This window comes from Nocardia niigatensis NBRC 100131 (assembly GCF_000308655.1).
GTDB classification, from domain to species: domain Bacteria; phylum Actinomycetota; class Actinomycetes; order Mycobacteriales; family Mycobacteriaceae; genus Nocardia; species Nocardia niigatensis.
Window position 1 is genome coordinate 172,228 of the sequence record NZ_BAGC01000044.1, and the last position, 57,671, is coordinate 229,898.

50 protein-coding genes, 1 tRNA gene, 1 other RNA gene and 3 pseudogenes (1 of these 55 running past the window's edge) are annotated in these 57,671 nt (G+C 68.4%); 23 read left to right on the forward strand and 32 right to left on the reverse strand.

Going from position 1 to position 57,671, the window contains the following annotated elements:
* Together arsA and ON33_RS21610 are read right to left on the reverse strand one after the other, a co-directional pair.
* A protein-coding gene (gene arsA / locus ON33_RS21605; protein ID WP_051152598.1) for an arsenical pump-driving ATPase crosses the window boundary here: on the reverse strand, positions 1-1,666 show its 5' portion. 113 nt of this gene lie to the left of the window's left edge; the window shows 1,666 of its 1,779 coding nt (coding positions 1-1,666); its start codon is at positions 1,664-1,666; its stop codon lies beyond the left edge, outside the window.
* Positions 1,667-1,825: 159 nt separating this feature from the next.
* On the reverse strand, positions 1,826-2,185 hold the full coding sequence (locus ON33_RS21610; RefSeq protein WP_040860961.1) for an Rv2640c family ArsR-like transcriptional regulator: 360 nt from the start codon (positions 2,183-2,185) through the stop codon (positions 1,826-1,828).
* Positions 2,186-2,285: 100 nt separating this feature from the next.
* Here ON33_RS21610 and ON33_RS21615 point away from each other — a divergent pair, with 100 nt between their 5' ends.
* The 4 genes and pseudogenes from ON33_RS21615 to ON33_RS21630 all read left to right on the forward strand — a co-directional run.
* The gene (locus ON33_RS21615) at positions 2,286-2,816 is read left to right on the forward strand and encodes an ArsI/CadI family heavy metal resistance metalloenzyme (RefSeq protein ID WP_040860812.1); all 531 of its coding nucleotides are present in this window, start codon (positions 2,286-2,288) and stop codon (positions 2,814-2,816) included.
* Positions 2,817-2,881: 65 nt separating this feature from the next.
* Positions 2,882-3,259 (forward strand): ArsR/SmtB family transcription factor, encoded by a 378-nt coding sequence (locus ON33_RS21620; RefSeq protein WP_051152599.1) that lies wholly within the window; start codon positions 2,882-2,884, stop codon positions 3,257-3,259.
* Positions 3,256-3,510: pseudogene (locus ON33_RS21625) on the forward strand (aquaporin); the annotation flags it as partial. The gene ON33_RS21620 and the pseudogene ON33_RS21625, both read left to right, overlap by 4 nt.
* Positions 3,488-3,784 (forward strand): annotated as a pseudogene (locus ON33_RS21630) (low molecular weight phosphatase family protein); the annotation flags it as partial. The pseudogenes ON33_RS21625 and ON33_RS21630, both read left to right, overlap by 23 nt.
* Before the next feature lie 117 nt (positions 3,785-3,901).
* Here the strand turns inward: ON33_RS21630 and ssrA are convergent.
* Positions 3,902-4,274: a transfer-messenger RNA gene (gene ssrA, locus ON33_RS39105) on the reverse strand.
* Positions 4,275-4,388: 114 nt separating this feature from the next.
* On the reverse strand, positions 4,389-4,865 hold the full coding sequence (smpB, locus tag ON33_RS21635) for an SsrA-binding protein SmpB (RefSeq protein WP_040860814.1): 477 nt from the start codon (positions 4,863-4,865) through the stop codon (positions 4,389-4,391).
* Between the two features lie 200 nt (positions 4,866-5,065).
* On the opposite strand from smpB, the pseudogene ON33_RS43485 reads away from it, so the two are divergent.
* A pseudogene (locus ON33_RS43485) lies at positions 5,066-5,152 on the forward strand (putative quinol monooxygenase); the annotation flags it as partial.
* Positions 5,153-5,309: 157 nt separating this feature from the next.
* Here the strand turns inward: ON33_RS43485 and ON33_RS21640 are convergent.
* The 10 genes from ON33_RS21640 to ON33_RS21680 form a co-directional block, all read right to left on the reverse strand.
* Positions 5,310-5,978, reverse strand: coding sequence for a slipin family protein (locus ON33_RS21640; RefSeq protein ID WP_063711049.1), 669 nt, complete (start codon positions 5,976-5,978; stop codon positions 5,310-5,312).
* Between the two features lie 368 nt (positions 5,979-6,346).
* Positions 6,347-6,419, reverse strand: a tRNA-Glu gene (locus tag ON33_RS21645).
* An 87-nt stretch (positions 6,420-6,506) separates the two neighbouring features.
* The gene (locus ON33_RS21650) at positions 6,507-7,025 is read right to left on the reverse strand and encodes a hypothetical protein (protein WP_051152600.1); all 519 of its coding nucleotides are present in this window, start codon (positions 7,023-7,025) and stop codon (positions 6,507-6,509) included.
* Positions 7,018-9,141, reverse strand: a complete 2,124-nt coding sequence (gene recQ, locus ON33_RS21655; RefSeq protein ID WP_174391553.1) for a DNA helicase RecQ — start codon at positions 9,139-9,141, stop codon at positions 7,018-7,020. Before recQ ends, ON33_RS21650 begins: the two co-directional genes overlap by 8 nt.
* A gap of 105 nt (positions 9,142-9,246) precedes the next feature.
* Complete coding sequence (gene ftsX, locus ON33_RS21660) at positions 9,247-10,152, reverse strand: permease-like cell division protein FtsX (protein WP_040860815.1); 906 nt, start codon at positions 10,150-10,152, stop codon at positions 9,247-9,249.
* Positions 10,152-10,841: a cell division ATP-binding protein FtsE gene (gene ftsE, locus ON33_RS21665; RefSeq protein WP_033090942.1), complete on the reverse strand. Its 690-nt coding sequence runs from the start codon at positions 10,839-10,841 to the stop codon at positions 10,152-10,154. Before ftsE ends, ftsX begins: the two co-directional genes overlap by 1 nt.
* A gap of 57 nt (positions 10,842-10,898) precedes the next feature.
* Positions 10,899-11,081, reverse strand: coding sequence for an Rv3103c transmembrane domain-containing protein (locus ON33_RS41455; protein WP_157184657.1), 183 nt, complete (start codon positions 11,079-11,081; stop codon positions 10,899-10,901).
* Complete coding sequence (locus tag ON33_RS21670) at positions 11,053-11,925, reverse strand: mechanosensitive ion channel family protein (protein WP_040860816.1); 873 nt, start codon at positions 11,923-11,925, stop codon at positions 11,053-11,055. Before ON33_RS21670 ends, ON33_RS41455 begins: the two co-directional genes overlap by 29 nt.
* Positions 11,926-11,928: 3 nt before the next feature.
* Positions 11,929-13,050: a peptide chain release factor 2 gene (gene prfB, locus ON33_RS21675; RefSeq protein WP_040860817.1), complete on the reverse strand. Its 1,122-nt coding sequence runs from the start codon at positions 13,048-13,050 to the stop codon at positions 11,929-11,931.
* 212 nt (positions 13,051-13,262) lie between these two features.
* On the reverse strand, positions 13,263-14,120 hold the full coding sequence (locus ON33_RS21680) for a helix-turn-helix transcriptional regulator (RefSeq protein WP_040860818.1): 858 nt from the start codon (positions 14,118-14,120) through the stop codon (positions 13,263-13,265).
* Between the two features lie 143 nt (positions 14,121-14,263).
* On the opposite strand from ON33_RS21680, the gene ON33_RS21685 reads away from it, so the two are divergent.
* A complete protein-coding gene (locus tag ON33_RS21685; RefSeq protein WP_040860819.1) occupies positions 14,264-14,860 on the forward strand; it encodes an NADPH-dependent FMN reductase in 597 nt (198 codons plus the stop codon).
* Positions 14,861-14,978: 118 nt separating this feature from the next.
* The gene (gene hisN, locus ON33_RS21690; RefSeq protein ID WP_040860820.1) at positions 14,979-15,764 is read left to right on the forward strand and encodes a histidinol-phosphatase; all 786 of its coding nucleotides are present in this window, start codon (positions 14,979-14,981) and stop codon (positions 15,762-15,764) included.
* Positions 15,765-15,771: 7 nt separating this feature from the next.
* Here hisN and ON33_RS21695 read toward each other — a convergent pair whose 3' ends face one another.
* Both ON33_RS21695 and ON33_RS21700 read right to left on the reverse strand, forming a co-directional pair.
* Entirely contained in the window at positions 15,772-16,191 is a 420-nt protein-coding gene (locus ON33_RS21695; protein ID WP_157184658.1) for a hypothetical protein, read from the reverse strand.
* A gap of 159 nt (positions 16,192-16,350) precedes the next feature.
* Positions 16,351-16,608: a hypothetical protein gene (locus ON33_RS21700; protein WP_040860822.1), complete on the reverse strand. Its 258-nt coding sequence runs from the start codon at positions 16,606-16,608 to the stop codon at positions 16,351-16,353.
* 234 nt (positions 16,609-16,842) lie between these two features.
* Here ON33_RS21700 and ON33_RS21705 point away from each other — a divergent pair, with 234 nt between their 5' ends.
* Together ON33_RS21705 and ON33_RS21710 are read left to right on the forward strand one after the other, a co-directional pair.
* Complete coding sequence (locus tag ON33_RS21705) at positions 16,843-18,231, forward strand: acyl-CoA dehydrogenase family protein (RefSeq protein ID WP_373281048.1); 1,389 nt, start codon at positions 16,843-16,845, stop codon at positions 18,229-18,231.
* Positions 18,232-18,259: 28 nt separating this feature from the next.
* Positions 18,260-19,495: an acyl-CoA dehydrogenase family protein gene (locus ON33_RS21710; protein ID WP_040860824.1), complete on the forward strand. Its 1,236-nt coding sequence runs from the start codon at positions 18,260-18,262 to the stop codon at positions 19,493-19,495.
* Between the two features lie 85 nt (positions 19,496-19,580).
* Here ON33_RS21710 and ON33_RS21715 read toward each other — a convergent pair whose 3' ends face one another.
* Complete coding sequence (locus tag ON33_RS21715) at positions 19,581-19,991, reverse strand: hypothetical protein (RefSeq protein WP_040860825.1); 411 nt, start codon at positions 19,989-19,991, stop codon at positions 19,581-19,583.
* Positions 19,992-20,507: 516 nt separating this feature from the next.
* Here ON33_RS21715 and ON33_RS21720 point away from each other — a divergent pair.
* Positions 20,508-21,383, forward strand: coding sequence for a serine hydrolase (locus ON33_RS21720; protein WP_218001484.1), 876 nt, complete (start codon positions 20,508-20,510; stop codon positions 21,381-21,383).
* 16 nt (positions 21,384-21,399) lie between these two features.
* Here ON33_RS21720 and ON33_RS21725 read toward each other — a convergent pair whose 3' ends face one another.
* Positions 21,400-22,206, reverse strand: a complete 807-nt coding sequence (locus ON33_RS21725; protein ID WP_040860826.1) for an SDR family oxidoreductase — start codon at positions 22,204-22,206, stop codon at positions 21,400-21,402.
* Positions 22,207-22,297: 91 nt separating this feature from the next.
* A complete protein-coding gene (locus tag ON33_RS21730) occupies positions 22,298-23,083 on the reverse strand; it encodes a helix-turn-helix transcriptional regulator (RefSeq protein WP_245550650.1) in 786 nt (261 codons plus the stop codon).
* Positions 23,084-23,190: 107 nt separating this feature from the next.
* Here ON33_RS21730 and ON33_RS21735 point away from each other — a divergent pair, with 107 nt between their 5' ends.
* The 6 genes from ON33_RS21735 to ON33_RS21760 all read left to right on the forward strand — a co-directional run bounded on the left by ON33_RS21735 (position 23,191) and on the right by ON33_RS21760 (position 31,188).
* Entirely contained in the window at positions 23,191-24,018 is an 828-nt protein-coding gene (locus ON33_RS21735) for an SDR family NAD(P)-dependent oxidoreductase (protein ID WP_040860827.1), read from the forward strand.
* Positions 24,019-24,405: 387 nt separating this feature from the next.
* Entirely contained in the window at positions 24,406-26,067 is a 1,662-nt protein-coding gene (locus ON33_RS21740) for an acyl-CoA synthetase (protein ID WP_040860828.1), read from the forward strand.
* A gap of 243 nt (positions 26,068-26,310) precedes the next feature.
* Positions 26,311-27,972 carry an acyl-CoA synthetase gene (locus tag ON33_RS21745; protein ID WP_040860829.1) on the forward strand — a complete coding sequence of 554 codons (1,662 nt, stop codon included), beginning with the start codon at positions 26,311-26,313 and terminating at the stop codon, positions 27,970-27,972.
* Between the two features lie 77 nt (positions 27,973-28,049).
* Positions 28,050-28,625, forward strand: a complete 576-nt coding sequence (locus ON33_RS21750; protein ID WP_245550651.1) for a hypothetical protein — start codon at positions 28,050-28,052, stop codon at positions 28,623-28,625.
* A gap of 357 nt (positions 28,626-28,982) precedes the next feature.
* Positions 28,983-30,329: a PepSY-associated TM helix domain-containing protein gene (locus tag ON33_RS21755; RefSeq protein ID WP_373281053.1), complete on the forward strand. Its 1,347-nt coding sequence runs from the start codon at positions 28,983-28,985 to the stop codon at positions 30,327-30,329.
* Between the two features lie 136 nt (positions 30,330-30,465).
* Positions 30,466-31,188, forward strand: a complete 723-nt coding sequence (locus ON33_RS21760) for a DUF8020 domain-containing protein (RefSeq protein ID WP_040860831.1) — start codon at positions 30,466-30,468, stop codon at positions 31,186-31,188.
* 102 nt (positions 31,189-31,290) lie between these two features.
* On the opposite strand, the gene galK is transcribed toward ON33_RS21760, so the two are convergent.
* Positions 31,291-32,400 carry a galactokinase gene (gene galK, locus ON33_RS21765; protein WP_245550652.1) on the reverse strand — a complete coding sequence of 370 codons (1,110 nt, stop codon included), beginning with the start codon at positions 32,398-32,400 and terminating at the stop codon, positions 31,291-31,293.
* Between the two features lie 270 nt (positions 32,401-32,670).
* Here galK and ON33_RS21770 point away from each other — a divergent pair, with 270 nt between their 5' ends.
* Positions 32,671-34,191 carry a GGDEF domain-containing protein gene (locus ON33_RS21770; RefSeq protein ID WP_040860833.1) on the forward strand — a complete coding sequence of 507 codons (1,521 nt, stop codon included), beginning with the start codon at positions 32,671-32,673 and terminating at the stop codon, positions 34,189-34,191.
* An 86-nt stretch (positions 34,192-34,277) separates the two neighbouring features.
* Here the strand turns inward: ON33_RS21770 and ON33_RS21775 are convergent, their stop codons facing one another.
* Positions 34,278-35,018 (reverse strand): DUF6319 family protein, encoded by a 741-nt coding sequence (locus tag ON33_RS21775; protein WP_040860834.1) that lies wholly within the window; start codon positions 35,016-35,018, stop codon positions 34,278-34,280.
* Positions 35,019-35,258: 240 nt separating this feature from the next.
* Complete coding sequence (locus ON33_RS21780) at positions 35,259-35,669, reverse strand: hypothetical protein (protein WP_040860835.1); 411 nt, start codon at positions 35,667-35,669, stop codon at positions 35,259-35,261.
* A gap of 182 nt (positions 35,670-35,851) precedes the next feature.
* On the opposite strand from ON33_RS21780, the gene ON33_RS21785 reads away from it, so the two are divergent.
* Positions 35,852-37,816, forward strand: coding sequence for a molybdopterin-containing oxidoreductase family protein (locus ON33_RS21785; protein WP_051152603.1), 1,965 nt, complete (start codon positions 35,852-35,854; stop codon positions 37,814-37,816).
* Between the two features lie 12 nt (positions 37,817-37,828).
* On the opposite strand, the gene ON33_RS21790 is transcribed toward ON33_RS21785, so the two are convergent.
* The 3 genes from ON33_RS21790 to ON33_RS21800 all read right to left on the reverse strand — a co-directional run bounded on the left by ON33_RS21790 (position 37,829) and on the right by ON33_RS21800 (position 42,181).
* Positions 37,829-38,719, reverse strand: coding sequence for an SGNH/GDSL hydrolase family protein (locus ON33_RS21790; protein WP_051152604.1), 891 nt, complete (start codon positions 38,717-38,719; stop codon positions 37,829-37,831).
* 128 nt (positions 38,720-38,847) lie between these two features.
* Positions 38,848-41,400, reverse strand: a complete 2,553-nt coding sequence (locus ON33_RS21795; protein ID WP_083869174.1) for an MFS transporter — start codon at positions 41,398-41,400, stop codon at positions 38,848-38,850.
* 121 nt (positions 41,401-41,521) lie between these two features.
* On the reverse strand, positions 41,522-42,181 hold the full coding sequence (locus ON33_RS21800) for a phosphate signaling complex PhoU family protein (protein ID WP_083869199.1): 660 nt from the start codon (positions 42,179-42,181) through the stop codon (positions 41,522-41,524).
* 346 nt (positions 42,182-42,527) lie between these two features.
* Here ON33_RS21800 and ON33_RS21805 point away from each other — a divergent pair, with 346 nt between their 5' ends.
* The 3 genes from ON33_RS21805 to ON33_RS21815 are packed head-to-tail and all read left to right on the forward strand — an operon-like array spanning position 42,528 to position 46,154.
* Positions 42,528-43,148 carry a TetR/AcrR family transcriptional regulator gene (locus ON33_RS21805; protein ID WP_040860837.1) on the forward strand — a complete coding sequence of 207 codons (621 nt, stop codon included), beginning with the start codon at positions 42,528-42,530 and terminating at the stop codon, positions 43,146-43,148.
* Between the two features lie 57 nt (positions 43,149-43,205).
* On the forward strand, positions 43,206-44,777 hold the full coding sequence (locus ON33_RS21810) for an FAD-dependent monooxygenase (RefSeq protein WP_040860838.1): 1,572 nt from the start codon (positions 43,206-43,208) through the stop codon (positions 44,775-44,777).
* Between the two features lie 9 nt (positions 44,778-44,786).
* The gene (locus ON33_RS21815) at positions 44,787-46,154 is read left to right on the forward strand and encodes a DUF2252 domain-containing protein (protein WP_051152606.1); all 1,368 of its coding nucleotides are present in this window, start codon (positions 44,787-44,789) and stop codon (positions 46,152-46,154) included.
* Positions 46,155-46,165: 11 nt separating this feature from the next.
* Here the strand turns inward: ON33_RS21815 and ON33_RS21820 are convergent, their stop codons facing one another.
* Together ON33_RS21820 and hrpB are read right to left on the reverse strand one after the other, a co-directional pair.
* Positions 46,166-47,143: a quinone oxidoreductase family protein gene (locus ON33_RS21820; protein ID WP_040860974.1), complete on the reverse strand. Its 978-nt coding sequence runs from the start codon at positions 47,141-47,143 to the stop codon at positions 46,166-46,168.
* Between the two features lie 159 nt (positions 47,144-47,302).
* Positions 47,303-49,750 carry an ATP-dependent helicase HrpB gene (gene hrpB, locus ON33_RS21825; protein WP_174391554.1) on the reverse strand — a complete coding sequence of 816 codons (2,448 nt, stop codon included), beginning with the start codon at positions 49,748-49,750 and terminating at the stop codon, positions 47,303-47,305.
* Between the two features lie 203 nt (positions 49,751-49,953).
* On the opposite strand from hrpB, the gene ON33_RS21830 reads away from it, so the two are divergent.
* Both ON33_RS21830 and ON33_RS21835 read left to right on the forward strand, forming a co-directional pair.
* Positions 49,954-51,408, forward strand: a complete 1,455-nt coding sequence (locus tag ON33_RS21830; RefSeq protein WP_051152639.1) for a glycoside hydrolase family 183 protein — start codon at positions 49,954-49,956, stop codon at positions 51,406-51,408.
* A 122-nt stretch (positions 51,409-51,530) separates the two neighbouring features.
* On the forward strand, positions 51,531-52,787 hold the full coding sequence (locus tag ON33_RS21835; RefSeq protein ID WP_083869175.1) for a L,D-transpeptidase: 1,257 nt from the start codon (positions 51,531-51,533) through the stop codon (positions 52,785-52,787).
* 39 nt (positions 52,788-52,826) lie between these two features.
* Here ON33_RS21835 and ON33_RS21840 read toward each other — a convergent pair whose 3' ends face one another.
* The 5 genes from ON33_RS21840 to ON33_RS21860 all read right to left on the reverse strand — a co-directional run bounded on the left by ON33_RS21840 (position 52,827) and on the right by ON33_RS21860 (position 57,658).
* Positions 52,827-53,462, reverse strand: coding sequence for a TetR/AcrR family transcriptional regulator (locus ON33_RS21840; RefSeq protein ID WP_083869176.1), 636 nt, complete (start codon positions 53,460-53,462; stop codon positions 52,827-52,829).
* Positions 53,463-53,578: 116 nt separating this feature from the next.
* The gene (locus ON33_RS21845) at positions 53,579-54,949 is read right to left on the reverse strand and encodes a cutinase family protein (protein WP_040860841.1); all 1,371 of its coding nucleotides are present in this window, start codon (positions 54,947-54,949) and stop codon (positions 53,579-53,581) included.
* Between the two features lie 218 nt (positions 54,950-55,167).
* Positions 55,168-55,662, reverse strand: coding sequence for a universal stress protein (locus ON33_RS21850; RefSeq protein WP_051152608.1), 495 nt, complete (start codon positions 55,660-55,662; stop codon positions 55,168-55,170).
* 155 nt (positions 55,663-55,817) lie between these two features.
* A complete protein-coding gene (locus tag ON33_RS21855) occupies positions 55,818-56,441 on the reverse strand; it encodes a response regulator (RefSeq protein WP_040860842.1) in 624 nt (207 codons plus the stop codon).
* On the reverse strand, positions 56,438-57,658 hold the full coding sequence (locus tag ON33_RS21860; protein ID WP_040860843.1) for a sensor histidine kinase: 1,221 nt from the start codon (positions 57,656-57,658) through the stop codon (positions 56,438-56,440). The genes ON33_RS21855 and ON33_RS21860 overlap by 4 nt, the downstream gene beginning before the upstream one ends.
* Positions 57,659-57,671: the final 13 nt, after the last annotated feature.

Consider the following 57,671-nt stretch of genomic DNA (forward strand, 5'->3'; position numbering starts at 1 on the left):
GGGTGTGGTGGGTGACCTGGTTGATGGGACCCAGTTCGGCCTGGGCGCGGCGGTGCAGGAGTGGGTCGGAGGGTGCGGCGGCGGCGAGGCTGTTGTTGATGATCCAGGCCCAGGGGTGAATTCGGGCTCGTTGCAGGTCGGTCTGCAGTTCGAGGGCCTCGAGAACGGGGGTGGTTTCGGGCAGAGTGATCAGCAGGACCTTGGTGGCGGCAGGGTCTTGCAGCCGCATGAGAGGTGTGGTGAACCGGGTACCGGGGGCCAGCTGCCGCACGATGTCGCGGTGGTAGGAGCCGGTGGTGTCGAGCAGAAGCAACGTGTGTCCGGTGGGGGCGGTGTCGATGACGACGAACCGGCGGCGGGACTCGGCGATGACGTGGGAAAAGGCTTGGAAGACAGCGACTTCGTCGGTGCAGGGGGAACGGAGGTCTTCGGCCAGGGCGGCACGGCCGGCGTCGTCGAGGGTGGAGCCCTTGGTGGCCATCACGCGGGTCCGGTAGTCACTGACGGCTTGGGCGGGGTCGATGCGGGACAGGTGCAGGTGTTCGAGGGTGCCGCCGAGGGTTTCGGCGAGGTTGGCGGCAGGGTCGGTGGTTGACAGATGCACGTCGTGGCCGCGTTGGGCCAAGGCCACCGCGACCGCGGCTGCGACGGTCGTTTTGCCGACGCCGCCCTTGCCCATGCACATGATCAGGCAGGGGCCGTCGCGTTCGATGTCGTCGATCAATCGCCGAAGCGGCGCGTCGGCGAGGACATCGTCCGGCACGATGGCGGCGGGGGTGGGCGAGAGCTCGGTGGGGTCGAACAGGGTGGCCAAGGCCGTGGCCCCGATGATGTTGGTCGGTTTGAGTTCGATGAGGTCGCGCGGAAGGTCGCGCACCGTGTCGGGCATGGCGGCCACGGCGGCGCGTTCACGGCGATGGACCGCGGCGGCCAGCGGGTCGGTGGCCTCGATGGTGTCGGGCAGGACACCGTTGACGACGACGTAGAAGTTGTTCATTCCGATAGCGGCCAATTCTGTTCGCGTGCGAGCGATTTCGGTCAACGTCGACCGGGAGGGCCGGGCGACCAGAACGACGCGAGTGCGGTGCGGATCGGCCAGCGCGGCCACCGCTGCGGCGTAGATGGTCTTGTGTTTGTCCAGCCCCGACAGCGGTCCCAGGCAGGTGGCTTCGCCTCCGCCGGTGAGGAATTGGCTCCAGTTGCCGGGTAGCTGCAGCAGGCGGATGGTGTGCCCGGTGGGTGCGGTGTCGAACAGGATGTGGTCGTAGCCGGCGGTGTCGTCGGTCAGCAGCGTGGTGAACTCGTTGAACGAGGCGATCTCGGTGGTGCACGACCCCGACAGCTGCTCGGTCATCGCCGCGATATCGGCCTCGGCCGCGATACCGCGCATCGGCGCGATGATCCGGTCCCGGTATGCCGCCACGGCCTGCTCGGGGTCGATCTCGAGTGCCCACAACCCGTCCACGCCCGGGATCGCGGTCACGGTGTTGCCGATCGTCAGCTCGAACACCTGGCCCACGTTCGAGGCCGGATCGGTGGACACCAGCAGGACCCGCTTGCCTTGGCGTGCGAGCGTCACCGCGGCCGCGCAGGCGATCGAGGTCTTGCCGACACCGCCCTTGCCGGTGAAGAACAGAAACCGCGGAACCTCGGTCAGGAACTTCATCACAGCCGTCACCTCCGGTATCTCTCGATCACGAACGACGCATTCGTAGCTGCGCCGACCCCGATTTCATCCGATCGCACCCGCCCACCCTCCGAGCAGGGCCGAACGTCACCGGTCGCCGGGCCCAATGTGGCGGTGTCGGCGTCGGGCTACGGCTTTTCAGCTGCAGCAGTTGGGGTCCAATACAAGGCACAGTGCCGACAATGCGTCCCGGCGTGCCTGGTGATAGGTGTTCATCCCACGACGTTCGGACTCGATCAGGCCCGCCTTCTTCAACTGCCCGAGGTGGTGGCTGACCGTGGACTCGGCCAGCCCGACCATCGCAGCAAGGTCCCCGGTGTTCTCCTGCCCGTCGGCGCTGGTCAGCAGCAGCGACATCAGCCGCACCCGAGCCGGGTCGGCCAGCGCCTTGAGCCGCAACGCCACCTCCAGCGCCGCGGCATCATCGACCGGTCCGGCCGCCACCGGCGCGCAGCAGACCGGGGCGGACATGTCGATCACGGGCAACGCCTTGGGCATGAAATCCACCTTACCCACTTTGTTGACATATGTCGAAAAGGTGGCAGACTCGGTCACGTCAGCACTTCGACATATGTCTCACAAGTGGAGGTATGCTCTCATGTCCCGCGTTCAGCTCGCCCTCAACGTCGACGACCTCGATCAGGCGATCGCGTTCTACTCGACCCTGTTCAAGACCGACCCCGCCAAGCGCAAGCCCGGCTACGCCAACTTCGCCATCGCCGAGCCGCCGCTCAAGCTGGTGCTCATCGAGAACCCCGGCCACGGCGGCAGCCTCAACCATCTCGGCGTCGAGGTCGAAACCTCCGGCCAGGTACACGCCGAGATCGCCCGCCTGTCGGGCGCAGGCATGTTCACCGAGGAGCAGATGGCGACCACGTGTTGCTTCGCCACCCAGGACAAGGTGTGGGTCACCGCGCCCGACGCCGAACGCTGGGAGGTGTACACCGTGCTGGCTGATAGCGAAACCTTCGGCACCGCACCGGTATCGGCCTCCGGCGAGACCGCCACCGATGAGCACGCCACGGCGGCGTGCTGTGGCACCGCCGAGGAAGCCGCTGCCGAGGGTGCGTGCTGCGGCAGTGCCGCCAAGGCCGAGGCCGTGGCCGCCGGCAAGTCCTGCTGCGCCTGACGGCGCCCGGCGAGTTCACTTGTTGTTCGCTTGCCCGCTAATTCGATGGACATCAATATCGATGCGTGTCGAAACGGCAGCTACCGCTGACCGAGGTGACCTCACCCGCGTGTGAGGTCACACCTCTGGCCCGGCAACCTTTGACCCCACAGGCCGCCGGTGAGCTGGCGGTGGTGTTCAAGGCGTTGTCGGATCCGGTGCGGTTGCGGCTGCTGTCGGTGATCGCCAGCCACACCGGGCAGGAAGCGTGCGTGTGCGACGTCTCCGACGGCTTCGACGTCTCCCAGCCCACCATCTCCCACCACCTCAGGGTGCTGCGTGAGGCTGGGCTGCTGTCGAGTCAGCGTCGCGGGTCCTGGGTGTACTACCGCGTCGAACCCGCCGCACTGGCGCAGTTGTCGGCGCTGCTGGACATCGCCCTGCCCGAGGCGGTCACCCGATGAGCCTCCTGGCACGGCGGCTGCTGGCCGAGTTCGTCGGCACCGGACTGCTGGTCTGCGTCGTCGTCGGCTCGGGCATCGCCGCCCAGCAACTGTCCGCCCACGATGTCGGGCTGCAGCTGCTGGAGAACTCGACCGCCACCGTGTTCGGGCTCGGGATCCTGATCCTGATGCTCGGCCCCGTCTCGGGCGCGCACTTCAATCCCGTTGTCTCGGTTGCGGATTGGTGGGCCGGACGCCGCCGAGGCCATGGCCGAACTCGGGATCGACATCACCGCCCAGACCCCTAAGATCCTCACCCCCGACACCGTCGAAAGCTCGACCGTCGTCATCACGATGGGTTGTGGCGACACCTGCCCCTACTTCCCCGGCGTCGACTATCGCGACTGGAAACTCGACGACCCCGCTGGCAAGGGCGTCGAGGCCGTGCGGCCCATTCGCGACGAAATCCGCACCCGGGTAGCACAACTCATCACCGAGCTGCTGCCCATGCCCACCGGCCAGACGAACGCCTCTGCCTCGTCCTGACCGGCCAGCCCGCTCGCCCCGACGGGCCGCTGCCGCGAAAGGTGAGCACAGACCCCGACCGGTCCGAGAAGGCGAAATGAAAAAGCCCCCTGACCTGTGTTCCAGATCAGAGGGCCTGGGTGGAGCTGCCGGGAATCGAACCCGGGTCCTCCGCCGCATCTTCAGGGCTTCTCCGTGTGCAGTTCGCTATGCCTCTGCTCGGATCTCTCGGTCACGCGAACAAGCCGAGATGACGATCCCAGTCGCTGTTTGATGTCCCGTCCGACGCCGCGACCGCGCCGGACGGTAGAGCCCTCTAGCTGATGCCAGGGACCGGGTCGAGGGCGAACCCGGGCTGACAGACACGCTTCGTTGCTTAGGCAGCGAGAGCGTAGTCGCGCTGATGAGAATCGGCGCTTATAGGGTTACAGCGACGCTTATACGGTGGTCTCCTGCCTGCACCGACACGCTTCCCCTGAATCAACGTACGCAGTCGAAACCGTTCAGCCCCGTCTGTGTTCACCGATTCAGATGAACTACCCGGCTCTCACCGGGCTACCTATCCTAACACCGGACAAACCCTGGTTCATTCCATTAACGCGCGGCCGACCGGCGGGTCCGATGCTCAGCCGCGCATGCCCTTGATGCGGCGGCCGAGTTCGCGGGTGACCTCGCGTTCGGCGTCGCGTCGGGCCAGGTCCTGGCGCTTGTCGTAGTCCTGCTTGCCCTTGGCGAGGGCCAGTTCGACCTTCACCTTGCCGTCGGAGAAGTACATGGACAGCGGGACAAGTGTGAGACTCGACTCCTTGGTCTTGCCGAGCAGCTTGTCGATCTCGCGGCGGTGCAGCAGCAACTTGCGGGTGCGACGCGGCGCGTGGTTGGTCCAGGTGCCGTGCCCGTACTCGGGTACGTGCAGGCCGCGCAGCCACACTTCACCGTCATCGATGGAGGCGTAGGCGTCGACCAGCGAGGCCTTCCCCTCGCGCAGGCTCTTCACCTCGGTACCGACCAGCGCGACCCCGGCCTCGAACGTCTCGAGGATCGCGTAGTTGTGCCGCGCCTTCTTGTTGCTGGCGATGACCTTGCGCCCCTTTTCCTTCATGTCTCCTCTATCGTCCCGTCGCTGCCCGGAGTGCCCAACCAGCTTACGGATGCTCCGGCCCGAACTCGCACGGTCACGTGTTCGAGCCTCGTAGTTCAACCGTCCCGGCCGGCGGGTTGTTCCGGTGGCCGGGACGACCCCGGCCGGATTTCATCCGAATCAAGGTCGATCCCGCGGCGGCCGGCCGGGTCGCGCAGGCGATGCTGACGCTGACCGCGCCCACCCTCCCCGAACCGGGCTGCCACACCTACGAGTTCTACCGCGACCATGACGAACCGTCGCTGTTCCTCTGCTTCGAGCTCTGGGATTCACGCCGGGCGCTCGGCGCGCACGGATCGACTCCCCACAGGCCTTCCTCACCAAGTTCGGTCCGCACCTCCAGGTGCGGGAGCAGAACCATACGAGCGCGCCGGCCCGGCCGGAACGGGATGTTCCGGCCGGGGCTCACTCGCCGATGCGCGAGTCGAGGACGACCTTGGTGCCCGGCGCGGAAGCGACCTGCAGGGTGCGCAGGCGCAGCAACAGCGGATTCTCGTCGAGCAGCTTGGCGGTATTGGCCAGCGAACGCAGAGCGGCCGCCTCGGCGCGGGCCCGCTCGAGCTCGGCGCGGCCGCGTTCGCGGGCCAGCACCGTTTCGAGAGCGGCCCTGCGCAGTTCGCCGGGGAGCATGAGGTCCTTGGCGCGCACGCTGTCGACGCGGATGCCGAGGCGTGCGACCGCGGCCGCGACGCGTTCGGTGCCGGCGCCCAGCAGAGCACGGTCGGCGACCAGCTCGTCGAGGGTGTGGGCGGCCACCAGATCGCGGGCGACCTCCTGAACCGCGTCGTACAGCACGGTTTCGGCCTGCTGGGCACCGGTGGTGAAGGCCACCGGATCGGTGACCACCCAGTCGCCGACGAAGCTGACGCGCAGCGAGAGCCCGTCGCGGGTCAGCAGCTCCTGGCCGCCGATCTGCAGCAGGCGCGGGCGCATATCGACCGTGACCAGGGTGCAGCGGTCCTTGTTGTAGCGGTGCCGCCCGGGGCCGAGCACCTCCTGCAGGGTGCCGTCCTTGAACAGCAGTGTCCGCTGGAACTCCATGACCGTCTTGTATTCCATGACAGTCGCGAACATGTCTTCTCTCCTTCCCCCACAGCGATTTCGGCGCGACCGGATACGCCTCGCCCGGTCACGGGACCGCGGCGGGGGCCTCCCCCGGCCGTCGCCGGAGAGCCCGCAGGGCCACGGCACCGCACCCGACCGGGCGAGGCGTACCGGTGTAGGGAATCGAACCCCGGCAGATATGTTCTGCGCCAACCTGAATGGACGTGGCCGCCCTCGAGCGGGGAATACGGTCCGGAGATTCCGGGGCACCCCTCGAGCGACCGGAAATCACGCTAGCCATCGCATCCTCAAGCGCGCCAATGATTTTCCGGGCCCGCAACGGGAAAATCTTGAAACGCGAAAAGGCCCTTCAGCTTTCGCTGAAGGGCCTTTCACAGTAGTCCCGACGGGATTTGAACCCGCGCTACCGCCTTGAGAGGGCGGCGTCCTAGGCCGCTAGACGACGGGACCAGGTCGCTCGCTGCGATCCGTGGACCGCGGCAGCTCCGAAAGCTTATCGCGCTCACGCCCAGCAACCAAATCCGCTGCCAGTGGCCCCTAACGGAGGGGTGGTAGCCACCCGCCGGAGCCGACCGGAGGCGGTGGTGGTGACAGGTCCGGACCGGGAGGCGGGAGGTCCGGACTGTCCGGCGGGACGAACGGACCCTGGTGCGGGACATACGGCGGCGGTTCCCAGCGCGGACGCGGGATCAGTTCGCCGGCGCGCACGGCGGCGGCACGGTCGATGAGCAGCGGAATACCGGTGTTGCGCCACCAGCGCAGCGACACTGTGCCGTCGGTTATGCCGTAGCCCACTTCGAACCGCGGAATCGCCACGTGATCAGTTTCACGAAACCGCACCACGCCGAGCTCGATGCCGAGGATCTCCGCCATGCCCGCCTCGACGGCATTGCGCACATCCCAGAACTCGCACGGCATCGGCTGTCCGCGGAACCGATCGCGCAACGCGTCCCAGAGATGCGGATCACCGCGCATACCCCATTGCACGGGCGTGCGATGGAACAGTGCATCGAAGGTGATCTCACCGAAACCCATGGGCTGCCGGGGTTCACACATAGTCGGGCGGTAGTTCGTCGAAGTCCGGCGGCACCTCGTCCGGCCACGGAATGTCATCGGCGGGCGCGAAACTGGATGCCGCCGGAGCGGCAGGCCGCGGTACCGAATCGAATCGTGAAGCACGACGCGGTTCCGCCGGGCCGCTCGAGCTCTCCCCGGCGCTGGTCCGCAGCTGCGATGCCGGGGCGGCAGGCGGGCTGGAAGAGGCTGCGGGGCTGCGATTTTCGGCGGCCGTGTCGGAGGACGGGCCACCCCCGGTAACGACCTCGAGAACGCCCTCACCGTACTTGGCGCGCTTGTTCTCACCGATGCCGGAGATGGTGCCGAGGTCGGCGAGGGACGCCGGCTTCCGGGTGGCGATCTCGCGGAGGGTGGCGTCGTGGAAGACGACGTAGGCGGGGACGCCCTGTTCCTTGGCGGTGGCCGCGCGCCAGGCGCGGAGCTTCTCGAACAGGTCGGTGTCGGACTGGCTGAGGACGCCGGCGGCGAGGCGAGATGTCTTGGCGGGCTTGGTGGTCCGGGCGGCCTTGGCGCGTTCGGGCTCGCGCCGGAACATGACCTGACGCTTCTCGAACAGCACCTGATTGCTGGCGTCGGTCAACGTGAGCACGCCGTAGTCGCCGTGCACGGCGAGCAGACCCTGAGCCAGCAGCTGGCGGACCACGCCACGCCATTCGACATCGCGCAGCTCGGTGCCGATGCCGAAGACCTTCAGTTCATGGTGGGCGTGCTGCTCCACCTTGGGATTGCGCTTGCCGATCAGGATGTCCACGATGTGGCCCGCGCCGAAGCTCTGGCCGCGTTCGCGTTTGAGTCGCAACACGGTGGAGAGCACCTTCTGGGCGGGCACGGTGCCGTCCCACGCCTCGGGCGCGTTGAGGCAGGTGTCGCAATTGCCGCAGCGCTCACCCTGCTGACCGAAGTAGGCCAGCAGCTGGACGCGGCGACACTGCACCGTCTCGCAGAGCGCGAGCATGGCATCGAGGTGCAGCTGCAGCTGACGGCGGTGCATCGCGTCGCCGTCGGACGAATCGATCATCTTCCGCTGCTGCACAACGTCACTGAGGCCGTACACCATCCACGCGGTGGACGGCTGGCCGTCGCGCCCGGCGCGGCCGGTCTCCTGGTAGTAGCCCTCGACCGACTTGGGCAGATCCAGATGCGCGACGAAGCGCACATCCGGCTTGTCGATGCCCATGCCGAAAGCGATGGTGGCGACCACCACCAGCCCGTCCTCACGCAGGAACCGCGCCTGATTGGTCGCGCGGGTGCGGTTGTCCAGGCCCGCGTGATAGGGCACGGCCTCCACGCCGTTCGCGGTCAGGAAGGCCGCGGTCTTCTCGACGGAATTGCGCGAGAGACAGTAGACGATGCCCGCGTCACCGGCGTGCTCGCTCTGAATGAACGAGAGCAGCTGATGCTCGGCCCGATTCTTGCCCTCGATCCGGTATTGGATATTGGGCCGGTCGAAGCTGGCGACGAAGTGCTTGGCGCGGGTGAGATCGAGCCGCTCGGCGATCTCCTTGCGGGTGGCCTCGGTCGCGGTCGCGGTGAGCGCGATGCGGGGCACATCCGGCCAGCGCTCGTGCAGCATGGACAGGCCCAGGTAGTCGGGCCGGAAGTCGTGGCCCCACTGCGAGACACAGTGCGCCTCGTCGATGGCGAAGACCGAGATCTTGCCCCGATCCAGCAACTGCGCGGTGGACTCCAGCCGCAGCCGCTCCGGGGCGAGGTAGAGCACATCCAGCTCGCCGGCCACGAATTGCGCCTCGACCGTGCGCCGTTCGTCGGGGAACTGGGTGGAGTTCAGGAATCCGGCGTGCACGCCGACGGCATTGAGAGCGTCGACCTGGTCCTGCATGAGCGCGATGAGCGGTGAGATCACCACACCCACGCCGGGACGAACCAGCGCCGGAATCTGATAGCACAGCGATTTGCCGCCACCGGTGGGCATGAGCACCAGGGCGTCGCCGCCGGAGATCACCTGCTCGACGATCTCCCGCTGCGGTCCGCGAAAACTGTCGTATCCGAACGTCTTTCGAAGAACCTGGTGCGCCGGATCACTTCCGGCGTCATCCAGGTTTCCGACTACGGTCTCGACCTCCGGCGCACTCACGCCCGCAATCCTACGGACACCGCCCGACAGTGGAATGCCGTTGGCCTGTACGCGCCCAACTTCGCACCCCGACCCGGCAGATGAGGTCTTGGTACCGAACGAAAGTCACTCGCGGACGTAATACCGCAGCGCGGCATAAGCCGTGAGCGCGGCGAATCCGACACCGATCGGTGTGACCACCATGGCGACCGCCGCGATGTCGTCGCCCGTGATCCGCGGCAGCACCTGGTCATTGAACAGGGACCCCAGCGCCCGGTTGATCACCAGCGGCTGCGCCACGAACAGACCGGCCACGGCCAGCACCGATCCCACCAGCGCGGCCAGTACCGCTTCCAGGAGGAACGGCAGCTGCGTGTACCACCGTGTCGCGCCGACCAGTCGCATGATCCCGACCTCGGTCTTCCGGGCCAGCGCCGCGACCTGAACCATATTGGCGATCAGCAGCAGCGCCGCCAGTGCCTGCAGCGCCGCCAAACCGAAGGCGGCATTGCGCAATCCGACGAAGAAGCTGACCAGCCGGTCCACGATGTCCATGTCATTGAGCACGGTCATGACGCCGGGGCGCTTGGAGAAATCGTCGTAGATGGACCGGTATTTGGTGACGTCGTCGAGCTTCACCCGGAACGACGCAGGCAATCCGTCCTTGCTGACCTCGTCGGCGAGCCCGGGCTGATCCTTGAAGGTGGTCTCCTTGACCTCCTTCACCGCGTCCTGGCTACTGATGAACTGCACGTTCGCCACGTAGTCGTGCTTCTTCAGATCCGACATGAGCGAGGCGCACGGCTGCCCGGTGCAGTCCGGATCGGTCTTGGAGACCTGATCGTCCAGGTACAGCCGGATCTCGACCCGCTGGACGTAGTAGTCCTGGATCTTGTCCGCCATGCGCACCGCGAGCAGGCCGCCGCCGAGCATGGTCAGCGAGACCGCTGTGGTGAGGATCATGGCGATGGTCATGGTGACGTTGCGGCGCAGGCCGGTGAAGACCTCGCTGAACAGGAATCCCGCGCGCATTACCGGCCCACCCCGTACACGCCCATCTCGTCGTCCCGGACGATGCGCCCGCGATCGAGTTCGACCACGCGCCGGCGCATAGCGTCGACGATGGTGTTGTCGTGGGTGGCCATGACCACCGTGGTTCCGGTGCGGTTGATGCGTTCGAGCAGCGTCATGATGTCCTGGCTGGTCTCCGGGTCGAGGTTGCCGGTCGGTTCGTCGGCCAGCAGTACCAGCGGCCGGTTCACGAAGGCGCGGGCGAGCGCGACGCGCTGCTGTTCACCGCCGGAGAGTTCGCCGGGCAGGCGGTCGGCCTTGCCGGCGAGGCCGACCATGTCGAGGGCTTCGGGCACCGAGCGATTGATGAATGCTCGTGATTTGCCAATGACTTCCAGCGCGAAGGCCACGTTCTGTTCCACGGTCTTCTGCTGCAGCAGCCGGAAATCCTGGAAGACGCAGCCGATGCGCTGACGCAGTTTGGGAACCTTGCGCCCGGGCAGCCGGTCGACCCGGAAGTCTGCGACCCACACCTCACCGGTGGTCGGCTTCTCGTCCTTGAGCAGCAGCCGCATGAACGTGGACTTTCCGGAGCCCGAGGGCCCGATAACGAAGACGAACTCGCCTTTTCCGATATCGACGGAGACATTGTCCAGCGCCGGCCGCGTCGAGGTCTGATACGACTTGGTGACGTTGCGCAGGGTTATCACGGGGAGCCAGTGTAACCAGCACGACGCCGCGGCCGACTACACCGCGCGGACTCGGGCTCAGCGGTCCGTGTGCTCGGAAGAGTTTGGCAGATAGTTGCTGAGCATGGTGTTCACAATCGGAGGTGTGCTGTTGGTCTGGTGTTGGGCGGGCTTGACGAAGATGTAGAGAACGAAAGTCGCAATCCACACGGCCACCAGGATCGCCGTGGACTTACGCGTTTTCTTGATGAGCACCGACACTGAGACCCTCCCGGCGCAACGCTGCGGCGACTCGCACCCGCAACTCGCGTCCGACTTCGAACTGTTTGCCCGGTAGCGTCCGGGCCACCATCTTGATGTTCATCTGGTTCACGGTGAGATCTTCGACACCCATGACACTCGGCTCATCCAGCAACAGTGCTTTGAGCTTGCGATCGGCGAAGGCCTTGGCCCCCACGTCGTGCAGGATCTCGTTGACCTTGTTGATGTCGGCGGTGGCGGGCACCGGCACGTCGATGGCGGCGCGCGCCCAATCCTTCGACAGGTTGGTCACTTTCACGATTTGACCGTTCGGAACGGTTATCACTTCGCCGTCCGCGCTACGCAGCGTCGTGATGCGCAACGTGACGTCCTCGACCGTACCCTCGGCCTCGGTCGAATTGCCAGTGACTGCGATGCGCACGACATCGCCGAAGCCGTACTGCCTTTCGGTGATCAGGAAGAATCCGGCGAGCAGATCCTGGACGATCCGCTGCGCCCCGAAACCCAGTGCGGCGCCGAGCACCGCGGCCGGGGCGACCAGTCCGCCGAGCTCGAAACCCAAGCGCCGCAGCACTTCCAGCGACACCAGGAAGTACACGATGGACAGCACCACCCAGGTGATGACCTGGGCCAGCGCGTGCCGGTGCTTGGCCGCCTCGGACCGCACCAGCGAATCGCTGCTGTGGAAGCCGGCGTCGATCTTGCGAGTGATCCTGTCGCGCACGTAGTTCGCGGCGCGACTGAACAACATGGTGCCGGTGATCAGCAGCACGATCTCGAGACCGCTGGACCGGAGCCAGTTCCCGAGATCGGCGCCGGTTCCCGCGGCGAGAATCGAATGCATGCGTTACCCCTGGGTCGTCTGCTCCCGCATGCGCCAGCGGATGCCGGATTCGATGAAAGCATCGATATCGCCGTCGAGCACGGCGGAGGGGTTGTTGACCTCGTAACCGGTGCGGAGATCCTTGACCATCTGGTACGGGTGCAGCACGTAGGAGCGCATCTGGTTGCCCCAGGACGCGCCCTCGTTGGTCTTGAGCGCGTCCATCTGGGCGCGTTCTTCCTGACGTTTGCGTTCCAGCAGCTTGGCCTGCAGCACGCGCATGGCCGAAATCTTGTTCTGCAGCTGCGATTTCTCGTTCTGGCAGGTGACGACGATGCCGGTCGGGATGTGCGTGAGGCGGACCGCGGAGTCGGTGGTGTTGACGGACTGGCCGCCGGGACCCGAGGAGCGGTACACGTCGACGCGGACCTCGCCGTCCGGGATTTCGATGTGGTCGGTGGTCTCGACGACGGGCAGCACCTCGACCTCGGCGAAGGAGGTCTGGCGGCGGCCCTGGTTGTCGAACGGGCTGATACGGACCAGTCGGTGTGTGCCCATTTCGACCGATAGCGTGCCATAGGCGTACGGAGTCTTGACCGCGAAGGTCGCCGACTTGATGCCCGCCTCTTCCGCGTACGAGGTGTCGTAGATCTCCACCGAGTACTTGTGGCTCTCGGCCCAGCGGACGTACATGCGCATGAGCATCTGCGCCCAGTCCGCCGCGTCCACGCCGCCCGCGCCGGAACGGATGTTCACCAGCGCCTCACGCTTGTCGTACTCGCCCGACAGCAGGGTCCGGACTTCCATCGCCTCGACATCGGCGTGCAGGGCCGACCGCTCGGCATCCGCGTCGGCGAGGGCTGCGGTGCGGTCCGCGCCCTCCTCCGCCTCGGCGAGCTCGTAGAGCACGGGCAGATCCTCCAAGCGCTGACGCAGATCCCGCACCCGCCGCAGCTCGCTCTGCGCGTGCGAGAGTTCGCTGGTCACGCTCTGGGCGTGCTCCTGGTTGTTCCACAGTTCGGGGTCGGCCGCCTGCTGCTCCAACTCGTCGATGCGGCGAGCCAGCTCGTCGATGTCGAGCACAGACTCGATGGTCTTCAGAGTCGTGTCGAGTTCGGCCAAGTCAGCGGAGACGTCAGGATGCACAAGGCTCAAATCTACTACCCCGCCTCCCCGAGCCTTCAGCGGACAGCCAAGTGCCGTAGCCACTTAGGCACCCGTGCCGGCGGTTGGGAGCCAACCCAATTCTGGACCTCCCCGGTGAGTTACCCCGACCGTTACCAAATCAGTCGTCACCTTCCGATCGCACCGAAGAACCGCCACCAGGCATTGACCAGGGCTGCGGGCCGACCGAAAACTCAACCGGCGACGGCGCGCAGCCCGCCGGGGCGGCGGCCCACGAGCCGGTCGAGGGCGGTGGCGGTGGCCTCGTCCGCGGGGAGGTAGACCATGAGGAACTGGTCGTCGTCCGCGGAGAGGTTGAGGGTCTCGTAGGCCAGGCGCAGGGCGCCGGCCTCGGGGTGGGAGAGGCGGCCGACGCCGTTGGTGTCGGGGAGGCCGGGGATGGTGTCCAGGCGGTGGGTGAATTCGGGGCCGACGGCGGCGGTGAGTTCCTCGATGAGGGCGTTGACGTGGGGGTCCGCGCGGCCGGGTCCCTGCTTGAGGGTCGCAACGACCTTGTCTGCCTTGTGTTCCCAATCGGGGTAGGCGGTGCGGGCGCGCGGGTCGGACAGGACGTAGCGGGCGTAGCTGCCGGGCAGGCCGCCGTCGAGCAGGCCGATCGGGCCGAACAGGGCGCGATAGCCGTCGGTCACGGCGAGGATTTCGCTGAGCCGGTTCATGACGGCGGCGGGCGCGGGTTCGAGCTGGTCCAGCATGGCCTGCACGGCCGGGCGGATGCGGCGGTTGGGGCCGGAACCGCCGCGGCAGTTGAAGTTCGGATCTCCCGCCTTGGCGAAGTTGAGCAGGTGCACCCGCTGGGCGGGGGTCAGTCGCAGCGCGTCGGCCAGCGCGATCAGCACGGGCGCGGACGGATGGCGGTCCCGGCCCTGCTCCAGGCGCGTCAGGTACTCGACGGAAACGCCTGCGAGCGTGGCCAATTCGGCGCGGCGCAGGCCGGGGGTGCGGCGACGCGCACCGGTGGGCAGGCCGGCCTCGGCGGGTGTGACCGCCTCCCGGCGCTGCCGCAGGAACAGTCCCAGCTCGTTCTCGCTCACGATTTCGACGCTAGCAACGGAGGCTGTTCTTATGGTGTCCCTGCCACTACCACTCTCAGCGTGGTCTCCCTAGCACTCGCGCCGGCTCGCAGAGTTGACCTCGAGCGGCCGACCGGTCGCAGCGCATTGTGAAGGAGACCCCCATGACCAGCACGCCTCTGCGCCTCGCGGTGATCATCGGCAGCGTCCGGGAGGGACGTTTCGGGCCGGTGGTGGCCGACTGGTTCGCCGCGCAGGCTCGCGCGCACGGCGCGTTCGAGGTGGACGTCGTCGATCTGGCCGACTACAACCTGCCGCACGAGCTGCCCGCGGTGCCGATGGTGATGGAGCCGAATCCGGCCCGGCCCGGGCAGGGCGACGAGCTGGCCGCGCGGCTGGCCGCCGCCGACGCCTTCGTGGTCGTCACCCCGGATATCAACCGCAGCTTTCCGTCGTCACTGAAGACGGCTATCGATTGGCATCTCACCGAGTGGGATCGCAAGACGGTGGGTTTCGTCGGCTACAGCGGCAAGTCCGGCGGCCTGCTCGCCATCGAGGGCCTGCGCGCGATCTTCAACGAACTCAATGCCCACACGGTGAAGGATTACGTCTCCTTCAGCCGCTACTACCTGCTGTTCGACGAGTCCGGCACGCTGCGGGATCCGGCGGAGTTCGAGGATTCCGCGACCCGGCTGCTCGACGGACTGCGGTGGTGGGCAACGGCGCTGGCCGCGGCCCGCACCGCCCCCGTTCCCGCGTGATCGGCGAGCGGCACACCGATCTGGGAGATAACGGGCAATTCACCATCACCGTTGTGCCACCCAGCGTTGGGGACGTGGGACACCACTTGTTAACGGGGGAGGACTAACGTGCTGGGGCGTGACCGGATACTCCGCTGACCTGGAACTCGCGCTGAAGCTGGCCGACGCGGCCGATGGGATCACCCGTGAGCGGTTCGGGGCGCTCGATTTGAAGATCGATTCCAAACCGGATCTGACGCCGGTGTCGGATGCCGATCTGGCGGTCGAGCGGACGCTGCGGGAGATCCTGGCCGTCGAACGGCCGGACGATCTGGTGCTCGGTGAGGAGTTCGGCGGGGATGTCGAATTCAGCGGGCGGCAGTGGGTCATCGACCCGATCGACGGCACCAAGAACTTCGTGCGCGGGGTGCCGGTCTGGGCCTCGCTCATCTCGCTGCTCGAGGACGGCGTGCCGGTGGTGGGCGCGGTGAGCGCGCCAGCGCTGGCCCGGCGCTGGTGGGCGGCGGCCGGGCACGGCGCGTGGAGCAGTTTCGAGCAGGGTGAGCCGCGGGCCATCTCGGTTTCGGCGGTGGCCGAACTGGGTGCGGCCAGCCTGGCGATCTCCAGCCTGTCGGGCTGGCGGGCCATCGGGCGACGGGCCAAGCTCATCGCGCTCACGGACGAGGTGTGGCGGGTGCGCGGCTACGGCGACTTCTACGGCTACGCGCTGCTGGCCGAGGGCGCGGTCGACATCGTCACCGAACCCGAGCTGTCGCTGTGGGATATGGCGGCGCTGGACATCCTGATCCGCGAGGCGGGCGGCACCTTCACCTCGCTGGACGGCAAGCCGGGACCGCATGGCGGCAGCGCGGTGGCTACCAACTCGCATCTGCAGGACCAGGTGCTGGCCGCCCTGCAGGCCTGAACCGGCCTCAGCCGAGTCGCCGCACGGCGGGCCACATCTCGGACCAGGGTCGGCGGGGCGCGCGGCACGGGATGATCGCGCGTCCCTGCTCGATATCGCGGATGTTCAGCCCCTTGTCGATGCGGCCAGGGGTTCCCGGTCCGCGCAGAAGCGGGTCACCCGGTCGGCGGCCGCCGCCGAGTTCGCGGGCGGTGAGTCCGGCGCAGATCACCACGGCGGTCGCCGTCATGGTCGCCGGAAAACGCAGCAGCAGTACGGAATTCGCATCGATGGCCGACATCGCGCGGGCCAGTAGCGGCGGCTGATCGGGTACCCCCAGTCCGATCGCCGTCGCGCGGCCAGGAAGTAGAGCTCGTCGCGAGCGATATCCGTGCCGGGCGGAGAGCGCGGTGAGCAGGACCGCGAATATCCCTGCTATCCAGTACATTTCGCCACCCAGGGCGTTCGCCGGCCGTTCGAGCGTCCCTCGCATCGCATCCGGGGCGGCCGGGCCCCCGGTGCTGCGGCAATACCCGGCGCGGGCTGCGGTCCCGCCACCGGGCGCGTTGCTACGCCTGTTATGTCAGCGTCGCTACGCCATCGTTTCTCAGGCGAGCGGGACGCACACCGAGCCGAAGTCGAGGAACGGGCCACCGGGGGCAGCCGAGCCGACGCCGACCGAGCCGAGTCCGAGCTCGGTGCCGACGCCGTTGATGCACCCGCCCGAGGCGGAGCCGGTGCCGATGCCGGAGCCGGTGACGCCCACGTCGATCGGCTGCAACTGCACAGCGTCGGCGTTGGCCATCGGGGCGGAGAGGAAGAGACCGGCGGCAATGAAGCCCACCGTTCCGAGCGCGATCTTCATATGTACGAACCTCCATCAGGAGCGAGTTATGCGCCGACACACTAGCCCAGTCGGCGAGCTTCTGAAGCATATTTGTTTCACTAGATCCGGGAGGTACCGGCCAGTAAGTTGAAACCACCCCTCTGACCTGGCGATTCGACAAGCCTGGACGCCACTTCTTACTCTGAAGTAAGATAGTCTTACTCAGGAGTAAGATTGCTGGGCAGGATCACCCACCTCCTCGATAGAAAACTGGTGATTATGAGCACTCGAGACACCGCAACGAAGCGGGATACCTCCGCCGTTGGCCTCAACCCGGTCAAACGTGACTGGATGGGCGCGGCGATGCGGGTCATGACGACCATCACGGGATCGGACCTGGCGGAGAAGTACAAGCTGCGGAAGCCGATCGAACGAATCACCTACGAAGGCACCAAGACCGGATTCCGGACCCTGGGCGCGGCCACCCGGGTGTTCGAGAAGGTCGCCGGCGGTGGCGCTCCGAAGCGTCTGCCCGCCAACGAGTCTCGTAAGAAAGACTACTTCGACCTCACCCCGTCCGACGAGCAGCAGATGATCGTCGAAACCGTGCGCGACTTCGCCGGCGAGATCCTGCGCCCGGCCGCGTACGAGGCCGACAATTCCACCAAGGCCCCGCGCGACCTGCTCGAGCGCGCCGCCGAACTCGGCATCACCCTGATCAACGTGCCCGAGGAGCTCCAGGGCGCGGCCTCCGAGCGTGGCGCAGTCACCAATTCGCTGGTGGCCGAGGCGCTCTCGTACGGCGACATGGGCCTGGCGCTGCCGATCCTGGCGCCGAGCGGTGTCGCGGTCGCGCTGTCGCAGTGGGGTACCGACGCCCAGCAGCAGACCTACCTGGGCGCCTTCACGGGTGAGAACGTGCCGCAGGCCTCGGTCGTCATCTCCGAGCCGCAGGCGCTGTTCGATCCGTTCGCGCTGCAGACCAAGGCCACCCGCTCCCCCAGCGGTTTCCGCCTCAACGGCGTGAAGACCCTGGTCCCGGCGGCCGGTGACGCCGAACTGTTCATCGTCGCCGCCGAGCTGGACGGCCGCCCCACCTTCTTCATCGTCGAGTCCGACACCGAGGGTGTCGTGATCGAGGCCGACCCGAGCATGGGCATGCGGGCCGCGGGCCTGGGTCGCCTGCACCTGAACAATGTCGCCGTTCCGGCCACGGCTCTGCTGGGTGACTCGGAGGGCGCGGTGCGCGCCGAGGAGTACGCCGACGCGGTGCGGCTGGCCCGCCTGGGCTGGGCCTCGATGGCCATCGGCACCGGTCAGGCCGTGCTGGACTACGTGATTCCGTACGTGAAGGAGCGTGAGGCGTTCGGTGAGCCGATCGCGCACCGGCAGGCGGTCGCGTTCATGGTCGCCAATATGGCGATCGAGCTGGACGGTCTCCGTCTCGTGACACTGCGGGGTGCGTCGCGCGCGGAGCAGGGGCTGTCCTTCGCCCGCGAGGCGGCGCTGGCCAAGAAGCTGGCCACCGACAAGGGCATGCAGATCGGCCTGGACGGCGTGCAGCTGCTGGGCGGTCACGGCTTCACCAAGGAGCACCCGGTCGAGCGCTGGTACCGCGATCTGCGCGGCGTCGGCGTGGCCGAAGGCATCGTCCTCATCTGACCCGACTTCTCAACGGAGAGACCACCTCATGATCAATCTCGAACTCCCCAAGAAGCTGCGGGCCAGCGCCAACCAGGCCCACCAGGTCGCGCAGGAGATCTTCCGTCCCGCGTCGCGCAAGTACGACCTGGCCGAGCACGAGTACCCGGTCGAGCTGGACACCATGGCCGCCATGGTCGAGGGCCTGTCCGATTCCGGGTCGGCCGACGTCTCCGGCGCCACCGGTGGCCGCAAGGCCGGTGAGAAGACCGCGGGCGACGCGCACGCCACCGAGTTGCTCGGAAACACCAACGGCGGCAATATGTCCGCGCTGATGAACGCGCTGGAGACCTCGTGGGGCGATGTCGGCCTCATGCTGTCGATCCCCTACCAGGGCCTCGGCAATGCCGCCATCGCGGCGGTCGCCACCGATGAGCAGCTGTCGCGGTTCGGCAAGGTGTGGGCCGCCATGGCCATCACCGAGCCGTCCTTCGGCTCCGACTCGGCGGCGGTGTCCACCACCGCGGTGCTCGACGGCGACGAGTGGGTGCTCAACGGCACCAAGATCTTCGTGACCGCTGGTTCGCGCGCCACCCACATCGTGGTGTGGGCGACCGTCGACAAGGCGGCCGGCCGCGCGGCCATCAAGTCGTTCGTGGTGCCGCGGGATGCCAAGGGCCTCACCGTGTCCCGCCTCGAGCACAAGCTGGGCATCAAGGCCTCCGACACCGCCGAGCTGCGCCTCGAGGACTGCCGGATCCCCAAGGACAACATCCTGGGTTCGCCGGAAGTCAATGTGGAGAAGGGTTTCGCGGGCGTCATGCAGACGTTCGACAACACCCGTCCGCTGGTGGCCGGCATGGCCATCGGTGTCGGCCGCGCCGCCCTCGAGGAGCTCCGCACCGTCCTCACCGACGCGGGTGTCGAGATCTCCTACGACAAGCCGGCCAACAACCAGCACGCCGCCGCCGCGGAATTCCTCCGCCTGGAGGCCGACTGGGAAGCCGCCTACCTGCTCGCGCTGCGCGCGGCATGGATGGCCGACAACAAGAAGCCCAACTCCCTCGAGGCTTCCATGTCCAAGGCCAAGGCCGGTCGCATGGGCACCGACGTCACCCTCAAGGCCGTCGAACTCGCCGGCACCACCGGCTACTCCCAGCGCCCCCTGCTGGAAAAGTGGGCCCGCGACTCGAAGATCCTCGACATCTTCGAAGGCACCCAGCAGATCCAGCAACTCATCGTCGCCCGCCGGGTTCTCGGGCTGGGCAGCGACAAGCTGAAGTAAGTTCTGGCACAAAGGAAGACCGGTGCGGGCGCATTCGTGGCTCGCACCGGTCTTCTTGTTTCCGGACGCTCTGGTCCGTGGTGGGTTAGAGACCGAGCGCCTTCAGCAGGTTGCCGATAACCGGGAGGGAGTCGGCGCTGCCGGTGCTGGTTTGCGCAGCGGACACGGTCACGGGCAATGTCGCGGTCGGGGGGCGGGAGCCAGGGTATCCAGCGCCGCTGGCGCAGCCATACGCTTCGATGGTGTGTGCGCCTGTAGTGGTCGGCGTCCACTGCACAGTGGCAAGCAGATTCGGGCCCGGCGCGATGGTTCCACCGCCGAGCAGCTGACTCGCGTCGGTTGCCGAATAGGGATCGAGGTCGATCGCCACAGCGAGGGTGGACTGCACCTGACAATGCACGGTGATCGTGTACGTCTGGTTGACAGTCAGGTTGGTGCCGCCGGACACGGTGATCGAGGTAGGCGCGGTATCGGCCGACGCGACACCGACACCCATCGCGCCGATGACCGCCAGCGCCGACGCGACTCCCCCGCCGATCCAACGGCCGCGTGTTGTTGTGCTCGTTCTTCTCCTGAATGCGTTTTCGAACCGCTTGCGGACTCGGCAAGTTCGCGAGTCGCGCGACACTAACGAGTCCCCTCGGCCGGAACAACGGGGTCGTATCGGTAGTCGGATCGGTCTCGGTTCACGCCGAATCCCGTACCGATCTCGAAGTCGCCGGTCGACGGACGAGCAGCGCTAGCTGCAAGCTGCCGGGTATGCGCGGGCACTGGCGGTCAACTGGGGCGCGGCTGCGGTGGTGGCCACTGTATGACCTGATCCGTGACGCCATCTACTGAGCCGCACGACTCAGCGACATAAGCTGGGAGTTTCGGGCTCTGGTTGCCCAAATGTGATCTACGCGGATAGGTTTCGCCGGTGCGTGGATTCAGTAGGCGGATGCTATTGGGGGCCGGTGCTATCGCCGCTGGGGGGATGGTGCGGGCGGGAACGGCCCGGGCGGGTGTGCCTGTGGTGGGGCCGGCGTTCGATGCCCAGTATCGGGCCATCACGAAGGTGGCCGGGGGGCGGTGGCACTGTCTGGTCAGCGATCTCGGGTCGGGGAAGCCGGTTCCGGTCGTCGAGGAGGACGCCGACTTCGTCATCGAGGGCGCCAGCGTACAGAAGCTGGCGGTGATGACCGCGGTGATGACCGAGGTGGATGCCGGGCGGATCAAGTTGTCGGACACCACGACTCTGGATGCCGATATGGTGGCCGAGGGCAGCGGGCTGTATCTGAACCAGGCGGTATTCGGGGATCAGCTGACGGTGGCGAATCTGCTGACGACCATGCTGCAGGTGTCGGACAACACCGCGGTGCGGTTGTTGTCGCGGTTCGTGTCGGGGGATCAGATCAACGAGATCTTGGATCGGCTGGGGTTCAAGGCGACCCGGGTGCTGCCGATAGCCGGGGAGAGCCGGTTCTATCTGGGGAACACGACGGCGCGGGAGAACAACGACCTGCTGTTCCGGCTGGCGTCGGGGACGCTGCTGTCGAAGGAGTCGACACAGGCGGTGCTGCGGATCATGACGTGGACCGCGGTGGGATACGCCGATGGGATCCGGCGGAACATGTCCTCGGACGAGCGGGCGCGGTTCGCCACCAAACACGGTGCGTCCGAAGACAAGCGGCACGACACCGGGATCATGTTCGACGCGGCGGGCGCGCCGCTGGTGGTGTTCTCCTTCTTCGCCGATCAGGCGCCGGACGCGGACAACTACGGAGCCACGAATCCGGTGGTGGAGGCGCATGCCACGCTGGGGCGGGCGCTGTTCGACACCTACACGCATCTGTCGCCGCTGCAGTCGTTCATCGATCCGAAGAAGATCGCCTCGGGCGGGCACTGAGCCGGCGCGGGAAGTATCAGCCCGCCAGTAGATTTCGCATGGCGGTGAAGACCTCGGAAGCGCCGCCCAGCGACCAGCCGCCGTCGACGGGGATGATGGCGCCGTTGACGTAGGTGGCGTACGGGGACGCCAGCCACAGGCAGCAGTCGGCGATCTCCTGGGCGGTGCCGTAGCGGCCCAGCGGCACGGATCTGGTCACCAGCTCGGACAATTCGGGAGTGGGAGCCAGGCGGGACATGCCCTCGGTGTCCTCGATGGGGCCCGGAACCACGGCATTGACGCGGACGCCCGCCCCCGCCCATTCCAGCGCCGCGACCTTGGTGAGCATGTCCACGCCCGCCTTGGCAGCACAGGCGTGGGCCTGCAGGGTCATCGGAACGGTCGACTGCGGCGCCGAGATGGTGATGACCGACGCCCCGGGCGTGCGTAGGTGCTCGCGGGCGGCGCGCAGGACATTGAAGGTGCCCTTCAGATCGATGTCCACCACGGCCCCGAAGGCCCGCGCCGACATGGATTCCGTTGCCGCGGGGAAGTTCCCGGCCGCGCCCGAGACCAGCACGTCCAGCTCGCCGAGCTCGGTGCAGGTGGCCGCGAGGCCCTCGGCGACCGCCTCGAAGTCGCGTACATCCGCGGCGAAACCCAGGGCGGTGACCCCGCATTCGCCGAGCGAGTCGACGGCCGCGCGTACCTTGTCCGGCGTGCGCGAGAGCACCGCCACCGAGGCCCCCGCCCGCGCGAAAGCTTGAGCCACAACGAGATTGATGCCGCTGGTACCGCCCGCCACGAAGACCGTCCGGCCGGAGAAATCGAAGAGGTCGCTCATCACCTGATTTTGCGGCGCTGTCTCGGCGCCGGTACCCGGATCGACCGGTTCGATACCGGATGGTGGCGCGGTCAGGCCACCGCGAGCGCGGTCAGGCGGCGGCGAAGCGGACGGCCAGCTGAGTGCGGCTGGCGCAGGCAGTCTCCGCCAACACCCGGCTGAGGTGCTTCTTCACGGTATCGACGCCGATGAACAGGCGCTCGGCGATCTGCCGGTTGGTGAGTCCGCGCGCGGCCAGATCCGCGACCTCCCATTCCCGGGGCGTCAGTTGCCAATTCGCGGTGGTGTCACGCCGTTCCCGGTCCCGGGCGAGCTGATCGGCGGCCAATGGGGCGAGGTGCCGTCGCAGGGCGTGCAGGACCGCGACGTCCCGTTCCGGCACCCGTAGCGAGTCAGCCACGGCCATACCGACATACAGCACACCGGCGGGTCCGCCGTCCACCAGCATGGCGGCCTTGTCATTGATTCCGTTGGGGCGCAGGAAGTCTGTCAGGAACGGGGTGGCGCCGGGCACCTCGCTGAGCCGGATGACGCCCCGGTTCCGCAGCAGATCGGCGACCATCTCGCCGCGCAGAGGATCCGCGTCGATCCACCGCGCGGCGTAGTCGGCGAGGAACTCGGAGGTGTACCCGCCCTGGATGCCGCAACCCTCACGGATCGCATCGTCCAGCGAATCACCGTGCAGCACAGCGACTCCGGTGAATCCGAACCAGCTCTGCAGGGCGAGCAGCAGCCGCTCCCGGAACTCGGTCAGATCCCCGGCCCGATCCACCGATTCGAGCACCCCGATCAGCCGCCGATGATCCTCGGCGCTCAGCGGGTCGCCCTCGGGGAGCGGGCGGGGACGGCGAGTGGGGTCGGTGAGGGCTCCGGTCACCGGTCCATATTCCACCTTTGGGCCATACCGGAGCACGCCGCGCGCGGGCATTGTTGGGGACAGCACTCCGGCGGACCCGCCGGAAGAACCGATCAAGGAAGCGACCCATGACTGCACAGACCTCCCGCCGCTGGCTGATCACCGGAGCGAACAGCGGTTTCGGCGCGGCCTTCACCGCGGCCGTGCTGGCCGCCGGTGACGAGGTGGTGGCCGCGGTCCGTCGTCCCGAGACGATGGCGGACGTGGTTGCCGCGCACCCGGGCCGGGTGCAGGTGGTGACCCTGGACGTCCGCGATCCGGCCGCCGCGGAACGAGCGGTCAAGGAGGCCGGGCGGATCGACGTCCTGGTCAACAACGCGGGCTACGGCATCGTCGGCGCGATCGAGGAGACCACCGAGGCTGATCTGCGGGACGCCATGGAGGTCATGTTCTTCGGCCCGCTGCGCCTGACCCAGCTGGTCCTGCCCCAGATGCGCGAGCGCCGCGCGGGCGCCGTCGTCCAGCTGACCAGCATGGGCGGATTCCTGTCCTTCGCGGGCGTGGGCGCCTACAGCGCCGCCAAGGGCGCGCTGGAGCTGGCCAGCGAAGCCCTTGCCGCCGAGGTGAATCCGCTCGGCATCCAGGTGCTGATCGTCGAACCCGGGGAATTCCGAACCGGTTTCGCCAAGCCCGCCGCCCTCACCATCGGCTCCGCCATCCCGGACTACGCCGGCACCGTGGGCGCCATCCGCGACGGCCTGCCCGCCTCCGATCAGCAGCAGCAGGGCGATCCCGGCAAGGCCGCGGCCGCCGTCCTCGCGGTGGTCGGCCAGGCGGACGCCCCGCTGCGCCTGGCCCTGGGCCCGGATGCGGTCGGCGCGATCCGCGGCAAGCTGGCCACCGTCGCCGCCGAACTGGACGCCACCGCCCACCTGGGCCTGACCACCGGCTTCTGAACCCGGATCTCAGAGCCCGGATACGCGAACAGCCCGCCGAGTGATCGGCGGGCTGTTCGCGTGAGCTCGCTACTACAGGGCCGCGAGCGACGAGCTGCCGCTGGTCATGGCGGAGACGATGTTGGCGAGCACGGCGAGCAGTTCCATGAGATTCCTCATCGATCGGGGGAAGGGGAACCCGCAGCCTTGGCGATCGGGGTTACGAGCAGGCTATCGGCAGGTGAATACGACAGGGCCATTCGCTCAGAATTGCCGTGCCTGTCGTGACCGACGTTGCTGTGTCTGTCGTGACCGGAATTGTGTAACGGCGGTCACATACCGCTGTTACGGTGACGCTACCGCCGTCGGGTCCGGGCGGCGGACGGTTCGTCAACGGAGGTGGTCCGCATGGCCTCGGTTCTGCATTCGGCTCGGCAGCGCTTGGTGCACACCGGTGAAGCGCTCAGAGGCTTGAAGCGGCTGCGGGAGCTGGGCCTGAGCGATCCCACCGATCCCGTGGAGACGGTGCGATTGCTCAGGGACGCCAGGGTTTTCGGGCCGCCGGCGACGGCCGTACGGCGCGGGGCGCGCCTGTTCGGGGACCTGCCGGCCCTCGCGGACGAGCGCGGCGAGCTCACCTACCGGGAGCTGGACGAGCAGTCGAACGCGCTGGCGCGCGGCCTGCAGCGCTCCGGCGTCAAACCCGGGACCGTGGTGGGCGTGCTGGCCCGCGATCACCGGGGCCTGGTGCTGACCATGGCGGCGCTGGGCAAACTCGGCGCCCGGCTGGCACTGATGAACACCGGATTCGCCAAACCTCAGTTCGCCCAGGTGTGTGAGCGCGAGAACGTGCGAGTCGTGTTGCACGACAGCGAGTTCCTCGGTCTGCTCGATGCCCTGCCCGCAGACCTTCCCCGCGTACTGACCTGGGTCGACGAGGGCACGGAAGTACCGTCCGGGGTAAAGACTCTGGACGAGCTGATCGAGTCCAACGCGCCGACGCCGCTGCCCGCGCCCAAGAAGCCGGGCGGATTCATCATTCTCACCTCGGGCACCACCGGCCTGCCCAAGGGCGCACCGCGCGAGCGCACCGGCCCCCTCTCGACCGTGCAGATGGTGGACCGCATCGACTTTCCGCAGCAGGGGACGATGATCATCGTCTCCCCCATCTTCCACTCCACCGGATTCGCGACCTGGCTGACCGCGTGCGCCTTCGGCAACAAGGTGGTGGTGGCGCGCCGCTTCGACGCCGAGCGCACGCTGCGCCTGATCGCCGAGCACCGCGCCGACATGCTGGTCGCGGTGCCGACCATGCTGCATCGAATGGTGGAGCTGGACAAGGAGATTCGACAGAAGTACGACACCTCCTCGCTGACCGGGATCGTGCTGGCCGGTTCGGCGCTGTCGCCGGAACTGTCGGTGCGCACGGCCGAGGTGTTCGGGCCGGTGCTCTACAACCTGTACGGCTCCACCGAATGCGCGATCGCCTCGGTCGCTCGGCCCGAGGATCTGACCCTCGCGCCGGGGACGGCGGGACGGGCGCCGCTGACCTGCGAGGTGGCGCTCTTCGACGACGACGGGACGCGCGTTCACGGCAAGAACGTGACCGGCCGCGTGTTCATCCGCTCGGGCTCGCCGTTCAAGGGCTACACCGACGGGCGGATGAAGGAGGTCATCGACGGCTATATGTCCAGCGGCGATGTCGGGCACTTCGACGATCGCGGACTGCTGTTCATCGACGGCCGCGACGACGACATGATCGTCTCGGGCGGGGAGAACGTCTTCCCGCAGGAGGTCGAGAACCTGCTGCTGGAGCGTCCCGACGTCTTCGACGCGGCCGTGGTCGGGGTGAACGATGTCGAATTCGGTAAGCGGCTGCGCGCGTTCATCGTTCCCGAGCCGGGAATGGAGCTCGCGCCCGAGGAGATCCGGACCTATGTGAAGGCCAATCTGGCCCGCTACAAGGTGCCGCGGGACGTCTTCTTCCTCGACGATCTGCCGCGCAATGCCACCGGAAAGCTGCTGCGCCGCGTCCTCGTGGAATACGAGCCTCCCGTAGCGAGCCAGTAGAGGGGCCCGCACCACCGGAATTCGGCCCGCTCCCCTACCGGGCGCGGGCCCGAATGGCGTCCGCGACACGGCGGCAATCATGGGATCCCGGCCACCAGCCGCGCGGTCTATTCGTTACCGCTAGTAACGGAGACCTCGGCCACAACTCCGCTGCCTGCGCTTGCTAGGGTTAGCACCGCACTGGATCTCGATGTTGCGGTCCCGGCCGACTCGTCCGGCAGGCGATCGCGGAAGGTTGTACCCATGCCACTTGCCCTTCCATCGGCTGCCACGGTTCTTCGCAGGGCCGGCGATACCGCGCTCAGCGTCAACGCCATGGTCCGCGGCGGACTCTTCAGCCCGCTGCGCCCCGATCACGCGGTGCGCTCGGCGCTCAATGTGCTGAAGTTCGGTCCGTTCGCGGGCGCGGTCGTGCACGCGGCCAACACCAATCCCAAGTCCGCGGCCATCGTCGACGAGCGCGGCGAGCTCACCTTCGAGCAACTCGACCAGCAGTCCAATGCCTTCGCGCGCGGCCTCGCCGCCCAGGGCCTGGGCCCCGGCGACGTGATCGGCGTGCTGGCCCGCGACCACCGCGGCATGGTGCTGAGCCTGGTCGCCGCCGGCAAGCTGGGCGTGCGTGCGGTCCTGATGAACACCGGCTTCGCCAAGCCGCAGTTCACCGATGTCGCCGCCCGCGAGAACGTCAAGGCCGTGCTGCACGACAGCGAGTTCTTCGACCTGATGTCGGCCATCCCCGCCGAGATCCCGCGCATCCTGACCTGGGTCGACGAGAAAGACAATGCCGACCCGTCGATTCCGACCATCGATTCGGTGACCGCCGGGCAGTCCACCGCGGCACTGGCCCCGCCGGAGAAGCCGGGCGGCATGGTCATCCTGACCTCGGGCACCACCGGCACCCCGAAGGGCGCGCCGCGCGACAAGGTCAGCCCGTTCATCACGGCCCAGTTCCTGGATCGAATCCCGTTGCCGCGCAACAGCACCGTGGTGATGGCCGCCCCGATCTTCCACGCCACCGGCCTGTCGCAGTTCACACTGTCGATCGCACTGGGCAACCGGGTGGTCTTCCAGCAGCGCCGCTTCGATCCCGAGGGCACACTGGCCAACATCCAGAAGTACCGCGCCCAGGGCCTGACCGTGGTGCCGACCATGCTGCAGCGCATCCTGGATCTGCCCGAGGAGACCCTGGCCAAGTACGACCCGAAGCAGACGCTGAAGGTCATCTTCGCCGCCGGCTCGGCCATCCCGCCGGACGTCGTCACCCGCACTCTCGACTACTTCGGCGAGACCCTCTACAACGTGTACGGCTCCACCGAGTGCGCGGTCATGACCGTGGCCACCCCGGCGGAGCTGCGCAAGGCGCCGACCACCGCGGGCAAGGCGCCGGTCGGCATCCGCGTCGCGCTCTACGACGAGAACCGCAAGCGCATCTCCGCGCCCAATGTGACCGGCACGATCTTCATCGAGAACGGGCACTCGTTCAAGCAGTACACCGACGGCCGCACCAAGGAATACGTGGACGGCCTGATGTCCTCCGGCGATGTCGGTCACTTCGACACCGACGGGCTGCTGTTCATCGACGGCCGCGACGACGACATGATTGTCTCCGGCGGCGAGAACGTCTTCCCGCAGGAGGTCGAGAACCTGCTGTCCAACCGGCACGACATCCTGGAGGCGGCGGTCGTCGGCGTCGACGACCGCGACTTCGGAAAGCGGCTGCGCGCCATCGTGGTTCCGGGGCCCAACTCCAAGCGGGACGTGCAGGAGATCAAGGACTACGTGAAGGAGAACCTGGCGCGCTACAAGGTGCCGCGCGAGGTGATCTTCCTCGATGAGCTGCCGCGCAATGCCACCGGCAAGTTGCTGCGCAAGCCGCTGATCGAGATGGACGCCACCGAGGGCTGACCAAACTCGTTCGTGCCCCGCCACTTCAGTGGTGGGGCACGAAAGTTTGCCTGGAATTCGATCGCTATTATCAGCGCGTGAGTTCCGTGTCCGGCCGCCGTGCGGCGCAAACCAGCAGCGATGCTGCGGTATTGCGTGGCGCGGCGGCCGGTTCGGTTTCCGGCGCGCTCGCGGTCGCGGCGCACGGCTGGATCTCGGGGGCCGCGCCCCTGGAATCGGGGCCGTTGACGCTGTTGGTAGCCGCCTCGGCTGCGGTCGGCGCGGTGGTAGCGAGTGTGCACACGCTGCGCACCACGGCGCTCGGGCTGGTGGTCGCCCTGATCGGCGGACAGCTGCTCGGGCACTTCGCCATGATGTGGGGCTCGCCCGGCAGCATGCACCATCAGCACCACACCGCCTCGATGTGGAGTCCGGCCATGCTGGCCGCGCACCTCGTGGCGGCCTGCGCAGCGGCCGTGGTCATTCTGGGCGCGGAGGCGGCCTATCGGATCGGCACCACGGTGCTGGCCTGGGCGCTGCCGCGGCCGATCGCACTGCCGGTCCTCACCGGTCCGCCGCTGCTGCCCATCCCGCACCGGGATCTGGTCGTGCTGCGCATCTTCGCGGCCGACGTCTTCCGCACCCGCGGTCCACCTCTGCTCGTTCGAGGCTGATTCCTTTATTTCACCCGGGCACATGGGCTTTCACGGCCGTGTGACTTCGCTGTACGCCCGCGGCCGTCGCGGTGGTGTCATGCGCGTCCCGGTATTCCATGACCGCTGTGCGTACGCGGTGGCAGTCTCGTGCGCGCCATGAGGGGGTCCTGGCATGCCCGGACACAGCGCCGCATCGACGTGCCCGCTCCGATACCGCGTGTTCCCGGGTGTTCCCTCGAACCCGAAAGATCGCTGGTGACAATCACTGAGAGCGGTGTCGAGACGACACCGCCGCCCTCCCCTACCCGGACGACGGAGCCGCCGCCCTCCGGGCAGGCTCCGAAACGCAGCGCGGGCAACGCCTTCCAGGCGCTCATGCTGCGACTGCACTTCTACGCCGGTGTCTTCGTGGCGCCGTTCATCCTGATCGCGGCCGTGACCGGTGCGCTCTACGCGATCTCGCCGACGCTGGAGACCATCACCTCCAGCGGACTGCTGCACACCGATTCGACCGGTCCGGCCAAACCGTTGCAGGAGCAGGTCGCCGCCGGGCAGGCGGCGGAACCGAACCTGGCGCTGGTGGCGGTGGCCCCCGGGCAGAAAGCCGGGGAGACCACACGGGTCATCTTCAGCGATCCGTCGCTGGGTGAATCCGAGCGGCGCGCGGTGTTCGTCGACCCGGCGACCGCGCAGCCGGTGGGCGACAGCGTCGTCTACGGCAGCTCGGGCGCGCTGCCCATGCGCACCTGGATCGACCGGCTGCACAAGGATCTGCACCTGGGCGCGTTCGGCCGCTACTACAGCGAGTTCGCGGCCTCCTGGCTGTGGCTGGTGGCGCTGGCCGGGCTGGTGCTCTGGTACCGGCGGGTGCGGGGGCGGCGCGAGAAGCGTTCGCCCGGCTGGCTGGTGCGGCCGGATCGGTCGAAGCCGCGGGCCCGGACGCTGAATTGGCATGCGGTGGTGGGTGTCTGGATTCTGCCGGTGCTTCTGCTGCTGTCGGCCACCGGCATGACCTGGTCGAAGTACGCGGGCGACAATGTGACCCAGTTGCGGCGGGCGCTGAGCTGGACCACGCCCGCGGTGAGCGCCACCCTGCCGGGTTCCGGACCCGCCATGCCGGCGGGCGGTGAACACGACCATCACGGTGGCGGTGCGCCCATGCCCGCCGCGGGCAAGGCGGCGCTGGTCGACACCGTGTACGGCGTGGCCCGGGCCAATGGCCTCAACGGGCCGCTGGAGATCAGCATTCCGGCCAAGGACGGCACCGCCTTCGTGGCGCAGGAGCTGCGCCGGCCCGGGCAGTACACCCGCGATGCCATCGCGGTGGACGGCGCGACCGGCAATGTCACCGACAAGCTGCCTTACGCCGATTGGCCGCTCATGGCCAAGCTGACCAACTGGGGCATCCAGTTCCACATGGGTCTGCTGTTCGGCCTGGCCAATCAGCTGTTGCTGCTGGTCATCATGGCCGGGCTGGTCACGGTGATCGTGCGCGGCTACCTCATGTGGTGGCGGCGCCGCCCGACCAAGGAGTCGAGCCTCGCCGTGGGCAAGGCCCCACGCCGGGCGCTGGCGCAGACCCCGCTGATCGTCCTGGCGCCGTTGGCAGCGGCCGCCGCGGTGGTCGGCTGGTTCGCGCCCATGATCGGCATTCCGCTGCTGGCCTTCCTGGTGATCGACGTGCTGGCGGGTGTGGGAGCCCGCCTTCGCGCCACCGCCTAGTTCAAACGAGAACCGCTGAGCGACAAGGCCTCCGGGCCATGCCGTCGGCCGGTCACATCCTCTCGTGGCTCACGCACAGAGAAGAGCCACGCCACCCGTGCGGACCCTGACCCGCACCGACGAAAGCCGTAACCTGATGAAGCTCAACAAGTTCGCCATGTCCGCCGCCCTCCTGACGACCGCGCTCGGGGTCACCGCCGGAACCGTGAACGCCGCACCCGCCCCGTCCGACGCGGGTGTCGTCAACTACACGGCCACCACCGGCGAGAAGGACCTGGTCATCCGCACGGATGCCGGGTCGCTGGTGGTCGACAACGGTGTCCTGAAGATCCGGGCCGCCGACGGCACCACCGTCGCCGGCACCGAATTGTCTTTCCGGGTAGACGATTTCGTCTTCCCCGTCGCGGCCGACATCCACGACCGCGTCGCCACCCTCACCCCCCAGTTCGACGCCGCACACGCGGTCTACCAGCCGGTCGCCCTCCCCTTCGAGAGCAGCGCCCCCTGGAAGTCCGACTACGAGCGCGAACAAGCCGCCTGGAGCCGTATGACGAGCACCCTCTCCATGGGCGCCACCATCGGCACCCTCGCGGGCGGACTGGGCGGCGCAGCCCTCGGCTGCCTCCTCGGCGCAGTAGGCGCCGCAGGCCTGGTCACCCTCGGCTCCGCAGGCGTCCTGGCCGCCATGTTCATCCCCCTCCTCGGCGCGGCAGGCACCGGCTGCCTCATCGGCGCCGCCTCCGTCGGCTTCCTGGGCACCATCGCCGGCCAACTCTTCGTCACCGCCCCGGTAGCCATCGCCGCCGCAGTCCAGTACTTCACAACCATCAACCAGCCCAGCATCCAGCCGGCCAAGTAGACCGAAAACCGTTCGCCGCCATCCGATCTCGAGCCACGCGATCGGATGGCGGGTTCAGGTCCGCGGTCGACACCACACGGTTGCCGGTCGGCGTGGGTCGACTCAGGGGAGGCGGTGGGCGCCGGCGGAGGGGGTGACGGTGTAGTCGCGGGGTGGGTTGAACCCGTTGGCTGAGAAGGCTTCTCGGACGGACGTTCGTACTTCCGGGACGCGGTCCTGGTCGACGAGGGCGAGGATGCTGCCGCCGAAGCCGGCGCCGGTCAGGCGGGCGCCGTGGGCGCCGGCGGAGAGGGCGGCGGTTACGGCGGTGTCCAGGGGTGGGGCTGAGACTTCGAAGTTGTCTCGGAGGGAGGTGTGGCCTTCGGTGAGGAGGGGGGCTATGCGGCGGGGGTCGGCGCCGGTGCGCAATTGTTCGGCAATTCGCAGGACACGGGCGTTTTCGGTGATGACGTGGCGGGCGCGTCGGCGGAGGACGGGGTCGGGGAGGTGGTCGGCTTCGGCGGCGAAGGGGACGTCGCGGAGGGTGCGGACGCCCAGTTGAGCTGCGGCGGCGGCACATTCGGCGCGGCGGGCGGCGTATTCGCCGTCCACCAGACGGTGCGGGGTGCCGGTGTCGATGATCAGCATGGAGAGGCCGAAGGCGTTCAGGTCGAAGGGGATCTGTTCGGTGGCGCCGGTACGGGTGTCCAGGAAGAGGAGATGGCCGGGGGTGCAGAGCAGGGAAGCGGACTGGTCGAGGATGCCGGTGGGGACGCCGGCGTAGACGTTCTCGGCGGTGCGGGCGATGTCGACGAGTTCGGACACGGTGACCGCGGGGGCGAAGAGATCGCGCAGGGCGAGGGCGACCGAACAGGACAGGGCCGCCGAGGAGGACAGGCCCGCGCCGATCGGGACCGTGCCGTCGAGGTCGAGGTCGATGCCGGGCACCTCGTGGCCGCGGCGCTCGAATTCGCGGACGACGCCGAGCGGATAGTGCGACCAGGCAGGGAGATCGGACCAGCCGGCGGCGCCGAGGGCGGCGGTGGTGGTGTCGACCGCACCGGGCCGCTGCCGGGATCTCAGCCGCACCACGCCATCCGGTCTGGCCAACGCGGTGCAGGTCACACCCAGTGGCAGGGCCATCGGCAGCACGTAGCCGTCGTTGTAATCGGTGTGCTCGCCGATGAGATTCACCCGGCCCGGAGCCCACCAGCGTGGCGCCGTCGATTCCACTTCCGGCTCCTGTTCACAGGGTCGCGCAGGCCGTATGGTTCGATTCGCAGGGAGCATAGCGAGTCTCTCGGAAAGCAGTCCTGCGGGTTCGCCGAACTCCGCTCCGGAGCGGGCGTTTTCATGTCATGATCGGATCGGTTGCCCAGATAGTGGCAGCGCCTTCGTCGACCGGGCACTCTGCCACCGCTGCGTGGGGACCTATGCTCGTACCGCAACACTCGGTTGATGATCGGCGGTGTTTTTCGAGTACTGCTCGGACAAGGGGGGCTGGTGGGAACGGACGTACAACCGGCCGAACGGTCCGGTCCGCGGTTCAGAATCTGCTGGCGCACCACGCTGTTCATCGGTGGCGTCCTCATTCTCGGCCTGCCTATGGTGATCAACACTCGCGCGGTCGCGCTGGGAACCCTCTTCGTCTCGGTGGCCATCAGCCTCACCATGATCGGGCTCGGCGTACGCAAGTACCGCCCCCGCCATCCGCTGCCCTGGTACCTATTGTCCGCGTCCGCGGTGCAATTCGCCATCGGCACCGGGCTGCGCCACGTCTCCGAATCACAGCGCCACCCCTTCGACGATCTGTTCACCCTCAGCGGATACTGCTGCGTCGGCGTGGCCGCGGTGCTGTGGCTGCGCCCGCGCCAGAACAGCACCGATCACGATCTGCTGCTGGACTCGGGACTGATCGGCCTGGGCGCGCTGCTGCTGTCGTGGACGTTCCTCATCTCACCGGTGCTGCACATGACGCACCACACCCACTTCACCACCATCACCTCCGTCGCGGATCCGATCGTGGACGCGCTGCTGCTCACCGTGATCGTGCACTCGGTGATCACCGCGGCGCGCTCGGAGACCTCGCTGCGGCTGGTACACCTCGGCATGCTGGTGATCCTGGCCGGCGACCTGGCCTACAACCTGGAGACCGCGGGCTCGGCGGTCTTCGGCCGTCAGATCCAGCTGCTGCCATTGCAACTGGGATTCACCCTGATCGGCGCGGCCGCGCTGCACCCGAGCATGGTGGTCCTCGGCGGCCCCCGCGACATTCATCCACACCGGTCCCGGCAGCGGGCCAGCATCATCGCCATCGTGATGATCGTGGCCTCACTGGTGCCGGTGGTGGGCTCCAGCCTCGACACTCTCGACCGCGTGGTGGTGTCCTCGCTATTCGCCCTACTACTAGCGGGCGTACTGCTACGCAGTGAACGCGCCATCGAACGCAGCGCCCGCAGCGAACGGCGCGCGCAGTATCAGGCAGACCATGACATGCTCACCGGACTTCTGAACCGCGCCGCCCTGCTGCGGGCGCTGCATCGTAATCGGGACCGTTGGGCCGGACAGCCTTTGGCCCTGCTGTTCATCGACCTGGACGGCTTCAAACGGGTCAACGACAACTACGGGCACGCGGTGGGCGACGAGCTCATCGCCAATGCCGCGGCCCGCATCCGACGCGTGATCCGCCGCGATGACGCGGCCGCCCGCTACGGCGGCGACGAATTCGTGGTGCTGGCCCCGCTGGCGCAGCCGCAGGCCCGTCAACTGGCCGAGCGGCTGCTGGCCACCATGGGGGAACCGTTCGAGCTGAGCGCGGCCGAGGTGCGCATCGCGGCCAGCATCGGAATCGCCTGCACCAAGCCGCGGGAGACCGAGACCACGGTCTACGAGTTACTGCGCGAGGCGGATTCGGCGATGTACCACGCCAAGGAGTACTCGCTCGGCTACATCTTCCACGATGACCTGCGACGCAGCCGTCCCGACACCGGTCCGCGCACCTGGCACCGCGAATCCGCGGTGTGAGCCGGAGCGGGCTCCGCACAAGGGATGTAGCCCAACCCCGCACGAAAAGGGTTGGGCCGACTGTCCTCTACGTGAGCGGCGTCGCGTCAGGCCAGGTCTTCGAGTAGCCGACGGGCCGATTCGAGTTCGGCCTGCAGCTGCTCCACCTTGGCCTGCTGCGCGGAGCGGACCGACTCGTGGATGGAGTCGACGACCTCGGCGAACTCGGGGTGGAGGATCTTGGCGGCCTGGGCCACAGCGGAACTCGTGACGACGAGGCCCTTGATGGCGCGCTTCTTGCCGTTCACGACATCGAGGGTCCACTCGCCCTCGGCGGTGCCGCTGAGGGTGACCGTCACCTCGGGGGCCTTCGCCTTCTTGGCGGCGGCGCCGGCGGCATTGCGCGCCGGGCGCGAGGCGGCGGGCTTGGCCTTGACCTCGGGCGCGGATTCCGCGACCGGCTGCGCGGTCTCGATTTTGGCTTCCGGAGCGCTCGGCGCGGTGGCCGGCGTCGTCGCGGGAGACGACATCGTCACGGTGGGTTCCTTCCTGGTTGCCGTTTTCGGTTGAGCTCCGGCCGGTTTGGCCGGGTTCTGCCGGGCCGGTTTGGTCAGGGTCACCTCGGTGGGACCGAAGGACAGCACGTCCTTCGAGCCCGTCGGCTTCACCTGCAGGAAATCCCCCTCGGAGGGATCCCCGAGGGACATCACCTTTCCGGAACGGCCTTCCGGAACGCCGACCGCCACCGCGGTGAACCACACCATCGGTGGCCGGCCCGCGTCGATTTCCGCGGCGATCTGCCGAATTTCGGTATCCGACAAGGGCTGTGGCTTGGTACGGGTCGACATGGGGCACTCCGGGCGGACGGGGCGGACATCTGCGTGCCAAGAGCATGCACCATGGCACCGACAAATCCACATCCGGAGAACGCACATGGTCACCGCCCGAGAGCCAGTGAACCGTCAGCAATTCCTATAGGTGCGGCCCACAGAGCATGGCCGGCGCTGGTGATCCTAAGCGTCCGCCCCTGTCCCCACGCAACTTTCGAGGTCGCGCGACCGCACCGGCGTCCGATATGCGCGTATCGATCAGAGTTGCTCGACCCCGCGCAGCACACACCGCACGGTCTGCGGCCGCGAGACCGGATCCAGCAGCGTCTCCGTGGTGAAGTCCTGGGTCGAGCCCGGCGCCACCAGCACCTCGGTGCGTGTCCGTTCCAGATCCGTGGACTCCGGCGACATGAAACTGATCACCACCAGATACCTGTGCTCCACCACATCCCGATTGCTCACCACGGCCGTCGCCTGCCAGCCCGCCGAGGTGCCCGCACAGGCGGTGACGAAGGCGCTGCGCTGCATCTCGCCGCCATCGGTCGACGCCATCTCGGTGTTGGACTGGTGTGCGTGCGCGGAATCGGTGTGGCCGGCGTGGGCGCATCCGGTGAGCAGCGCCGCACATCCCGAGACGACACCGACGAGACCTCGGCCGGGGGTGATCATGAATCTCCCATTCCACCGCGCACTTCCGCCCCCGCAATCCTGTTGCGGCTGATTAGCCGCGCGCCGAGAGTACCCCAGCACGACCGCGTGTCGTCACATGACGGCATAGGCGTGTCGCCGTCCGAAATGGGCCATACGCTCGCATTTCGCGCACTCACAGGCACCTGCCTACGATCAGTGAGGTGAAGGTTCTCGGCGCATGCCCGCTCGACTGCCCGGATGCCTGCTCCTGGGTGGTGGACGTCCAGGACGGCCGGGCCACCGGCCTGCGCGGCAACAAGGAGCATCCGGTCACCCGGGGCGCGCTGTGTGTCAAGGTGAACCGCTACCTCGAACAGGTCCACTCCCCTGAACGCCTCACCCGACCGCTGCGCCGTGTCGGCCGCAAGGGCGAGGGCCGCTTCGAGCCGATCACCTGGGACGAGGCGCTCGACGAGATCGCCGGCAAGCTCACCGGCATCATCGCCGAATACGGCGGCGAGGCGATCTGGCCGTTCCACGGCACCGGCAGCCTCGGCTACCTCCAAGGGCTGGAGGGCTTTTCCGGCAGGCGATTCTTCAACGCGCTCGGCGCCTCCCTGCACGACCCGGCCATCTGCTCGATCGCGGGCAGCACGGGATTGAAATACACCCTGGGCACCTCGGGCGGCATGGACCCGGAGGACCTCGCGAAGTCGAAGCTGATCCTGTTGTGGGGCACCAATCCGCTCAGCTCGGGCCATCATGTCTGGAAGTTCATCCAGGACAGCGGCGCGTACACGATCGCCATCGATCCGGTGCGCACCCGCACCGCCGAACGCTGCGACGAGCATCTGGCCCCGCTGCCCGGCACCGATGCCGCGCTGGCGCTGGGCCTCATGCACGTGATCGTCGGGTTGGGGGCCGAGGACACCGAGTTCCTGGCCGCCCATACCGCGGGCTGGCCCGAATTCCGTGACCGCATCGCGGAGTACCCGCCGGAGCGGGTCGCCGAGATCACCGGGCTGCCGGTGGAGCGCATCGTGGCCCTCGGCGAGCGCATCGCCCGCACCCGGCCCACCGCCATTCGCGCCTCGCAGGGCATGCAGCGGCACGCGGGCGGCGGTATGGCGCTGCGCACCCTGGCCTGCCTGCCCGGCGTCACCGGCGACTGGGCGATTCCCGGTGGCGGACTGCACTATTCGACCAGCGGGCACTTCCGGCTCGATACGCCCGCGCTGATGCGCCTGGATCTGCTGCCGCATCCGGTCCGGACGCTGTCCATGACCCGGATGGGCGAGGAGCTGCTGGAGACCGACGGGCCGCCGGTGCAGGCGCTGTTCGTGATCGCGGCGAATCCGGTGGGCTCCAATCCCGATCAGCGACGGGTGATCGAGGGGCTCTCGCGCGAGGACCTGTTCACCGTTGTCCTGGAACATTTTCCGACCGACACGGTCGACTACGCCGATATCGTCCTCCCGGCCACCATGCAGCCCGAGCACCTCGATGTGCTGGCCGCGTACGGCAATCTCTATCTGGTCTGGAACGAACCGGCCGTGACCCCGCCCGGTGAATGCCTGCCCACCACCGAGACCTTCCGCCGGCTGGCCCGGCGCATGGGGCTGACCGAACCAGCGCTCTACGACTCGGATGAGGACCTGGCGAACCAGCTGCTGAAACAGTACGACGTCGACCGCCTGCGCGCCGAGGGCTTCCTGAAGATCGATCCGGGCCCCGTGCCCGCGAACAGGCTACGGTTCGTCTCGGACCGCGCGGCCAAGGCGGGCCACGATCCCCTGGCCGGATACACCCCGCCCGCCGATCCGGGCGACGGCCTGGTGCTCATCTCCGCGGCGTCGCACTACTTCCTTAACACGACCTTCGGCATCGATCCCGAATTACGCAGGCGCGCAGGCGTACCGACGATCACCGTTCATCCGGAGGACGCGGCGGCACGCGGCATCGCGGACGGTGATCCGGTCACCGTCCACAACGACCGCGGTTCCTTCGAAGCCACCGCCGAGATCTCCGACCGAGTCCGCCGGGGCGTCGCCGCGACCACGAAGGGGCGCTGGGCCAAGCACTCCGGCGGCTCGACGGTGAACGCCACGGTCGCGGAACGCGACTCGGACTTCGGTGGCGGCGCCGTCTTCCACGACAACCGGGTATCGATCACCCTGCGCCGCTGAGCGCCGGGTCGCTCAGGAGTTCAGCGTCTCCAGCACTCGCCGGGCCTGGTAGTCCGCGCCGAGCTGGTTGGGGTGGAACGGGACGGCGAGGCCGAGGGGGCTGCCGGAGAAGGGCAGGAGACCTTCGACCCAGCGGGTGCCGACAGGCTTGCAGGCGTCGTGGCCGGAGCTGCCGTCGTAGGTGTCGACGAAGTCGACGCCGGTCTCGTCGGCGACCCGGGCGAGCATGTCGTGCATCTCGATCAGCTTCTGCCCCAGCCAGATCGCGTCGGGGTCGGAGATGGGGATCTCGGGCCAGCAGCCGCCGTCGAGGCCGATGCCCTCGAAGTAGTCGAGGAGCAGGATGCGGGCGTGCGGGGCGCGCTCGCGAATGCCGGCGATGGCGGCGGCCACGCGGGGTTCGGTGCGGGCGATGTTCTGCGACATCCGGTCGACGCCGTTCACCACCATCTCGTTCAGGCAGGGGCTGACGGCAGGGTCGGCGGTGATGCAGTCGGAGACGGTTCCGGCCAGATCCGCGTCGTTGCCGCCGATTTCGAGGGTGACCAGGTCGGTGGTCTCGGTCAGCCGGTCGAACTGCGGGGCGTTGTCGCCGAGCACGGTGTGCTGCGGCCGGGTCATGTCGGCGGTGACCGCGCCACCGCAGGTGGCGTCGCGGAACACCGGCACGGCCAGGGCCGCGGCGACCTGCTTGGCGTAGTCGTGGACGCTCTGCGCGCAGCCGGCCGCGGTGAAGGCGGTGGTGAGCTGGCTCAGGGTGGCGTCGGCGGCCCAGGAATCACCCAGGGCCACATACTCGTTGACGGCCGGGGTATCGGCGGTGGCCGGGTCTGCCTGGGCGGCGACGGCCGGAATGATGGCGGCTAGGGCGGCGACGGTCAGCAGTACACGCGAGGTCTTCATGTCTGTTCTCCCCTGGACCAGCCCAATACCGAATGTCGGACTGTATTCAGTGCGGAACCTAACAGCTGCACGACCGCGGCGCGCGGCGAATTGAAACAATCTTCGGTCGCAACGTTTCCGGCCTCGGCTCAGACCCGATCCACCGACTCCAACCGCTCGTGTTCCGGCGACTCCACCCGCTCGTATCCCAGCAGGACATCGTGCGCGACCTCACCATCGGCGACCGTGACCCGGCTGAACACCGCAGGATAACCCCGGGCCATCACGGTGTAGCGTCCCTCGGTCAGATCCGGCACCACATAGCGTCCGGCGTCGTCGGTGCGGGTGATGGCGATCAGGTCCCCCGCCTCGTCCAGCACCGTGATCTGGGCATCGGGCACGCCGAGACCGCGCTCATTGCACGCCGACCCCGCCAACACCGCGCGCGGCGCCAATTCGATGTCGTGACGCAGCATTCCGCTGTCCGGCACGGTCAGGGTGACCGCGGAGGGACGCATGTGGTCCGCCACCGCGACCAGCGTGTAGGTGCCGGCCAGCACGCCGCGGCAGGTGAAGTCGCCGTCCACGGTGGTAACCGCCGAGCCGACCACATCGCCGAACGCGTCGGTGAGGGTGATGGTCGCATCGCCCAGCGGCGCACCGCGTCCCGCCGACCGCACCACGCCCGACACCTCACCGGAGCCGAGCAACGCCACGTCCAGGCTGAGCGGGCGGCTGCCGACCGAAATGGTCACGGCGGCGGGCTGATACCCGAACGCCGACACGATCAGCACATAGCCGCCCGCCCGCGGCACGCCGATGACATAGCCGCCGTCGGCTGCGCCGACGGCGCGCGACACCTGCCGCCCACGCTGGTCGATGAGGGTGAGCACGGTATCGGGCACCGACTGCCCGTCCTCGCGGTGCACGCAGCCCGAGACCGACAGTCCCGACGGCTGGACGAAGTGGAACTCGGGCTCCGGCTCGGGCTCCGGCTCGATGTCGGGCTCCGGCTCGATGTCGGGCTCCGGCTCGATGTCGGGCTCAGGCTCGGCCACCTCAGCCACCACCCGCACCGGAACATCCTGCAGCGGAATCTCTTTCATGAACATGAGCACGAACGCCGCTACCACCGCCACCGCGGCCGCCACTAAGAACACTCCGCCCATGGCATGGGTGAACCCGGTCAGGATGGGTACGCGCAGTTGCTCCGGCAGGGCCGCGATGCCGCTGGTATTGCTCTGGATCCGGCCCAGCTGCCCGGCATCGAATCCCGGCGGTAGCTGTCCGCCGAAGGCAGCCATGATCTTGCGGGGCAGCAGGTTGAACAGAATGGTCAGGAAGACCGCGACACCGAGCGTGCCGCCCATCTGCCGGAAGAAGGTGGCCGACGCGGTGGAGACACCCATATCGGTGCGCGGCCCGGCGTTCTGCGCCGCGATGACGAGCGTCTGCATGCACCCGCCCAGGCCGAAACCGATGACGCCGCAGTACAGCAGCGGCTGCCACAGCGGACTGTCGTAGTGCACCAGCGCGAACAGCACCGACCCGGCGCCGATCACCAGCGAGCCGAGCACCGGCAGCATCTTGTACCGCCCGGTGAACTTGGTGACGAGCCCGGACAATTGCGCGCCCAGCATGATGCCCATCACCAGTGGCAGCATGAAAAGCCCGGAGCGCGTGGGCGAATACCCACGCACCACCTGGAAGTAGAGCGGCACCAGCACGATCGCGCCGAACATCGCCACGCCGACGATGAACCCGCCCACGATGGCGATGCTGAAGGTGCGATTCCCGAACAGCCGCAGCGGAATCAGCGCGCTGTCCTTCATGAGGAATTCGACAACCAGGAACAGCACCAGCCCGGCCGCCGCGATGGCATAGCCGAGCAGGGCGCGATGTGAACTCCAGCCCCAGTCCCGGCCCTGCTGGGCGACGATGAGCAGCGGAACCGTGCCCGCCGCAAGGGTTATCGCCCCCAGCCAGTCGGTGCGGTGGCGGTGCCGCTCGAAGGGTACGTCCAGCACCTTGCCGACGACCAGGATCGCCAGCACGCCGATCGGTACGTTCACCAGGAACACCCAGCGCCAGCCGGAGAGTCCGAGAATGTGGTCGGCATTGGAGAAGAAGCCGCCCAGCACCGGGCCGAGTACCGTGGCGATGCCGAAGACCATCATGAAATAGCCCTGGTACTTGACTCTTTCGCGGGGCGGCACGATATCGCCGATGATGGTGAAGGCCAACGACATGAGCCCGCCGGCGCCGACGCCCTGCAGCGCACGGAATCCCGCGAGCTGATACATGGAGGTGGCGAAGGTGCAGGCCACCGAGCCGATCACGAAGACGCCGATGGCGATGAGGTAGCAGGGTTTTCGGCCGTAGATGTCGGCGAGCTTGCCGTAGAGCGGCGTCGAGATGGTGGCGGTGATGAGATAGGCCGTGGTGGCCCAGGCCTGCTTGTCGAACCCGTGCAGGCTGTTGGCGATGCGGACGATCGCCACGCTCACGATGTTCTGGTCCAGCGCCGCCAGGAAGACGCCCAGCAGCAGGCCGGACAGGATGGTCATGATCTGGCGGTGCGACAGCGTGCTCTCGATCGGCGGTGTTCTCTCGATCGGCGCGTTGGCGGCCGGGGCGACCCGGACCGGCGCCGCCACCCGCGACGGGATGGACACCGATGTCTGGGTGGAGCTATTAGTCATGTTTGGGGCCCTTGTCAGATTTCGACTGTCCGTGCGTGCGGTACTACTCGAAAAGACCTCGCCATGAAGCAATTCGGGCAGCCTACTCCCGCCGATCGGGGCCCCTCACACGAGGTGGCGGTTACGCCTCCGTTTGCGCGTAGAGCGGAATACCGGTGTGGAAGAAGCGAATGAGCCGCCCGATGCGCACACAGTGGTCGGCGCCGCGCTCGTAGTGGTGGGCCAGCAGCGCGATGTCGATGGCCATGGCCGGCCCGTGCGGCCAGCCGTCATCGGCGGCCAGCTCCACCAGCCGGCCGCGCAGCCGCTCCAGATTCTCGTCGCGCGGCACCAGCGCGCGATCCCGCGGCGGGTTCTGTGCCGCAATGACTTTGCCCGCCAGGTCCGTGAGATCGGTGACCGCGGCGGACATTTCCGCGAGCAGGTCGAGCGCCTGCCGCGGGGCCACGGCATTCGGATAGCGGCGCACCACCACATCGGCCACCCGGCTCAGCGCGCGGCTGACCGCGAGCAGGTCGTCGGCGATCTGCATGGCCGTCACCACCTGGCGCAGGTCGCGGGCCACCGGCGCCTCCAGGGCGAGCAGGATGACCGACCGGTCCTCACATTTCGCGTGCTCGATCTCCACCTGTTCCTCGAACGCGAACACCTCGTAGGCAGCAGTCAGGTCGCTGCCGAGGAGTGCCGCCGAGGCCCGTTCCGAGGCCTCGTGCGTCAGTCGCGCCATATGCGCGAGCTCGTCGGTCAGCGCCATCAGTTCGCTGGAGAATTTCGTGCGCACTCGCATATCTTCGCCGCCCACCCGCATACCTGCACACTATCGTGGCAAAACCTTTATCCCCGAATGACTCTCGGTTGTCGAGCCGAGAGAAAAACAGACCGACCAGAATTCTCTGTTCCTGCCAACAACGGCGGGTTCGATCGCGGGCCGCACCCTGGCCGGGCCGTGCCGAGGATCGAGCCCAGGATCACCAGCCCACTATCTCCACGCACCACCTGCCCCTTCCCGATCCGCGGGAGCGTAAGCCACGCCGCCGGCACGCTGGGTGGGGCAGCTGGATCATGAGCGGGAAACTTTCCCAACGAGAAACATTGCCCATTGGGCACGTTTTACGCATACTGGAGTCATGCCGGACGAACAGCCCCTCGGTCTCCGCGAACGCAAGAAGCTCGACACCCGGAAAGCCCTGAGCGACGCGGCCCTTCACCTCATGTTCGAGCGCGGCCTCGAGAACGTGGTGCGCGAGGACATCGCCGCCCGCGCGGGAGTGTCGGTGCGCACCTTCAACAACTACTTCACCGGCAAGTACGACGCGCTCGTCTACCGGCACCTGGCCCGACTCGGCAGCGCCGTCGAGATCCTGCGCTCCCGACCGGCGAACGAGCCACTGTGGGAGTCGCTCACGGTGGCACTGCTCGAACCGTTCGAGACGGAACTGGCCGAGTCGGCGCGCTACATGCCCACGCCCGCGGAGCTCGCCGAGGTCCGGAAACTGATGGCCGCCCCCGAAACCAGGGCCCTGCTGGCCAAGGGCGCCGAGGACAACCTCGTGGCCGCCATCGCCGAACGCACCGGCACCGATCCCGACGTGGACATCTACCCGCGGCTGGTGGCAGGAGCGGCGGGCGCCGCGCTCCAGGCTGCCTTCGAGGTCTACGCGCGCACCGCCCCGCCCGAACCCGTCACCCATCTGGTCCGCCAGGCCCTCGCGGCCCTTGCGGCGGGCCTGCCCCAACCGCCGGCCTAGCAGCACCGCTCGCGCCGGTTCCGCCAAATACCCTCAACGACAAGAGGTTTATTTGCCATGCCCGAAAACAAAGTCGACATCGTCATTGCCGGAGCCGGGCCGAACGGCCTGATGCTCGCCTGCGAACTCGCGCTCGCCGGCCTCCGCCCCATCGTGCTGGACCGGCTCCCCGCGCCCAGCCCCGAACCGAAGGCCAACGGCCTGGCCGGACAGGTGGTCCGGGTCCTCGATATGCGCGGGCTCTACGGCGCGTTCAGCGGCAGTCCGGGCGCACCGGCCCCGGTGCCGCGCTACATCTTCGGCGGCATGCCCCTGGATCTCACTGCCGTACAACCGAATCCGGTGCACCTCGTCTTCAAACCGCAGCCGGAGATGGTGGAGATTCTCACCAAGCACGCCGTCGACCTCGGCGTCGACCTGCGCTGGGGCCACGCACTGACCGACCTCGAGCCCGGCGACGACCAGGTCACGGTCTCGGTGACCGCACCCGACGGGCCCTACCGGCTGACCGCCCGCTACCTGGTCGCGGCGGACGGCGGAAGGAGCCTGGTGCGCAAGCGGATCGGGATCGACTTCCCGGGTATCACCTCCGACGCGCACGTCAGCCGAGTCGGCCACGCCACCCTGCCCGACGAGTTCCGCGCCGGGGACGGCGCCATCGATATTCCCGGGGCGGGCCGTTTCGGGCTCGGCCATCACCGGCTCGAACGCGGCATGTTCATCTTCGCCGAACTCGATCCGGGGCGGCCGATCATCGGCACCATGGAATTCCAAGGCGGCGAACGGTTCTCCGACGACGAACCCCTGACCTTCGACGAACTGCGCGACAGTGCCGAACGCGTCCTCGGCGTCCCGCTGCCCATCACACCGCCGACCGGCCCGGGCCCGCACACCCTGCGCCGCACGGTCGGCCAGAACACCCGGGTGGCGGAGCATTACCGGCAGGGACCCGTCCTGCTGCTCGGCGATGCCGCGCACGTTCATTCGGCCATGGGCGGGCCCGGGCTGAATCTCGGTTTGCAGGACACCGTCAACCTGGGCTGGAAGCTCGCGGCCGAAATCCAGGGGTGGGCGCCCGAGGGGCTGCTCGACACCTACGAGGCCGAACGACACCCGGTGGCCGAACGCGTGGTGATGTACTCGCTCTCCCAGGCGGCACTGGTCTCTCCCGGGCCGGAAATCACCGCCCTCCGGCAGCTTTTCGGCGAGCTGCTGCAGCTGCCGGAGGCGGCCTCGCATATCGCCGGGTTGCTGGCGGGCGCGGACAATCGCTACGACGTCGGTGACGATCATCGGCTGTCCGGCTACTTCTTCCCCGATTGCGCCATCGAAACAGCCAGTGGCGCAAACCGGATCGCCGAACTCCAGCGGGGCGCCCGTCCGGTGCTGCTCAGCTTCGACGCCGCTCTCGATCCGATTGCGGCCGTGGACGGTTGGACCGACCGCGTCACGCCCATCGTCGCCACGGCCGCCGAACCTCCGGCCGCCGCGCTGCTGATCCGCCCGGACGGATACGTGGCCTGGGCGGCGGATGACATCACCCCGGCCGCGCGGGAGAGCCTCCGGACCGCGCTGCACCGGTGGTTCGGCGGGCCGCGGGTCCTGGGAATCGACGTGCGGCCGAACTAGAGTCCTCCCATGGCGACATCGGCGGCGGGGTCGGCGGCGGGCGGTATCGGAGCGGCGGAGGCCGGGCGGGCCGCGCGGAAGCGAGTGCCGCGCAGGTCGCTGGGCGAGTGGCAGCCACCGGCCGATCGACCAGATCCGGTGGCGGTGCTGGAAAGGCAAGCCGCTACCCGGCTGCCCGAGCTGGTGCCGATCCGATACGCGCGGATGGCGGCCGGGCAGTTCCCGTTCTATCGCGGTGCCCCGGCGATCATGGCGGCCGATCTCGCGAGCGGACCGCACACCGGGCTGCACGTGCAGCTGTGCGGGGACGCGCACCTGTCGAACTTCGGGGTGTTCGCCTCGCCGGAACGATCACTCGTGTTCGATGTCAACGACTTCGACGAGACCCTGCCCGGTCCGTTCGAGTGGGATGTGAAGCGGCTGACGGCCAGTGTGGCGGTGGCGGTCCGGGCCAATGGGCATGACGACGCCGACGCGAGCGGGGCGGCGGTCGCGGCGGCGCGGGCCTACCGCGAGACCATGGTCCGGCTGGCGGGGCTCGGCGAGACCGAGGTCTGGTACGAGAAGGTCGACGCCGAGCAGGTGGCCCAGCTGCTCGGCCCGGCCGACCGCAAACGGACCGACAAGGTGATCACCCGGGCGCGGGCGCGCACCAGCCTGCACGCACTGGACAAGCTCACCGAACCCGGGCCCGACGGCGCGCCGCGCATCAAGGCCGAGCCGCCCCTGCTGCGGCCCGTGCCGAAAGAGCAGCACGCCGAACTGCTCTCGGTGCTCTCCGACTACCGGGACACGCTGCCCGAGGAGCGCCGGGTGCTGTTGGACCGCTACGAATTACGCGACATCGCCGTGAAGGTCGTGGGCGTCGGCAGTGTCGGCACCCGGTGCTTCATCGCGCTGCTGACCGGGCGCAATACCGGCGATCCGCTCTTCCTCCAGGTGAAGCAGGCCGAGCATTCGGTGCTGGCCGCGCACCTGCGGAGCAGTCGGTTCGCGCATCAGGGGCACCGGGTCGTGCACGGGCAGCGGCTCACCCAGTCGGCGGGTGACATCTTCCTGGGCTGGGCGACGGGACCGGACGGGCTTTTCTACTACTGGCGGCAGCTCAGGGACATGAAGGGCTCCGTGGTGATCGCCGAGATGTCCGTGGACCGGCTGCGGCAGTACGCGGCGCTGTGCGGGCACACCCTGGCGCGCGGACACGCGCGGTCCGGCGACAGGGCGGCCATCGCGGCATACCTCGGCGGCAACGACGTCTTCGACCAGGCCATGGGCGAATTCGCGCTGGCCTACGCCGATCAGACGGCGGCCGATCACGAATCCCTGCTCGCCGCAATTGATTCCGGACGCGTCAAGGCGGCCGAGAACGGCGGGTAGGACCAGCCCGGTCAGGGGTTGACGGCGATCACGAGCTTGCCGGTCGAGGAGCGGCCCGCCATCAGCCGGTGCGCGTCCGCGGCCTCGGCGAGCGGGAACTCGGCGGTGATGGGGAGCCGCACCTTGCCGGAGGTGGCCAGATCGAAAGCGTGCGCGGCGATCTCGTGCAGCACGTCCGGGGCCGCGACGCTCAGGCCGAGAATGGAGAACCCGGCGACCGAGCGGCCCTGCGGGTAGAGGTCGGGCGCGCCGATCTGCCACGGGCCCGCGCCGCCCGCATTGCCGAAGGAGACCAGCCGGCCGAAGCGGGCCAGCGAGTCCAGGGTCCGGCGCAGGGTGTCGCCACCGATGGACTCCAGCGCGAGATCCACGCCGCGGCCGCCGGTGGCAGCCGCGACATCGGTGTCGAAGGATTCGTTCAGAAACGCCGCGTCATAACCGTATTCGCGGGCATACTCGGCCTTGGCCGGACTGGACACCACGCCGTACACCGCGCCCGCCCCGGCGAGCTTGGCGATCTGGGCGACCACCGTACCGACGCCGCCCGCCGCGGCCTGCACCAGCACGGTCTCGCCCGGCTGCAGGCGGCCGACGGTGTGCACCAGCGCGTACGCGGTCGGCAGGACCGTGGGAAGCGTTGCGGCGGTGCGCAGATCGACGCCCTCCGGCACCGGGAACACCGTCGCCGCCGAGACGACCGCGACATCGGCATACGCGCCGCCGTCGGTGATGGCGGCCACCGGCTGACCGACCGCCAAGCCCTCGACGCCCTCGCCCACGGCCCGCACCCGCCCGGACAGTTCCAGGCCGGGCACGAACGGCAGCCCCGGCACCCGATAGCCCACGGCCCGCGCCTGCAGATCGGCGAAATTCACTCCGACATAGGCCACGTCGACGGACACCTGCCCGGGACCCGGCTCCGGCACCTCGAGCTCCACCGACCGCAGTACCTCCGGCCCACCGAATTCGTCGAATCGAATCGCACGCATGCCGCCACACTCCCTCTCCGCCCGCTCACCGGGCGGGTCGAACCACATCATCCGAACGCCGGACGCACCGCCTTGCAGCACCAGGCCCTCGCCGGCTATTCCGCATGCTGCCGCCCGCCGCCCACTTCCGCCACCCGGGGCGGCACGGCACCGGCCTTGTCAGCCAAGGCGATTGGCGTTGCGGGCGGTGCCGCGGTGGGCGGTGACCGTGGTGGGGTCCTCGGGCCAGGAGTGTTTCGGGTAGCGGCCGCGCAGGTCGGCGCGGACCTGGGGCCAGCCGGTGCGCCAGAAGGACGGCAGGTCGGCGGTGACGGCCACCGGGCGCTGGGCGGGGGACAGCAGGTGCAGCAGGATGGTGACGCGGCCGCCGGCCAGTCGGGGCGGCTCGGTCCAGCCGAAGATCTCCTGCACCTTGACCGCGAGCACCGGCGGGTCGACCGAGTAATCGAGGCGGACGCGGCTGCCGGAAGGGACCTCCAGACGTTCCGGGGCGAGCTCGTCCAGGCGGGCGGCCTCGGGCCACGGGAGCAGCCGGCGCAACGCCTGACCGGCGTCGGCACGCTCCAGGTCGGTGCGGCGGCGGGCGCTGGAAAGCTCAGGGGCGAGCCAAGTTTCGGCCTCGGCCAGCAGGGTTTCGTCGTCGACGGCGGGCCAGGGCGCGCCGAGGGTGCGGTGCAGGAAGCCGAGGCGCTGCCGCAGACCGCGGGCGTCCTCGTCCCAGCGCAGCAGGTCCAGGCCGGTGGCGCGCAGACCCCGAAGCAGGGCGGCGGACACCAGGCTCGGATCCGGATCTCGGAGCGGCCGCTCCGACAGCACGATCGCACCGAGGCGCTGCACGCGGCGGGCCACCAGATCACCGTCGGCCCACTCGACCTCGTCGGCGGTCTCCAGGAGGTTCGCGGCCGCCTGCCGGGCGAGCTGCTCATCGGCCTTGGCGGCCAGCCTGATTCGCCCCTCGGACCGGCCCGGATCACGCCCGGCCACCGCGATGGCCAGCCACTCGGCATCGCCGAGCCCACTGCCCGGCGGCAGGCTGACCGCGGTGCCGCCGGCCATCAGATAGCTGGCCGAACCGGGCGCGCGGCGTCGGGCCAGGCGTTCCGGATAGGCCAGTGCCGCAACGAGAGCCGGGTCGTCGACGCCGTTGCCCGCGACGAGTTTCGCGAGCCGCTGGGCCTCCCGCTGCCAGCGCGCGGGCCGTTCGCCACGCAGGTTACGCAGGGCAGCGGCCAGATCGACGCCGGGAGCGAGCGAATCGTCATCGAGCAGTGCGACCACCTCGGCGGCCGCCCGCGCCCCCACCTCGCTCGCCCCGTCCAGCAGGGCGCGGGCCAGGCGCGGATGCAATCCGACGGCCGCCATCCGCCGGCCCCGATCCGTCACCGTCCCACCGTCGTCCACCGCGCCGAGTGCTCGCAGCACCGCCCGCCCCGCCGCCAGGCCGCCCGCCGGTGGGGCGTCCCACCAGGCCAGTCCCTGGCCGTCGACGGTGCCCCAGCACGCCAATTCCAAGGCGAGCCGGGTCAGGTCGGCCGTGCGGATCTCGGGCTCCGGATACGCGGGCAGGGTCGCGTGCTCGTATTCCGGCCAGCACCGCCACGCCCAGCCCGGACCCTCGCGGCCCGCCCGCCCGGCCCGCTGCTCGGCGACCGCGGCCGAAACCCGCACGGTCGCAAGCCCGGACAGCCCGCGCCGATGATCGATGCGCGGTACCCGCGCCAGGCCGGAATCGACCACCGCTCGCACCCCCGGCACGGTCAGACTGGATTCGGCCACCGCCGTGGACAACACGACCCGCCGCCGCGCGCCCGGACGCAGGGCCGCATCCTGAGCCGCGGCGGACAGCCTGCCGTGCAAGGGCAGCACGTCGACGTCGGGCAGGCCCGACAACAGGTCGGCGGTCCGCCGGATCTCCCCCGCCCCGGGCAGGAAGACCAGGACGTCACCCGTACTGCCGGTCAAAGCCAGGCGCGTCACCCGCGCCACCTGCTGCTCGATGCGTTCCCGGGCGGCGGCCGGGATGTACTCCATCTCGACCGGGTACGCCCGGCCCTTCACCTCGAGTACCGGTGCGGCAGGCTCCCCCTCCCCGCCCAGCAAAACCGAAAGCCGGTCCGCCGCAACGGTCGCCGAGGTCGCGAGCACGCGCAGGTCCGGCCGCAGTCCGGCGCGGGCGTCCAGCAGCAGGGCCAGCAGCAGATCCGCGTCCAGGTGGCGCTCGTGGCATTCGTCGAGCACCACCACGTCGACGCCGGTCAGCTCCGGATCGTTCTGCAGCCGCCGGACCAGCAGCCCGGAGGTCACCACCTCGATCCGGGTCCCGGTCCCCACCTTGCGGTCCCCGCGCACCGAGTACCCGACGGTCTCCCCGACCCGTTCCCCCAGCAGCGCCGCCATCCGCGCCGCCGCCGCTCGCGCCGCCAGCCGGCGCGGCTCCGCCACCACCACGCGCCCAGCGGTGTTCGCGGCCAAGGCCAGCGGCACCAGCGTCGTCTTGCCGGTTCCCGGCGGCGCCACCAGCACGGCGGTCCCGCGCTCGCCCAGGGTGCCCGCGATCTCGTCGAGAGCGGGGCGTACCGGCAGGTCGGGAAGATCAGGCAGTTTCATTACCGATCAGTCTGCCGTCTCGAATTACCGGTACCGCGACCGGTTCGTGTCGCCACGCGTCGCGGGCGGAACCGGACTAGGGTGGTCCAGTCGATCTTGGGTGAGGAGCCGCACACCACATGGGAATTCGATCCCGCCGCTGGCCTTTCCATTCCGGATTCCCTGCGGCGCCCGTCCTCTCGGGCGTCGTCGCGCTGGGCGCGATGCTGCTACCCGCGACTCCCGCCGGGGCCGCGCCGCATCCGTGGGCGCCCGCACCGGTGAACAGCTGCGGCGAAACCGGATTCGACCCGCTGAATCGCCAGGCGGACCCGAAGGGCACGCCGCCGCAGGCCAACCAGACCATCAAGGTCCCGGTTCCGGCACCGCAGATCGTGACCGTCCAGGTGCCCGGCCCCAAACCCGACAGCACCCGCGTGGATCCGGTCGCGCTGCCCGCCGATCCGTGCGCCAACCCGTGCCCGGACATCCGCGATACCGCTCCGGCCCCGGCGAATCAGCCCGGCGGCGGCAGCGCGTCGATACCGCAGATCGAGATCACCCCCGAGCCGGAACCCATCCCGATCGTGGTGCCGGGCGGCGAACCGCCCGAACCTCAGGCCGCGCCCACCGCCGCCGTGCAGCCTGCCGCACCGGCGCCCGCGGTCGCGGCGGTGGCCGCGCCGCAGGTGGATTCGGTCCAGCTGGTCAACCAGGTCACCGGGCAGGGCTCGGTCAATCGCACCGATATGCGCTGGTCCGTCGACGGCACCGATCTCGGGCTCATGTGGGAAACCAAGCCCGGCCAGGTCGCCGTCGTGTTCGGCGACACCTTCGGCAAGGGCTGGAAGCCCACCGGCGCCGGCACCGACCAGCAGGACTGGCGCAGCAATGTGCTGGCCTACAGCAGCACTCGCGATCTGTCGCAAGGGCTGGTCCTCGACGACTTCGTGCAGAACAGCCGCTGCCATGCCACCGAGCTGCTCGACAGCCGCAAGATCAAGAACTTCGAGACCACCACCATCCCCACCTCGGGATTCGCGATCGGAGACCGCCAGTACCTGACCTACATGTCGGTCAATCACTGGTCCAAGATCCCGGGCATGTGGTCGACCAATCTCGGTGGCATCGCCTGGTCCGACGACAACGGCCGCACCTGGACCAAATCGCAGTGGGCCCGCTGGGACAACCTGTTCGGGGTGGGCCGCTTCCAGGTCGCCACCATGGTTCCGCACGGCGACTACGTCTACATGTTCGGCACCCCCAACGGCCGGCTCGGAGTCATCGGCCTCGCCCGCGTCCCCGCCGACCAGGTGCTCAACAAATCCGCCTACCAGTACTGGATCGACGGCACCTGGACCGCCGCCGACGGCGCCAACGAATTGCTCGCCACCCCACTGGTTTCCGGCACGGCCAGCGAACTGTCCATCCACTTCGACCCCGAGTCGAACCAGTGGCGGATGGTCTACCTCGACGTCACCCGCAACCAGATCGTCCTGCGCACCGCCGCCGAACCCCAGGGCGCGTGGTCGGATCCGACCCCGCTGCTCAGCACCGACGACTACCCCACCGCCTACGGGGGTTTCATCCACCCGTGGTCGACCGGCAAGGACCTCTACTTCACCATCTCCACCTGGAACAGCTACAACGTCTACCTCATGCACGCGAAGCTGAAGTGACACCGCGCGGCTGACGTGGCCCGCCGGCCGAACATCCCGGCTCGGTTGCCGTGAGGTGTCGGTTGTGCCTCGGATCGGTGGCGGCGGGTGTGGCGTCGCGAGGACCCGGACAAGCGGCCGTGATGCTGGGGCGATCGAGTCGCGGGTGGGCTCGGGTCGAAGGGAGTGGGGCGTTGGGGCTGCGGCGGCGTGAGGTGCTGGGCGGAATTGTGGGGCTGAGCGGGCTGCTGGTCGCGGGCAGCGCGGTGAGCCCGGGCGCGGGACGGCTGCCGCCCGACGCCCGGCCCGCGCGGATCACGCTTCCGGTGCCGGGTGACGGGCGTCAGCTGGGCCCACGCCAGCGTCCCCGGGTCGACGCGGCCGATGGCACATTGACCTCGGTCAGCTGGATCGATGAGACCGGACGGGCGCTGCCGGGCACGCTGTCGCCGGACGGCAGCGCCTGGATCGCCGCCGAACCGCTCGGCTACGGCCACACCTATACGGCCACCGCGGTGGCCAACGGGCGGACCGGGGACGTCACCGTCACCGGCGTCTTCACCACGATCCAGCCCCAGACGCTGGCGAATGTCTCACTGCGCTCGAACAATCTGAACGATCTCGAGGACGGCGAAACCTACGGCGTGGGCCTGGTCCTGGTCGCGCACTTCGACGCGGCCGTGGACCGCGCCGCCGCGGAACGCACCCTCCAGGTCACCACCGAGCCGCCCGTGCAGGGCGTCTGGTACTGGCTCGACGACCACAACGCGCACTGGCGGCCCGAGCTGTATCACACCCCCGGCACCCGAATCACGCTGACGGCGAACGTGTTCGGCACTCGGCTCGGCGACGGGGTGTACGGCGGGGACGATCAGCGGGTGTCGGTCGTGATCGGTCCCGCGCACGTGTCCATCGCCGACGACAACACCAAGCAGATCGAGGTGTACGAGAACGGCAACCTGATCCGCACCATGCCCACCTCCATGGGACGGGGCGGCACCGCCGTGGTGGGCGGCCGGGTGCTGTCGTTCTGGACCCATCCCGGGGTCTACACCGTGCTCGACAAGAAGACCGTCGTCAGCATGGACTCCTCGAGCTACGGCCTGCCCGTCGACTCGGGCCTCGGCTACCGCGAGAACATCAACAATGCCGTCCGTATCAGCCACGACGGCATCTACCTGCACGAACTCGCCTCCACGGTCTGGGCGCAGGGCAATACGAACGTCTCCCACGGCTGCCTCAACCTCAGTCCCGGCAACGCCGCCTGGTTCTTCGACTTCGCCAATCCGGGCGATGTGGTCGAGGTCCGCAATACCGGCGGCGATCCGCTCGACATCTGGCAGGGCGGCGACTGGACCATCCTCTGGCCGGATTGGCAGCGCGGTAGCGCGCTGGCCTGACGGGTTATTGCGCCCGGGGCGAGCCGACGGGCTCGGGCTTCAGTCCGTCGTGTCGGTGCGGGTGAGAACGCCCCGGAGAATGACCGCGACCAGTTCGCGCAGTTCGGCGGCGATCTGCCCGTGGCCGGTCGGGCGGCGGGCCCAGCGGTACAGAACGCCGAGGTAAGCGTCACGCAGGAGGTTGCCGACGAGAATCGGATCCACCCGGGAATCGATGTCGCCGCGGCGGATGCCGATCTGAACGATCCGCGCGAAAACCTCAGCGGTGTAGGGCTCTTCGGTGAGGGGGCGGCCCATCTTCACCCATGCCGTCAGCATGATCCTGGTGACTCCGCGGTGCGCCTCGCCGAGCTGGGCGAGACCGTCCATGCACAGGTGCAGCAGGACGCCGGTGTCCTCCGTCTCGCTACCGAGCCGCTGCTCCATCCGGTCCATCAGCGTGCGGCGGCGGTCCTCGGCCCACTCGGTGATGAGGTCTTCCTTGCGCGGAAAGTGGTTGAAGAAGGTGCCGCGCGAAACGTCGGCGCGTTCCGCGATCTCCTCGATAGTCGTTGCCTCGTAACCCTTTTCCGCGAACAGCTCCAGCGCCGACGTGTACATCCGGGCTCGGACCCGCTGCCTGTTCCGCTCCCTGCGGCCGATCACAGGCACGGATATCTCGGTCGTGGTCCCCATGATTCACTCCCCCTCAGGTCCGGCTCCCCACCGGGCCATACGTTTTCGGATCCTAGCCCGCCCCAACGCGACGCAGCCCCGGAACCAGTGGTTCCGGGGCTGGGGCGGGCGCGCGGTCAGGAGGCCAGGGAGCCCAGGAAGTTCAGCAGGATCTGGGCGTCGTCGCCGTAGTCGACGTGGGCGTTCGAGGCGTAGAAGGTGGCCATGTCGACGCCTTGCCGGCTCAGCTCCAGCAGGTCGTTGATGCTCTCGGGGCCGCCGATGCTGAGCAGGGTCTGCGCGGCGACCCGCAGGTCACCGCGGACGGCGTTGGTGAAGGGGCCGATCACGGAGCCGGCCAGGTCGAGTCCGGCGGGGGTGAGGGTCGCCAGGGCGGCGGCGACGGCGGCCCCGTCGTTGCGGGTGAAGGATTCGACTGCGTGCCACAGCGTTTCCTGCATGCGGCCGACATCCCCGGCGATCTTCAGAATGTCGATCTGGGTGAGGGCATCGGCGATGACGCTGGCGGCGCCGGTCCAGCCCGACGGGTCGATGGCGGCGGCCGCACGGATGACCGAGCCGATGAGCGGCAGGTCCACGCCCGCGGCGGCCTGAACCATCGGGGCCAGAGCGACATTGAGGTCGCTCGCGACCTGATGCGCGCCACTGATATCGCCCGCCTGGATCAGATCGGGGAGATTGGCGACGCTCTTCAGAATGGTGGGCAGGTTCGCCGCGGTCGCCGCCCAGCCCGCACCCACCTTCACGGCCTGCGCGAGCAGCGTACTGGGGTCGGTGCCCGCCGGAATCAGCGACGAGATCATCGCGGGATCACCACTGAGCACCCGGCCGAGCGCCGAAAGGAACGGGGACGTGGCCGCATTGAGCGAGCAGTACAGATCGCCGTCGGCGCACAGTGTCCGCACCCGATCGGTCAGCGCGCCGAAATCCTGTCCCCGCGTTCCGGCGATCCCGTGACCGGGTTGCGGAGTGCCCAGCGAGAGCGTGGTTTTCGGATCGCGATGCGGATCCGCCAGCAGACCGACGCCGACCACCCGATCCGCGCTGATCGGCCCCTCGCCATTGCCGATCTCGGTCGCGAAATCGCCGATCCCGTCCGCCCCCTGGCTGTACCCGGCGAGGAAGACCCGCGTCGAACTGCACAGGCTGCTCGCCATCTGATGCAACCGGGCTTCGAGCGTGCTCAGCGACTGCGCGTAACTCAGCCCCTGATCGAACGCGCTTGCGGCATAGGGCGCGTACAGCACCGTGATGTCACTGCCGAACTGCCGCTGCAGACCATCCCCGATCGGCCGGAGCATGCCGACCGGCACGGTCGGATCGGCATCGAACCGTGTCTCCCAGGTCCCCGGCGCGAGAATCGCCGTATACGGGGTGCAGGGCCGCGCCCCGGGCTTCTCAGCCCGAGCATCGCCGACCGCCGCGTTCCCGACCATGACGCCCGCGGCAACCAAGATCGCCGCGCACGCTGTCGCCAGCCTGCTCATTGTCCAATTCCTCTGGTGCCGATGGGGTTTCGGGCGATGCGGCGGCGGGGTGCACGTTCCGCTGCGCAGTCATAGACAATTCTCGCCACAACCGTTCGGTTTCGCAGGCTTTTCAGACACATAATCGTTTCAGATCTACAACCCACGGTTGTAGATCACCAGCTCCGGAGGCGGACAGCGAAAAGGCCCCGGAGAGAGGGCGGTTCCGGGCCTTCTCGTCAGCCGGCCGTCGAGATGGTCGGAAGCCAGCGGCGCCGGACTGCCGGCACCGGTTCGAGGACGTCCGCCGCAGCGGTGACCACGAGGAGCTCGACCAGGCTGTGGCGGCGGATCTCGCCGGATAGGGTGCCCAGCCACCGGCCTTTCCTGGTCCCCGCGTCATGATCGGCGACAACCAGCATCGCGGCACCGGTCGCACCGGCGACACCGAGGATGGCTTTGGCGAGTGGACCGGGTACGGCACGCCGGACAATACGATGAACCCCAGACGCTGCCGCCCTTTCCTCGGCGGTCCGGAGGATCTCGTCGACCGGAGTACTGCCGTGGATGAGGTAGGCCTCGCGCTTCAGAACGTCGGCCGCGCCGCAGAGGTCACGACGACGCCGGACGTCGTAGGCGCTGACGAGCACCAGCGGCGCCCCGGTCATGACGGCGACACTCGCCGCTCTGTCGACGGCCGCGTCGGAGAGTTCGGAACCGTCGACACCGACCACGACGGGTCCGGACGCGGGCGCGGGCGGCTCTCGATGACCAGACCTGTTCTCGTAGAGCGTATTTCGCGTCATATAGTCATTCTTCGCGAGACCACCCAGGCGCCGCGACGACCGGCCGGTTGAACTCGTTGCCCACCCAACGGTGGACAACGCCGTCAGCTACCGAGCAGGCCGCGCGCCATCGCGGTGGTCACCGCCGCGGTGCGGTCGGAGACCTCGAGCTTGCCGAAGATGCGCAACAAATGTGTCTTCACGGTCGCTTCGCCGATATGCAGTTCGCGGCCGATGTCCGCGTTCGTCTCGCCCAACGCCACCCGGGCGAGCACCTGCACTTCGCGGGCCGACAATGTGGGCTGAGCGGGTCGGCGCAACCGGTTGACCAAACGGTCGGCGACCGTGGGCGCGAGTACGGTCTCACCCCGCGCCGCCGTGCGGATCGCGTTCGCCAGCTCGAGGCTCGAGGCGTCCTTCAGGAGATACCCCGAGGCGCCGGCCTCCACCGCGCGCAGAATGTCGCTCTCGGTTTCGTATGTGGTAACCACGACGATCTTGGTTTCGGGGAGAATCGAGAGGATCCGCCCGATCGCCTCCACACCATCGCCGCCGGGCATGCGCAAATCCATGAGCACCACGTCCGGCCGCACCACCGCGGCCATCGCCACGGCTTCGGTGCCGGAACCGGCTTCGCCACCGACGGTCAGATCGGGCTCGGCTTGGAGCATGCCGCGCAGACCCTCACGAACCATGGGATGGTCATCGACGAGCATCACCGTGATCATGCGGGAATCTCGATTTCCACGGTGGTTCCGCGACCCGGGCGACTCGACACCGCCATCGTGCCCCCAACCTGCTCAGCCCGCTCCCGCATCCCACGGAGACCGAAGCCGGTCGTTATGCGGTCGAAAGCGAATCCGGTCCCATCGTCGGTCACCGACAGTCGAACCCCGGTGTCGGTGCGCAGCATGTCCACGGTCACCGTCGATGCCTCGGCGTGCTTGCGCACATTCGCGAACGCCTCCTGCGCCACCCGCAACAGCACCACCTCACTCGCGGTGTCGAGGACGGGGAACGCCTCGGCCGCATTGACCGTCACCGCGATACCGGCGCCTTCGGCAAGCCGGTCACCCTGGCGCCGAACAGAATCGACGAGTGAGCCGTCGGCCAGCACCGAGGGTGTCAGTTCGACAACCATCGAGCGCGCCTCGGCGAGATTCTCCCGCGCGGTGTCCCTGATGAGTCCGATGTGCCGGCGAGCGGCCTCCGGGTGCGCATCGACCTCCGACTCGACCGCCTGCGCGAGGGTGACGATGCTGGTGAATCCCTGCGCCAAGGTGTCGTGGATTTCCCGCGCCAGCCGTGCTCTTTCGTCCGATCGACCCGCAACACGCGACAGCCGGGCGGTTTCCGCCCGGCTTTGCGCCAGCTCATCGAGCAGCACCGCTTGCTGTTCGCCGCGTTCGACCGCTACCCCGATCGCGCTCCCGATCATGGGGCTGAGCACCAACCCCAGGAGCGAGATCGACAGCGCCAGTGGCACATCCGAACCGTGTACCCCCTGGGTCGCCAGGGCTGTCAGAGGGATGATCGCGCTGACCGTAGTACCCATCGCGAGCGCGGCGTTGAGTGGCAACTCCAGATAAATGAGCGAATAGACCACCGGAAGGGCGGCGGCCGCCCCGGCGGAGAGATAGATGGCGGTGGCGAACAGGGCCACCACGCCGAGCGTGAATCCCGCTGTTCGGCAGTTCAACTCGCGTGTCGAGTAGTACTCGGCACGTCCGACGCGGACCTGTCCGAACACCAGGGTCAGGACCACGATGCCGGCCAACATGGCGCAGGAACCGAGTTGACGGGCTGGAGATTGGCTGTGGATGAGGAAAACGACGACGTCGGCCACGAAACATCCGACGACGACGAACCCGCCCCAGAGCCGGTACCAGGGTCCGGGCGGTGGGCCGTACATGGCCTTGATACCGATCACCGGCGCACCGTTCATCCCTCGAGGTTAT

Bases quoted from the DNA above. Each gene is read 5' to 3' on its own strand.
- ON33_RS21610 (WP_040860961.1), bottom strand. From the start codon at position 2,185: ATGCCCAAGGCGTTGCCCGTGATCGACATGTCCGCCCCGGTCTGCTGC.
- ON33_RS21615 (WP_040860812.1), top strand. From the start codon at position 2,286: ATGTCCCGCGTTCAGCTCGCCCTCAACGTCGACGACCTCGATCAGGCG.
- smpB (WP_040860814.1), bottom strand. From the start codon at position 4,865: ATGAAGGAAAAGGGGCGCAAGGTCATCGCCAGCAACAAGAAGGCGCGG.
- ON33_RS21640 (WP_063711049.1), bottom strand. From the start codon at position 5,978: ATGTTCGCGACTGTCATGGAATACAAGACGGTCATGGAGTTCCAGCGG.
- ON33_RS21650 (WP_051152600.1), bottom strand. From the start codon at position 7,025: ATGTGTGAACCCCGGCAGCCCATGGGTTTCGGTGAGATCACCTTCGAT.
- ftsX (WP_040860815.1), bottom strand. From the start codon at position 10,152: ATGCGCGCGGGATTCCTGTTCAGCGAGGTCTTCACCGGCCTGCGCCGC.
- ON33_RS21670 (WP_040860816.1), bottom strand. From the start codon at position 11,925: ATGCATTCGATTCTCGCCGCGGGAACCGGCGCCGATCTCGGGAACTGG.
- ON33_RS21685 (WP_040860819.1), top strand. From the start codon at position 14,264: ATGACCAGCACGCCTCTGCGCCTCGCGGTGATCATCGGCAGCGTCCGG.
- ON33_RS21695 (WP_157184658.1), bottom strand. From the start codon at position 16,191: ATGTACTGGATAGCAGGGATATTCGCGGTCCTGCTCACCGCGCTCTCC.
- ON33_RS21700 (WP_040860822.1), bottom strand. From the start codon at position 16,608: ATGAAGATCGCGCTCGGAACGGTGGGCTTCATTGCCGCCGGTCTCTTC.
- ON33_RS21710 (WP_040860824.1), top strand. From the start codon at position 18,260: ATGATCAATCTCGAACTCCCCAAGAAGCTGCGGGCCAGCGCCAACCAG.
- ON33_RS21715 (WP_040860825.1), bottom strand. From the start codon at position 19,991: ATGGGTGTCGGTGTCGCGTCGGCCGATACCGCGCCTACCTCGATCACC.
- ON33_RS21725 (WP_040860826.1), bottom strand. From the start codon at position 22,206: ATGAGCGACCTCTTCGATTTCTCCGGCCGGACGGTCTTCGTGGCGGGC.
- ON33_RS21735 (WP_040860827.1), top strand. From the start codon at position 23,191: ATGACTGCACAGACCTCCCGCCGCTGGCTGATCACCGGAGCGAACAGC.
- ON33_RS21740 (WP_040860828.1), top strand. From the start codon at position 24,406: ATGGCCTCGGTTCTGCATTCGGCTCGGCAGCGCTTGGTGCACACCGGT.
- ON33_RS21745 (WP_040860829.1), top strand. From the start codon at position 26,311: ATGCCACTTGCCCTTCCATCGGCTGCCACGGTTCTTCGCAGGGCCGGC.
- ON33_RS21755 (WP_373281053.1), top strand. From the start codon at position 28,983: ATGCTGCGACTGCACTTCTACGCCGGTGTCTTCGTGGCGCCGTTCATC.
- ON33_RS21760 (WP_040860831.1), top strand. From the start codon at position 30,466: ATGAAGCTCAACAAGTTCGCCATGTCCGCCGCCCTCCTGACGACCGCG.
- ON33_RS21775 (WP_040860834.1), bottom strand. From the start codon at position 35,018: ATGTCGACCCGTACCAAGCCACAGCCCTTGTCGGATACCGAAATTCGG.
- ON33_RS21780 (WP_040860835.1), bottom strand. From the start codon at position 35,669: ATGATCACCCCCGGCCGAGGTCTCGTCGGTGTCGTCTCGGGATGTGCG.
- ON33_RS21790 (WP_051152604.1), bottom strand. From the start codon at position 38,719: ATGAAGACCTCGCGTGTACTGCTGACCGTCGCCGCCCTAGCCGCCATC.
- ON33_RS21795 (WP_083869174.1), bottom strand. From the start codon at position 41,400: ATGACTAATAGCTCCACCCAGACATCGGTGTCCATCCCGTCGCGGGTG.
- ON33_RS21805 (WP_040860837.1), top strand. From the start codon at position 42,528: ATGCCGGACGAACAGCCCCTCGGTCTCCGCGAACGCAAGAAGCTCGAC.
- ON33_RS21810 (WP_040860838.1), top strand. From the start codon at position 43,206: ATGCCCGAAAACAAAGTCGACATCGTCATTGCCGGAGCCGGGCCGAAC.
- ON33_RS21815 (WP_051152606.1), top strand. From the start codon at position 44,787: ATGGCGACATCGGCGGCGGGGTCGGCGGCGGGCGGTATCGGAGCGGCG.
- ON33_RS21820 (WP_040860974.1), bottom strand. From the start codon at position 47,143: ATGCGTGCGATTCGATTCGACGAATTCGGTGGGCCGGAGGTACTGCGG.
- hrpB (WP_174391554.1), bottom strand. From the start codon at position 49,750: ATGAAACTGCCTGATCTTCCCGACCTGCCGGTACGCCCCGCTCTCGAC.
- ON33_RS21830 (WP_051152639.1), top strand. From the start codon at position 49,954: ATGCTGCTACCCGCGACTCCCGCCGGGGCCGCGCCGCATCCGTGGGCG.
- ON33_RS21835 (WP_083869175.1), top strand. From the start codon at position 51,531: ATGCTGGGGCGATCGAGTCGCGGGTGGGCTCGGGTCGAAGGGAGTGGG.
- ON33_RS21840 (WP_083869176.1), bottom strand. From the start codon at position 53,462: ATGGGGACCACGACCGAGATATCCGTGCCTGTGATCGGCCGCAGGGAG.
- ON33_RS21845 (WP_040860841.1), bottom strand. From the start codon at position 54,949: ATGAGCAGGCTGGCGACAGCGTGCGCGGCGATCTTGGTTGCCGCGGGC.
- ON33_RS21855 (WP_040860842.1), bottom strand. From the start codon at position 56,441: ATGATCACGGTGATGCTCGTCGATGACCATCCCATGGTTCGTGAGGGT.
- ON33_RS21860 (WP_040860843.1), bottom strand. From the start codon at position 57,658: ATGAACGGTGCGCCGGTGATCGGTATCAAGGCCATGTACGGCCCACCG.